Source organism: Streptomyces sp. SID12488, from assembly GCF_010548275.1.
GTDB lineage: Bacteria > Actinomycetota > Actinomycetes > Streptomycetales > Streptomycetaceae > Streptomyces.
Genome location: NZ_JAAGLT010000012.1, coordinates 170,936 through 225,022 on the forward strand (window position 1 = coordinate 170,936; position 54,087 = coordinate 225,022).

General features: G+C 69.7%; 45 protein-coding genes and 1 pseudogene (1 of these 46 running past the window's edge). 31 read left to right on the plus strand and 15 right to left on the minus strand.

The window, feature by feature from the left end; genetic code table 11:
• Window positions 1-462: the 5' portion of a TetR/AcrR family transcriptional regulator gene (locus G3I56_RS20405; RefSeq protein WP_164410879.1), read on the minus strand. 150 nt of this gene lie to the left of the window's left edge; 462 of the gene's 612 nt are visible here — the first part of the coding sequence; its start codon is at window positions 460-462; its stop codon lies beyond the left edge, outside the window.
• Window positions 463-744: 282 nt separating this feature from the next.
• Between G3I56_RS20405 and G3I56_RS20410 the strand changes: the two genes are divergently transcribed.
• Window positions 745-1,542, plus strand: a complete 798-nt coding sequence (locus tag G3I56_RS20410; protein ID WP_164410881.1) for a phosphatase PAP2 family protein — start codon at window positions 745-747, stop codon at window positions 1,540-1,542.
• Window positions 1,539-2,576: a hypothetical protein gene (locus tag G3I56_RS20415; RefSeq protein WP_164410883.1), complete on the plus strand. Its 1,038-nt coding sequence runs from the start codon at window positions 1,539-1,541 to the stop codon at window positions 2,574-2,576. Before G3I56_RS20410 ends, G3I56_RS20415 begins: the two co-directional genes overlap by 4 nt.
• Window positions 2,577-2,660: 84 nt before the next feature.
• Here the strand turns inward: G3I56_RS20415 and G3I56_RS20420 are convergent, their stop codons facing one another.
• The gene (locus G3I56_RS20420) at window positions 2,661-3,551 is read right to left on the minus strand and encodes a phospholipid scramblase-related protein (RefSeq protein ID WP_164410885.1); all 891 of its coding nucleotides are present in this window, start codon (window positions 3,549-3,551) and stop codon (window positions 2,661-2,663) included.
• 75 nt (window positions 3,552-3,626) lie between these two features.
• A complete protein-coding gene (locus G3I56_RS20425; RefSeq protein WP_164410887.1) occupies window positions 3,627-5,681 on the minus strand; it encodes a phospholipase C, phosphocholine-specific in 2,055 nt (684 codons plus the stop codon).
• 412 nt (window positions 5,682-6,093) lie between these two features.
• Here G3I56_RS20425 and G3I56_RS20430 point away from each other — a divergent pair, with 412 nt between their 5' ends.
• The 5 genes from G3I56_RS20430 to G3I56_RS20450 all read left to right on the plus strand — a co-directional run bounded on the left by G3I56_RS20430 (window position 6,094) and on the right by G3I56_RS20450 (window position 10,594).
• A complete protein-coding gene (locus tag G3I56_RS20430) occupies window positions 6,094-7,158 on the plus strand; it encodes an aromatic ring-hydroxylating dioxygenase subunit alpha (protein ID WP_164410889.1) in 1,065 nt (354 codons plus the stop codon).
• Window positions 7,155-7,343 (plus strand): hypothetical protein, encoded by a 189-nt coding sequence (locus G3I56_RS20435; RefSeq protein WP_164410891.1) that lies wholly within the window; start codon window positions 7,155-7,157, stop codon window positions 7,341-7,343. Before G3I56_RS20430 ends, G3I56_RS20435 begins: the two co-directional genes overlap by 4 nt.
• On the plus strand, window positions 7,340-8,275 hold the full coding sequence (locus tag G3I56_RS20440; protein ID WP_164410893.1) for a PDR/VanB family oxidoreductase: 936 nt from the start codon (window positions 7,340-7,342) through the stop codon (window positions 8,273-8,275). Before G3I56_RS20435 ends, G3I56_RS20440 begins: the two co-directional genes overlap by 4 nt.
• Window positions 8,276-8,482: 207 nt before the next feature.
• Window positions 8,483-9,454: an ABC transporter substrate-binding protein gene (locus G3I56_RS20445; protein WP_164410895.1), complete on the plus strand. Its 972-nt coding sequence runs from the start codon at window positions 8,483-8,485 to the stop codon at window positions 9,452-9,454.
• Between the two features lie 327 nt (window positions 9,455-9,781).
• Complete coding sequence (locus tag G3I56_RS20450) at window positions 9,782-10,594, plus strand: ABC transporter ATP-binding protein (RefSeq protein ID WP_164411011.1); 813 nt, start codon at window positions 9,782-9,784, stop codon at window positions 10,592-10,594.
• A 77-nt stretch (window positions 10,595-10,671) separates the two neighbouring features.
• Here the strand turns inward: G3I56_RS20450 and G3I56_RS20455 are convergent, their stop codons facing one another.
• Window positions 10,672-11,343: a hypothetical protein gene (locus G3I56_RS20455; RefSeq protein WP_164410897.1), complete on the minus strand. Its 672-nt coding sequence runs from the start codon at window positions 11,341-11,343 to the stop codon at window positions 10,672-10,674.
• Between the two features lie 266 nt (window positions 11,344-11,609).
• Here G3I56_RS20455 and G3I56_RS20460 point away from each other — a divergent pair, with 266 nt between their 5' ends.
• Genes G3I56_RS20460 through G3I56_RS20470 form a run of 3 tightly spaced genes read left to right on the plus strand, consistent with a single transcriptional unit; the run spans window position 11,610 to window position 14,021 of the window.
• Window positions 11,610-12,266 carry a helix-turn-helix transcriptional regulator gene (locus G3I56_RS20460; RefSeq protein WP_164410899.1) on the plus strand — a complete coding sequence of 219 codons (657 nt, stop codon included), beginning with the start codon at window positions 11,610-11,612 and terminating at the stop codon, window positions 12,264-12,266.
• Window positions 12,267-12,298: 32 nt separating this feature from the next.
• Complete coding sequence (locus G3I56_RS20465) at window positions 12,299-12,826, plus strand: toxin-antitoxin system, toxin component (protein ID WP_164411013.1); 528 nt, start codon at window positions 12,299-12,301, stop codon at window positions 12,824-12,826.
• Between the two features lie 13 nt (window positions 12,827-12,839).
• Window positions 12,840-14,021, plus strand: coding sequence for an MAB_1171c family putative transporter (locus G3I56_RS20470; RefSeq protein ID WP_164410901.1), 1,182 nt, complete (start codon window positions 12,840-12,842; stop codon window positions 14,019-14,021).
• 95 nt (window positions 14,022-14,116) lie between these two features.
• On the opposite strand, the gene G3I56_RS20475 is transcribed toward G3I56_RS20470, so the two are convergent.
• The gene (locus G3I56_RS20475; protein WP_164410903.1) at window positions 14,117-15,127 is read right to left on the minus strand and encodes an alpha/beta fold hydrolase; all 1,011 of its coding nucleotides are present in this window, start codon (window positions 15,125-15,127) and stop codon (window positions 14,117-14,119) included.
• A gap of 215 nt (window positions 15,128-15,342) precedes the next feature.
• Between G3I56_RS20475 and G3I56_RS20480 the strand changes: the two genes are divergently transcribed.
• A complete protein-coding gene (locus G3I56_RS20480; protein WP_164410905.1) occupies window positions 15,343-15,570 on the plus strand; it encodes a hypothetical protein in 228 nt (75 codons plus the stop codon).
• Here the strand turns inward: G3I56_RS20480 and G3I56_RS20485 are convergent.
• Window positions 15,545-16,273: a 4'-phosphopantetheinyl transferase superfamily protein gene (locus G3I56_RS20485; RefSeq protein WP_164410907.1), complete on the minus strand. Its 729-nt coding sequence runs from the start codon at window positions 16,271-16,273 to the stop codon at window positions 15,545-15,547. The genes G3I56_RS20480 and G3I56_RS20485 overlap by 26 nt on opposite strands.
• Window positions 16,221-17,129 (minus strand): metallophosphoesterase, encoded by a 909-nt coding sequence (locus G3I56_RS20490; RefSeq protein ID WP_164410909.1) that lies wholly within the window; start codon window positions 17,127-17,129, stop codon window positions 16,221-16,223. The genes G3I56_RS20485 and G3I56_RS20490 overlap by 53 nt, the downstream gene beginning before the upstream one ends.
• Before the next feature lie 365 nt (window positions 17,130-17,494).
• On the opposite strand from G3I56_RS20490, the gene G3I56_RS20495 reads away from it, so the two are divergent.
• The gene (locus tag G3I56_RS20495; protein WP_164410911.1) at window positions 17,495-18,652 is read left to right on the plus strand and encodes an ATP-grasp domain-containing protein; all 1,158 of its coding nucleotides are present in this window, start codon (window positions 17,495-17,497) and stop codon (window positions 18,650-18,652) included.
• A gap of 169 nt (window positions 18,653-18,821) precedes the next feature.
• Window positions 18,822-20,495, plus strand: coding sequence for a carbohydrate binding domain-containing protein (locus G3I56_RS20500; protein ID WP_164410913.1), 1,674 nt, complete (start codon window positions 18,822-18,824; stop codon window positions 20,493-20,495).
• Between the two features lie 62 nt (window positions 20,496-20,557).
• Here G3I56_RS20500 and G3I56_RS20505 read toward each other — a convergent pair whose 3' ends face one another.
• The 3 genes from G3I56_RS20505 to G3I56_RS20515 all read right to left on the minus strand — a co-directional run bounded on the left by G3I56_RS20505 (window position 20,558) and on the right by G3I56_RS20515 (window position 25,794).
• Window positions 20,558-23,602, minus strand: coding sequence for a glycoside hydrolase family 38 C-terminal domain-containing protein (locus tag G3I56_RS20505; RefSeq protein ID WP_164410915.1), 3,045 nt, complete (start codon window positions 23,600-23,602; stop codon window positions 20,558-20,560).
• Between the two features lie 93 nt (window positions 23,603-23,695).
• A complete protein-coding gene (locus tag G3I56_RS20510) occupies window positions 23,696-25,033 on the minus strand; it encodes a 6-phospho-beta-glucosidase (RefSeq protein ID WP_164410917.1) in 1,338 nt (445 codons plus the stop codon).
• Entirely contained in the window at window positions 25,030-25,794 is a 765-nt protein-coding gene (locus G3I56_RS20515; protein WP_164411015.1) for a DeoR/GlpR family DNA-binding transcription regulator, read from the minus strand. The genes G3I56_RS20510 and G3I56_RS20515 overlap by 4 nt, the downstream gene beginning before the upstream one ends.
• Before the next feature lie 136 nt (window positions 25,795-25,930).
• Between G3I56_RS20515 and G3I56_RS20520 the strand changes: the two genes are divergently transcribed.
• From G3I56_RS20520 to G3I56_RS20560, 9 genes are all read left to right on the plus strand, one after another.
• Window positions 25,931-26,935: a carbohydrate kinase family protein gene (locus G3I56_RS20520; protein WP_164410919.1), complete on the plus strand. Its 1,005-nt coding sequence runs from the start codon at window positions 25,931-25,933 to the stop codon at window positions 26,933-26,935.
• A 103-nt stretch (window positions 26,936-27,038) separates the two neighbouring features.
• Window positions 27,039-28,325: an extracellular solute-binding protein gene (locus G3I56_RS20525; protein ID WP_164410921.1), complete on the plus strand. Its 1,287-nt coding sequence runs from the start codon at window positions 27,039-27,041 to the stop codon at window positions 28,323-28,325.
• A complete protein-coding gene (locus tag G3I56_RS20530; protein WP_164410923.1) occupies window positions 28,325-29,275 on the plus strand; it encodes a sugar ABC transporter permease in 951 nt (316 codons plus the stop codon). Before G3I56_RS20525 ends, G3I56_RS20530 begins: the two co-directional genes overlap by 1 nt.
• 14 nt (window positions 29,276-29,289) lie before the next feature.
• A complete protein-coding gene (locus G3I56_RS20535) occupies window positions 29,290-30,129 on the plus strand; it encodes a carbohydrate ABC transporter permease (RefSeq protein WP_164410925.1) in 840 nt (279 codons plus the stop codon).
• Window positions 30,126-33,050: a glycoside hydrolase family 2 TIM barrel-domain containing protein gene (locus G3I56_RS20540; RefSeq protein WP_164410927.1), complete on the plus strand. Its 2,925-nt coding sequence runs from the start codon at window positions 30,126-30,128 to the stop codon at window positions 33,048-33,050. The genes G3I56_RS20535 and G3I56_RS20540 overlap by 4 nt, the downstream gene beginning before the upstream one ends.
• Before the next feature lie 50 nt (window positions 33,051-33,100).
• Window positions 33,101-34,960 carry a LamG-like jellyroll fold domain-containing protein gene (locus G3I56_RS20545; RefSeq protein WP_164410946.1) on the plus strand — a complete coding sequence of 620 codons (1,860 nt, stop codon included), beginning with the start codon at window positions 33,101-33,103 and terminating at the stop codon, window positions 34,958-34,960.
• Between the two features lie 99 nt (window positions 34,961-35,059).
• On the plus strand, window positions 35,060-36,733 hold the full coding sequence (locus G3I56_RS20550; RefSeq protein ID WP_164410948.1) for a PHP domain-containing protein: 1,674 nt from the start codon (window positions 35,060-35,062) through the stop codon (window positions 36,731-36,733).
• A 3-nt stretch (window positions 36,734-36,736) separates the two neighbouring features.
• Window positions 36,737-37,600, plus strand: a complete 864-nt coding sequence (locus G3I56_RS20555) for a hypothetical protein (RefSeq protein WP_164410950.1) — start codon at window positions 36,737-36,739, stop codon at window positions 37,598-37,600.
• Window positions 37,601-37,632: 32 nt separating this feature from the next.
• The gene (locus G3I56_RS20560) at window positions 37,633-38,478 is read left to right on the plus strand and encodes a PaaX family transcriptional regulator C-terminal domain-containing protein (RefSeq protein WP_164410952.1); all 846 of its coding nucleotides are present in this window, start codon (window positions 37,633-37,635) and stop codon (window positions 38,476-38,478) included.
• Here G3I56_RS20560 and G3I56_RS20565 read toward each other — a convergent pair.
• The 4 genes from G3I56_RS20565 to G3I56_RS20580 form a co-directional block, all read right to left on the minus strand.
• On the minus strand, window positions 38,469-38,924 hold the full coding sequence (locus G3I56_RS20565; protein WP_164410954.1) for a MaoC family dehydratase: 456 nt from the start codon (window positions 38,922-38,924) through the stop codon (window positions 38,469-38,471). The two genes, G3I56_RS20560 and G3I56_RS20565, sit on opposite strands and share 10 nt — an antisense overlap.
• 64 nt (window positions 38,925-38,988) lie before the next feature.
• The gene (menE, locus tag G3I56_RS20570) at window positions 38,989-40,494 is read right to left on the minus strand and encodes an o-succinylbenzoate--CoA ligase (protein WP_164410956.1); all 1,506 of its coding nucleotides are present in this window, start codon (window positions 40,492-40,494) and stop codon (window positions 38,989-38,991) included.
• 55 nt (window positions 40,495-40,549) lie between these two features.
• Complete coding sequence (locus G3I56_RS20575) at window positions 40,550-41,434, minus strand: amidohydrolase family protein (protein ID WP_164313318.1); 885 nt, start codon at window positions 41,432-41,434, stop codon at window positions 40,550-40,552.
• Between the two features lie 2 nt (window positions 41,435-41,436).
• The gene (locus G3I56_RS20580) at window positions 41,437-42,354 is read right to left on the minus strand and encodes an SDR family oxidoreductase (protein WP_164410958.1); all 918 of its coding nucleotides are present in this window, start codon (window positions 42,352-42,354) and stop codon (window positions 41,437-41,439) included.
• Window positions 42,355-42,493: 139 nt separating this feature from the next.
• Here G3I56_RS20580 and G3I56_RS20585 point away from each other — a divergent pair, with 139 nt between their 5' ends.
• From G3I56_RS20585 to G3I56_RS20600, 4 genes are all read left to right on the plus strand, one after another.
• Window positions 42,494-43,033, plus strand: coding sequence for a MarR family transcriptional regulator (locus tag G3I56_RS20585; protein WP_239134998.1), 540 nt, complete (start codon window positions 42,494-42,496; stop codon window positions 43,031-43,033).
• Window positions 43,034-43,366: 333 nt separating this feature from the next.
• Window positions 43,367-44,119: an IclR family transcriptional regulator gene (locus tag G3I56_RS20590; protein WP_164410960.1), complete on the plus strand. Its 753-nt coding sequence runs from the start codon at window positions 43,367-43,369 to the stop codon at window positions 44,117-44,119.
• 33 nt (window positions 44,120-44,152) lie between these two features.
• Window positions 44,153-44,938 carry an RNA-guided endonuclease TnpB family protein gene (locus G3I56_RS20595; RefSeq protein WP_164410962.1) on the plus strand — a complete coding sequence of 262 codons (786 nt, stop codon included), beginning with the start codon at window positions 44,153-44,155 and terminating at the stop codon, window positions 44,936-44,938.
• A 508-nt stretch (window positions 44,939-45,446) separates the two neighbouring features.
• Window positions 45,447-46,856: a glycoside hydrolase family 16 protein gene (locus G3I56_RS20600; protein WP_164410964.1), complete on the plus strand. Its 1,410-nt coding sequence runs from the start codon at window positions 45,447-45,449 to the stop codon at window positions 46,854-46,856.
• Window positions 46,857-46,932: 76 nt separating this feature from the next.
• On the opposite strand, the gene G3I56_RS20605 is transcribed toward G3I56_RS20600, so the two are convergent.
• Window positions 46,933-47,829, minus strand: a complete 897-nt coding sequence (locus G3I56_RS20605; RefSeq protein ID WP_164410966.1) for an AraC family transcriptional regulator — start codon at window positions 47,827-47,829, stop codon at window positions 46,933-46,935.
• A 146-nt stretch (window positions 47,830-47,975) separates the two neighbouring features.
• On the opposite strand from G3I56_RS20605, the gene tkt reads away from it, so the two are divergent.
• The 5 genes and pseudogenes from tkt to G3I56_RS20630 all read left to right on the plus strand — a co-directional run.
• Window positions 47,976-50,069: a transketolase gene (tkt, locus tag G3I56_RS20610; protein ID WP_164410968.1), complete on the plus strand. Its 2,094-nt coding sequence runs from the start codon at window positions 47,976-47,978 to the stop codon at window positions 50,067-50,069.
• A 19-nt stretch (window positions 50,070-50,088) separates the two neighbouring features.
• Window positions 50,089-51,246 carry a transaldolase gene (gene tal, locus G3I56_RS20615; RefSeq protein ID WP_164410970.1) on the plus strand — a complete coding sequence of 386 codons (1,158 nt, stop codon included), beginning with the start codon at window positions 50,089-50,091 and terminating at the stop codon, window positions 51,244-51,246.
• The gene (zwf, locus tag G3I56_RS20620) at window positions 51,243-52,814 is read left to right on the plus strand and encodes a glucose-6-phosphate dehydrogenase (RefSeq protein ID WP_164410972.1); all 1,572 of its coding nucleotides are present in this window, start codon (window positions 51,243-51,245) and stop codon (window positions 52,812-52,814) included. Before tal ends, zwf begins: the two co-directional genes overlap by 4 nt.
• Window positions 52,811-53,746 carry a glucose-6-phosphate dehydrogenase assembly protein OpcA gene (gene opcA / locus G3I56_RS20625; protein WP_164410974.1) on the plus strand — a complete coding sequence of 312 codons (936 nt, stop codon included), beginning with the start codon at window positions 52,811-52,813 and terminating at the stop codon, window positions 53,744-53,746. The genes zwf and opcA overlap by 4 nt, the downstream gene beginning before the upstream one ends.
• A pseudogene (locus tag G3I56_RS20630) lies at window positions 53,739-54,087 on the plus strand (glucose-6-phosphate isomerase); the annotation flags it as partial. The gene opcA and the pseudogene G3I56_RS20630, both read left to right, overlap by 8 nt.

Below are 54,087 nucleotides of genomic sequence, written 5' to 3' on the forward strand. Positions count from 1 at the left end.
GACCTCACCGCGCTCGACCGCGCGGCGGATCATCTCGCGGAACGCGGCCAGCTCCGGTTCGACGATCGCGTCGCGCAGCGCCTCCTGGAGCTCCGGGTCCTGCATGGCGGCATGACCGAGGGCCTGCAGCAGCTGGGTGTCGTGCCCCGACGCCTCACCGATCGCCCGTGCCGCCGCGCGCAGGTCCCCGGCGAGCGACCCCGTGTCGACCGCGAAGCGGGCGCGCCGGTTGGCGCGCAGCGCGGCGGCCACGAACTGCGGCTTCGTCTTCCACTGCCGGTAGAGCGTCGACTTGCTGCACCGCGCACTGGCGGCGACGCCCTCCATGGTCAGCGCGTCGTATCCGCACTCACGGATCTGGACGAGCACGGCGTCGAAGTACTCCTGCTCACGCTCCGGCGTGATCTTGGAGCGGCGCGAGGCGACGACCGGTTCCGGTCCCTCCGCGGCCTGCGACGTCATGACTGCGCTCCCTGTCCCCGTGGTTCCGGTGGTTCCGGTGGTTCCGGTTGTCGTGCTCACTGTCGCTCTTACTGTCGTTCCTGTTGGGCTGCTCTGTGGCTTATTCCCGATTCCAGTGTGGTGTAAGTCCATCGATACGCCAGTGTACCGGTACGGATTCGTTTCGGTACACTCTCGTATCGGTACACCAACGTATCGATGAGACGAGCGCCCGTACAGACGAGTTCCCGCCCATCACGCACCACGTGCGCACACGCGCCACCTCAGCGAAAGGGCCGGGGGATGAAAGCCAGCACCGAGCCTGCCAAGGCGGAACCCGCCGGTATACGACGGCCGCCGCTCGTCCGTGAACTCCTACTGGTGGCAGGGCTGTTCCTCGTCTACAAACTCGGCCGGCAGCTGGCGACCGGGCACACCGCCGAGGCCTTCCAGAACGCGCACCGCGTCTGGGACTGGGAGCGGGCCCTGCACCTCCCCGGCGAGGGCGCCGTGCAGTCGGCGCTGCTGCACAGCGACACCGCGATCCACTTCGCGAACACCTACTACGCGACCGTGCACTTTCCGGCCACCGTCGCCTTCCTGGTCTGGCTCTACCTGCGGCGCCCCGCGCACTACGTCTGGGCCCGCCGGGTCCTCGCCGCGGTGACCGGTGCGGCCCTGGTGATCCATCTCACCTTCCCGCTGGCCCCGCCCCGGCTGCTCGCCGAAGCGGGCCTCATCGACACCGGGCAGGTGTTCGGTCCGACGGTCTACGGCGCCTCACCCGAGGCCGACACCCTGTCCAACCAGTTCGCGGCGATGCCGTCGCTGCACTTCGGCTGGGCCCTGATGGTGGCGGTCGGTCTGATCGTCGCGACCCGCTCCCGCTGGCGCTGGCTGTGGCTGCTGCATCCGCTGGTGACACTGCTGGTGATCGTCGGTACGGCGAACCACTACTGGCTCGACGCGATCGTGGCCTCGGCCCTGCTGGGTATCGCCCTCGCGGTCGTCCACGCACCCCACCGCACCGAGTCGACGGCGGGCGAGGGCAGCAGGCTCGCCCCGGCCGACGAGCCCGTCCTCGTGGGAGCGACCCGATGAACGCCGCCACGCTCACCGCCGTCGTCCTCTCCCTCTTCTCCGCCGTCGCCTACGCCGCCGCTGCCGTCGCCCAGGAGCGGCTCGCCTCCCGCAACGCCGACGCCGGGATACGGCGACTGCTGGCGACCGGCGCCTGGTGGGGCTCCGTGCTGCTCAACGCGGGGGGCGCCCTGCTGCATGTGGTCGCCCTCAAGTACGGCCCGCTCACGGTGGTGCAGCCGCTGGGCGCTCTCACACTGGTCGCCGCGGTGCCGCTGGGCGCGCGGGTCGCCGGGCGCCGGGTCAGCGCGGTGGAGTGGCGCGGTACCGCCCTGACACTGCTCGGCCTGGCGGCGATCCTGGTCACGGCCTCCGGCCCGGCGCCCGACGACGTGCTGAGCCTCCCGGAGGCCATGGCGGTCGCGGGTACGACGATGGTCCTGATCGGGGTGCTGGCGCGTCCCGGAGCCCGGCCCGGCCTGCGGCACGCGAGCGCGTCCGGCATGGCGTCGGGGGTGGCCTCGGCACTGACCCAGACCGTCACGGTCGCCGCGACGAACAGCTCGGGTCCGCTGATCGGCTGGCAGGTGATCGGGGTGGCGTTGCTGGTCGCGGCGTTCGCGGCGGGTGGCCTGATCCTGTCCCAGACCGCCTACCGGGGCGGCCTCGGGGGTCCGCTGGCCCTGGTGACACTGGCCAATCCGGTCGCCGCCGCGGTGATCGGCCTGACGCTGCTCGGCGAGCGGCTCCAGGGCGGGGCCTCGGGGCTGCTCCTGGCGCTGGCGGGCGCGGGACTCGCGGGGTGGGGTGTGGTGACGCTGTCACGGGCGACACCGGATCCGATTCCGGTTCCGGTTTCCGTTGCGGTGTCTCCGGAGCGTGTCGTGATTCCGTCTTCGGCAGCGGCAGCGTCAGCTTCGGCCGCGGCTTCGGTCCTGGCCGACGAGGAGCATCCGGTGGCGTCGGTTCTCGCGCTGGAGGCCCGTTCGGCGCCCGTCGAGCCGTCGTTGATGCCCCGGCAGCCGTCGGAGCCGGGGCACCTCACGTCACTGTGAACCGACCGGCCCCTGTGAACACACGTGTGCACAGGGGCCCCGGTCGGTGGCTGTGAACCGACCCGTCATCCGTGAACCGACCTGTCAGCCAAGGCCCCGTGAATCCTGCTTCAGCGCGGTGTCGACGGTCAGCGCCGTCGCCACCACGAGGCTCAGCAGGGGTTCGGGCAGCTGGTAGTGGATCTGCAGGACGTAGTTGTCCGCGGTCGTGAACATCGTCTTCGCCAGACCTTCCCAGGTCTTGGTGATGCGGGCGACCTCGTTCTCCGCGTGGTCGACGATCGCGAAGTTCCACGCCCGCCAGTTCTCGGCCTTGATCGCGCCGACCTGCCGGCCGCCCGCGTTGATCGCGAAGTTGATCTTCCCGATCATGTTCTGCTGGACGATCTCACCGACCGGCGAACCGTCCGGACGCTGCACGATCACCCGCGACTTCATGAACTTCCGGGGGCGCGTCAGCAGCAGCACCGGCTGCCCGTGGGCGTCCCGGATCTCGAGCTTGTGCGTCATGAACTGGTCGATGCTGGCGACGAAGCGCAGGATCTTCTTCAGCGCGCTCTGTCCGACCTGGACGACCGAGCCGAGTTCCCGGCCCTGCTGGTCCATGACCTTGTACTCGTTGGTCAGCTCGATCAGCTTGGCCTTCTGGTTGACCACCAGCACCGGCTCGGTGAACAGTGTGCCGCCGCCCGCCCCCGCCGCGACCCCGGCCTGCTGCTGCACCCGTGCGTCGGCACCGGCGGCGGGCTGCGGGGCGCCGAACCCCTTCTGGGGCTGGCCCTGGGGCTGACCGAGCCCCTGCTGGGGCAGCTGAACCGGCGCCGCCTGCGACTGCTGGGCCTGGGGCTGCTGCGCCTGCTGCTGGTCGGTGTTGGTGTGGTCGGTCCACTGGGAACCGTCCCAGTACCGGAGCGTCTGGGGCGCTCCGTGCGGATCCGGATACCAACCTGCAGGTATGTTCGATTGCGTGGTCACCGGGGCACACTACCGTGACGTGGCTGCCTGACAACCATGTCCCGGTCAAAGCGCCCCGGGCCCCGCTTCACCCTCTCAGCAGGTCACGATCGCCGGATCGCTCACGCCCGCCCGGCCGTTCTCCACGTGCCCGGCGAACCGGCGCAGGAACGCCGCGTCGGCGTCCGAGGTGACCGTCACGTCGTACCAGCGCTTGCTGGCCCCGAGGTCCACCCGGTGCCGCACGGTGGACCCGGCCCGCACCCTGATCTTGCGCGAGTGTCCCCCGTATCCGCTGGTCAGCTTCAACTCCACGGTCTTGGAGCCCTTGTTGGTGAGGGTCAGCTCAAGGTCGTCCCCGACGTGGCGTGCGGTCGCCTCGGGTCCGGCGGCACCCTTGCCCCGGCCCTTGAAGACCCGCAGGAAGCCGTTCGGGCCGTGCACCGTCAGGTCGTGGGCGTCCTTCGAGTAGGCCGAGTTCCAGGTGTCGGAGACGGTCTTGCCCGCGCCGGTGGTGTAGGCCCACGGCCCATCGGTGCGGTTGCCGGAAGTCACGAGGAAGGAGGCGCCGGCGTGGGTGCCGGAGGCGAAGGCGAGGGTGAGCTTTCCGGCCGTCAGGTCTGCCGAACCGTCCACGTACGGGGCGTACTTGAGCGGACGGGCCGGGCGCAGGCCGCGCTCCTGGCGGGGCAGGACCGGGTGCGTGGGCGGCGTCGGGACGTAGTCGGGGTGGCGGTCCTTGTCCGGCGGCCGGTAGCCGTCGGTGTCGGGGAGGGCCACCGGCCTGGTGTCCTTGCGGGAGAAGTCGAAGGCGGCCGTCAGGTCGCCGCAGACCGCGCGCCGCCAGGGCGAGATGTTGGGCTCGTGCACGCCGAAGCGGCTCTCCATGAACCGGATGACCGACGTGTGGTCGAGCGTCTCCGAGCAGACGAACCCGCCCTTGCTCCAGGGCGAGACGACCAGCATCGGCACCCGCTGCCCGAGCCCGTAGGTACCGGCCGCGTGCCGGCTGTCGCCCTTGAACAGGTCCGAGCCGACGTCGACCGTCGACTTGCCCTGTGCGTCCGACTGGGGCGGGAACGGCGGCACGAGGTGGTCGAAGAAGCCGTCGTTCTCGTCGTACGTGATGAACAGGGCTGTCTTCGCCCACACCTCGGGGTCGGAGGTGAGCGCGTCCAGGACCTGGGCGATGTACCAGGCGCCGTAGTTCGCGGGCCAGTTGGGGTGCTCGGTGAAGGCCTCGGGGGCGACGATCCAGGAGACCTGCGGCAGTTCGCCCCCTGACACGTCGGCCTTGAGCTGGTCGAAGAAGCCCTCTCCCTTGCGGGCGTCGGTGCCGGTGCGGGCCTTGTCGTAGAGGGGGTCGCCGGGCTTCGCGTCGCGGTACTGGTTGAAGTAGAGGAGCGAGTTGTCGCCGTAGTTGCCCCGGTAGGCGTCCGAGATCCAGCCCCAGGAGCCGGCCGCGTCGAGCCCGTCACCGACGTCCTGGTAGATCTTCCAGGACACGCCCGCCTTTTCGAGACGCTCCGGGTACGTCGTCCAGCTGTACCCCACCTCGTCGTTGCCGAGGACGGGGCCGCCTCCCTTGCCGTCGTTGCCCGTGTAGCCCGTCCACATGTAGTAGCGGTTCGGGTCGGTGGAGCCGATGAACGAGCAGTGGTACGCGTCGCAGATGGTGAAGGAGTCGGCCAGCGCGTAGTGGAACGGGATGTCCTTGCGGTTCAGATAGGCCATGGTCGTTGACGACTTGGCCTGGATCCACTTGTCGTACTTGCCGTTGTTGAAGGCGACGTGACCGTCGCTCCAGCCGTGCGGGAGGTCCTGGATGAAGGCCAGCCCGAGGTCGTCGGCGTCCGGCCGGAAGGGCAGTACGTCCTTGGTGCCGTCCGACTGGTGCCACACCGACTTGCCGTTCACCTGGGTGACCGGATGCGGGTCGCCGAAGCCCCGGACTCCGCGCAGCGAACCGAAGTAGTGGTCGAAGGACCGGTTCTCCTGCATGAGGACGACGATGTGCTCGACGTCCTCGATCGTCCCGGTGCGGTGGTGCGCGGGGAGGGCGGCAGCGCGCTCGATACTGCTGGAGAGCGCGGTGAACGCCGTTGTCGCGCCCGCGAGTTGGAGGAAGTGGCGCCGGTTGACCTCGGGCATGGGGGAGAAGCCTCTCGTCCTGATGGCGACAATGAGTGGAACGTGACGGAATGCGCGCGCCTGGAGTTTCCCAGGGGTACCGAACGGCACGGAAGGGTCCGGTGGCATCCGCGTGAAGGTCGTCGGTACGTGAGATGTGGGGCGGACCAAGACCGCCCCAAGAAACCCCCACGGCATTCCCCGCCCGGCTGTCGGGTCTCGTGACCTGCGGTGGGGGCACGGACGAGAACCGGGACTGCCGACTCCAGCCGTGTGGTCTCCCATCGGCGCGCAGACGCATCGCAGGCACAGTCCGGGGGCGGCTCCGAACAGGCCGTTCGCCAAACCCCTTCCGTGAGACGGAAGAGATGTTGCGCCACTGTGACGCCCTTCCCGACGATGTCACCACCGCAGACCGACGGGAGTCGCACCCATGCCGCACACGACCAGTTTCGCCAGGAACCAGTGGTACGTCGCCGCCTACAGTCACGAGGTGGGCCGGGAGCTGCTCGGCCGCACGATTCTCGGAGAGCCCCTCGTCTTCTACCGGACCGAGGGCGAGGGGACGCCCGTCGCCCTGCACGACCGCTGTGTGCACCGGCGCTACCCACTCTCCGAGAGCGGACTCGACGGCGACCGGATCGTGTGCGGTTACCACGGCTTCACCTACGACACCACGGGTACGTGTGTGTACGTGCCCGGGCAGAAACGCGTCCCGCGCACCGCACGCGTCGCCTCCTACCCGGTGGTCGAGCAGGACGCCCTGATCTGGGTCTGGATCGGCGACCCGGCCCTCGCCGACGCCGGCACCATTCCGCGGGCCCGGCACCTCGACTCCCCCGGTTGGGTCACCGTCAGGGGCATGGAGCCGATCGACGCCGACTACGGACTGCTCGTCGACAACCTCCTCGACCTCTCCCACGAGACCTATCTGCACGGCGGCTACATAGGCACCCCAGAGGTCGCCGAGACGCCCATCAACACGGAGGTCGACGAGGGCGCGGGCATCGTCCGGGTCAGCCGACACATGGACGACGCCGAGTGCCCGCCGTTCTACGCCAGGTCGACCGGCATCGAGGGGCGGATCACGCGCTGGCAGGACATCGAGTACCACGCGCCGTGCCTGTATCTGCTGCACAGCCGGATCGCGCCGGTGGGTGTCCTGCCCGAGGCCGACGGCAGCGACCCGAACGGTTTCCACACCGAGATCACGTACGCGATCACGCCGTCGGCCGACGGGAAGGTGTACGACTTCTGGATGGTCTCGCGCGACTGGGCCACGGAGGACGACGAGGTCACCGAGTTCCTGCGGAGCAACAACCACACGGTGGTCATGCAGGACGTCGACGCGCTCAACCTCCTTCAGCGGACGCTGGGTTCGGAGCGGTCCGGGTACCAGGAGCTGAGCATCAACATCGACACCGGTGGTCTCGCCGCCCGCCGTATCCTCGCCCGGCTGGTCGAGGAGGGCGACAAGCCGGTGGAGAAGGTCCTGTGAGCGGCAGCCCGACAGGCGAGATCTACCGCATCGCCTGGCTGCCGGGAACGGACGTCCTGCACGGCACCTGCCACTGCGGACGTGAGCACAGTTCGCAGGACCCCATCGAGATGTGGGAGTGGATGCTCGCCCACCCGCAGGGACATCAGCCGCAGCCGGACCAGCCACAGGGAAACAGCTCATGAGCGTGTACGAGGCCGAACTCGTCGTCGAGCGGCGGGAGTCGGCCGCCGACGGCGTGCTGGCACTCACCCTGCGGCATCCGCTGGGCGAGGAGCTCCCGGACTGGGAGCCGGGCGCGCATGTCGATGTCGTGCTCGGGCCGGAGCTGGAGCGGCAGTACTCGCTGTGCGGTGACCCCGCGGACCGGTCTGCGTGGCGGATCGCGGTGCTGCGTGAGCCGGACGGGCGCGGCGGATCGGCCTACGTACACGGGCAGTTGGGGCTCGGTGACAAGGTGCGGGTAAGCGGCCCCCGAAACCACTTCGCGCTCAGGCCGGCGCCCCGCTACCGCTTCGTCGCCGGCGGTATCGGCATCACACCGATCCTGCCGATGCTCGCCGCCGCCGAGGCCGCGGGCGCCGAGTGGACGCTGCTTTACGGCGGGCGCACCCGCGACTCCATGGCGTTCACGGAGGAGTTGGGGCGGTACGGGGACAAGGTCACGTTCGCCCCGCAGGACGAGACCGGGCTCCTGGACCTCGACTCGGAGATCGGGCGACTGCCGGAAGGCACCCTCGTCTACTGCTGCGGACCCGGTGCCCTTCTCGACGCGGTGGAGTCGGTCTGCCCGGCCGGTGCGCTGCACGTCGAGCGGTTCGCGCCCAAGGTCCAACAGGCCGGTGTCGACACCGAGTTCGAGGTTGTCCTGCAGCGCAGCGGTCGTACGCTGACCGTGCCCGTCGAGGTGTCCGTGCTGGACGCGGTGCGCGGCGCCGGGGTCGAGGTGCTCTTCTCGTGCACCGAGGGCACCTGCGGCACATGTGAGACGGACGTGGTCGAAGGCACCCCGGACCACCGGGACTCGGTGCTCTCTGACGAAGAGCGGGAGGCGGGCGAGACGATGCTCATCTGCGTGTCCCGGTGCCGTGGCCCACGACTCGTCCTCGACCTCTAGAGCCACCGTCCCGCCGTCCCGGTCCCGCCGGGGCGGCGACTCACACGGCAAAGGCATTGACCCTGCTTCACCCGGGGCTTTACGTTCCCGCTGAGAACGACTGAGCACGTCTGCGAACGACTGAGCACGTTCGTGCTGTCCGCGCACAACTCGCCACCACCTGGCACAACCTGTCGGAGTACCACGATCGGTCCCACAGGAGGAGTCTTGCGTCGTCTCTTAACCGGCCTCACGGCCGTCACGCTCCTGGTCACCGCGACGGCCTGTGGGTCGTCGGACGGTTCCGGTTCGCCGGACGGCACCACGCCGTCCGGCGGCACGACCACTCTCAAGGTCGGCATCATCCCCATCGTCGATGTCGCGCCCCTCTATCTCGGTCAGCAGAAGGGCTTCTTCAGCGAGCGCGGGCTCAAGCTGTCCATGACCCTCGCGCAGGGCGGCGCGGCGATCGTGCCGGGTGTCGTCAGCGGGCAGTTCCAGTTCGGCTTCAGCAACGTGACGTCACTGATGATCGCCCAGGCCAACAGCGTGCCCGTCAAGGCCGTCGCCAACGGCATCGCATCAACTGGTGTACAGGGCAAGGACTTCAGCGCCATCACCGTGAAGAAGGACAGCCCGATCAGGTCGGCGAAGGACCTCGAGGGCAAGAAGGTCGCCGTCAACACCCTCAAGAACATCAACGAGACCTCGGTGCGCGAGTCTGTGCGCAAGGCGGGCGGCGACCCGGACAAGGTGAAGTTCGTCGAGCTGGCCTTCGACCAGATGCCCGCCGCCCTCGACGGCGGCCAGATCGACGCGGCCCAGGTCGTCGAACCCGCCCTCGCGACGGTCAAGAGCCAGGGCGGCCGTGAGATCGCCTGGCCGCTGGTGGACGTCGCGCCGAACTGCACCGTCGCGATGTACTTCACCTCGACCCAGTACGCCCGGAAGAACCCGGAGTTGGTGAAGAAGTTCCAGGAGGCCACCGCCGAGTCCCTCGCGTACGCCGACGCCCACCCGGACGAGGCCCGCCAGGCCGTCACGACGTACACCAGGATCCCGGCGGATGTGCTGGCGAAGGTGACCCTGCCGAAGTGGCCTGCCGAGGCGAACCGTGCCTCCATCGAGGCGCTGGAGAAGCTGGGCGAGGCGGACGGTCTCTTCAAGCAGTCCCCCGACCTGGACAAGCTGTTGCCGTGAGGGCGACGAACGCCTTGACCGGCGCGGCTCGGTCTCGTCGAGGAGGCGTACTTCCCGCCCGTCGCCCGGATCACCGGCGCCCTCGGCCACGAGCTGTCCGACGAGACGTTCGGGACGGCGCTCGGCGACACGCCCACCAGCTGGGCGCCGGGGCCGGCGGTCGCGGTGGGCGCCGGCATCGTCGTCGTGAACCTCGTCCTGGGTCTGCTCGGCTTCGCCCTCTCCGTCGTCTTCCAGCTGGTCGAGGGACGCGTTCTCGGCCGGGACGGCCTGCGCGCCTCGGCCCGGCGGTCGCCGCGGACCCTCGTGAACGTGAAAGGGCGATCCATGGGCGCGCTTCTCGATGTCACCGGCCTGAACAAGGTCTACGACGGTTCCGGGCGCCGGGTCGAGGCGGTGCGGGACCTCACCTTCGGCGTCGAGGCGGGTGAACTCGTGTGTCTGGTCGGGCCGTCGGGGTGCGGCAAGACGACGCTGCTCAAATGTGTGGGCGGGCTGCTGGCGCCGACGGCCGGCCAAGTCACGCTCGCGGGGCGGCCGGTGAGCGGGCCGCCGCCCGGAATGGCCCTCGTCCTCCAGGAGTACGGCCGCAGCCTGTTCCCCTGGACGCGTGTCGGCGACAACGTCGAACTGCCCCTGAGGCAGAAGAACCTGGCCAGGACCCGGCGCCGCGAGCTGGTCGCGGACGCGCTGCGGTCGGTCGGCCTCGCAGACGCGGCCGGGGCCTACCCCTGGCAGCTGTCCGGCGGTATGCAGCAGCGGGTCGCGATCGCCCGCGCGCTCGCCTACGAGCCCGAAGTGCTGTTGATGGACGAGCCGTTCGCGGCGGTCGACGCCCAGACGCGCGCCGATCTGGAGGATCTCGTACGGGGGCTGTGGCGGGTGCGCGGGATGACGATCCTGTTCGTCACGCACGACATCGACGAGGCCGTGTATCTCGGTCAGCGGGTGATCGTCCTGTCCGCGTCCCCGACCGTCGTCAGGAAGGAGCTGAGGATCGATCTGCCGGACGAGCGCGACCAGTTGCACACCAGGGTCGCGCCCCGCTTCGCCCAACTCCGTACGCAGGTGTACGAGCAGATCCAGGCGGCCAAGCGCGCAACACCCTCACCGGGTCCGGGTCCGACGGACAGGATCTGAGCCGGTGAGGTGAACGGGCGGTGGCCCCGGTGCCGTCGACGACCTGAACGCCGGCGGTTCCGGGGCCAGGTCCCGTCTCACGCCTCCGGGGCCGGCACCACGCTCAGGTGGCTCGCCGAGCGCCGCGGGCGGCGTGGTCCGCGTGCGGCGTCCGCCGGGCGCCGCGTCTCGCGGAGCACCAGCGTCAGCCTCGTATAGCCCATGTTCTCAAGGGACTTGGGGGTCTCGCCCACGACGCGGCACTCGGTGGCGCCCCAGCGCGGGTCGGGGTGCAGCAGCGGTCGTACGGCCCCGTCGTGCTGGACGGCCTCGGCGCCGACCGCCCGGATCCAGTGCGGCAGGCCCTGCCGGTAGGCGGCCTCCATGATCGGGTCCTGGGCGATGTCCCGGCGGATCGCCTGGAGGCCGCGGTCCTGGGCATGCCGCTCCACCGCGGCGGCGAAGTGGGCGAGCATCGGCAGGCACCAGCTCGACTCGTGCTCGCCGAGCACCGTGCCGGCGTCCGGGTGGAAAAGGACGAAACGGAGGAAGTTGTCACCGGGCATCGCCGTGGGATGCGGGCCGACGGCGCGGAAAAGTGTCTCGAACGCGGCGTTGGAGAGGACCACGTCCCAGCGGTGGTCGACGACGACGGACGGGAAGGCCAGGGCATCCAGAAGCATGGCGTAGTCCCGCAGATACGCCTGGGCCTCGGGCCCCTCGGGGACGGGCCGCGGCGTCGGCCGCTGCCCTCCTGCCTGAAATGCCATCGGGAGGTCACCCCTCTTGCCTATGCGGCCTTCACGCGGCGCCCTGATCCTGATGCCCTGGGATGAGCCGTGTCAACTATCGTGGCATTTCATGCCTGTTGACGGCTGAATCTGGCCACAGATGTGGCGAGAGCTGGATGTGAGTTCGAACAACCCGCTACTCTCTCCGGGCAGTTCACGGTGCCTGACGAGGTCGCGGATTACGCACCCGTCATGGATGACGCGCACAGACACAAAAGACTCAGAAGACGGTAGGAGACCTGTCGGTGACGGATGGCTACGAGGTTCCGGGCGCCACGGCGACGGTTCTGCTGTCCGCCGTCGTGCTCCGGGTCACCGCACTCGCGGACCGGCTCGGTGTGTCGCACGCCGAGGTCTTCCACACCGGGCGGCTCTCCGCCGCGTCCGGTGTTCCGGAGAGCGTCGTCAAGGCCCTGCTGAGCGGGCAGAGCGCCGGCGAACCCGATCTCCAGGCCCGTTTCCTGCAGCGACTGGGACTGCTGCGCCGCACGCGCCTCAAGCCGAACGGCCGCAAGTACACGCAGCAGGAGATCGCCGACGGCGCCGGAATGTCGCGCCAGCAGGCGGGCGCCCTCATCAACGGCGACCGGCGCCCCACCATGGAGCACTGCGACGCCATCCAGCGCTTCTTCAGAGTGCACGCCGGTTTCCTCAGCGCGGAGGATCCCGAGGCGCTCGCGGGCGCCCTCCAGCGCTCCGAACAGGAGCTTCTGCAGCGACTCGCCGACCGTGACCGCGAGGCGGCGAAAGCCGCCGGCGACCCGCTGGAGCGGCTGCTTCAGGACCACGGCGTCCGCGGAATCGCCTGGCGGGCCGCGCAGCTGCCCTCCGACCAGCACCGCGACAAGGTCGCCGAGTGGCTGGACATGCTTCTGGAGAGCGTCAAGCGGCCGGAGTCGTGATCCGAGGGATGACTGTGAACATCGGCAAGGAAATGCGCCGTCTGTGCGGCGAGTTGGTGACCGAGCTGAGTCTCCCGGCACCAGCCGAACCCGCCGACCTCTACGCCGCGCTGTGCGACGCCATGAGCAGACGCCGCGGCCGTCCCGTCCTGTTCCGCGCGGCTCCCTTCCCGCCCGGAACGGCCAGCGGGCTGTGGCTCGACATGGCCGACCAGGACCTCATCGTGGTCGAGGAACGCACCGCGCCCGACCACCAGTTGGTGATCCTCGGGCACGAGCTGTGGCACATGCAGGCCGGGCACTGCGGCCACCACGTCGAGGGCGCGGCGGTCGCCGCCCGGCTGCTCAGCGACACCGCGGACCTCCAGGCCACGATCCGCAAGGTGGCCGCCCGCACCCGCTCCGACCTCGCCGACGAGCAGGACGCCGAAAGCTTCGGCCTGCTGCTGGCGAGCAAGTGCCGTACGTGGCTCGCCGGTTCGGCGCGGCAGCCGGTGCGGCGCGATCAGCTCGCGGGCCGCATCGAGGCCTCCCTGGGCTATCGCGGGCCACAGAGCTGAGGCGGCGCCCGCCGTGAACGACTCCAGTTACTACGTGCCGTCCACCGCGATGGTGATCGTCCTCCTCCTCAAGGGCCGGGCGGTGCTGCGCGCCTGGCGCGACCCACTGCTGCGGTCGGTGTACGCGCTGCTCCTGCTGTCCGTGCTGGTGTTCTTCTTCGCGGCCCCGCCGACCATCGCGTGGGTCAACCACGTCACCGCCGTCCCGAACTTCTCGGCGCCGCTGGTGTACTGCCTGCTGAGCGCCTTCAGCGCCTCCTGCCTGGTGCTGATCATCAACTGGCGCGGCGGCCCGCCCGAGGCCACCCGGCGCGCATCTCGGCGCTGGATCGCCGGGTACGCGGTGGTCATCCTGGCCACGGCCGCCCTGTTCGCGCTCGGGGACGCGCCCGAACAGCGCCTGCGCGACTTCGACACGCACTACGCCAACACCCCGTTCATCCGCGAGATGATCGTGCTGTACCTCGTCGCGCTCACGGCCTCGAACATCGCGATGAACATGGTGTGCTGGCCGTGGGCACTCCAGGTGCACGGCTGGCTACGGGTGGGGCTGCTCGTCATCGTGGCCGGTTTCTTCTGCAACATCGCCTTCGCGGCCACCAAGCTGACGGCCGTGATCGCCCGCTGGAACGGCGAGAACCTCGACTATCTGAGCACCTACGTCGCCCCCGCGATGGCCGCCTCCGCGGAGATCGTCACCGCGGCCGGCTTCTTCATCCCGCTGGCCTTCCAGCGCGTCGGGGACGTGTGGAGCACCTGGTCGACGTACCGCCGTCTGAGCCCGCTGTGGCGGGAGCTCGCCCCCCTGTCGGACCACGGCGACCGTGCGGTCCGGATCGCCTGGTGGTCCCCCGCCGAACTCCAGGTCACCCAGCGGGAGTCCGACATCCACGACGGCATGCTCAGCCTGTACCCGTACTTCGACCCGGCCGTCCGCACCCGGGCCTACGAAGCCGCCCGCACCTCAGGGTCCTCCCCCGAGGGAGCCCGGGCCGAGGCGGACGCGGCGATGGTGACAGCGGCCTTACGGGCCCGGGCGGCGGACCCGGAGGGCACGGTCGTCAACGCGGCGGCGACAGGGGAAGGCGGAGCCCCGGCAGCCGAGGGCCCCCGCGACCTGGTCGCCATGTCCCACGCCCTGCGCCGGTCCCCGGTGGTCGCGGCGGTACGAGAAGGAGCGGTGGCCTGGCAGTAGAGGCTGCGCTGCCGTTTTCAGGGGCGCGGGGCTGTGTCGATGTGCGGCTCCGCCGCGTGGGCGCGACAAGCCAGGACGGCGCCGCAGCCGCAAAACTACGTCGCACTACGCTCACTGACCTCCCGCAAGCCCTGTTCCATCACCTGCGCGGGCCGCCCGTCGACCAACAACTCCCGCCAGTGCTCCCGGCTCCAGTCGGCCGGCGCGCTCCCCCCGGTGAACTCCTCCACGAGCGCCACGAACCGTGCCGGATCACTGTGGAACGGAAAATGCCCCGCCCCCTCGAAAATCTCCAGCCGGCTCCCCGGCATCGCCTCGTGCGCCCCGTACGCGTGCCGCACCGGCACCACGCTGTCCCGGTCGCCCCACAGCAGCATCGTCGGCATGCCCTCGGTGAGATAGCACCGGTCGAGCATCGTCACGACCTGCCCGCGCCAGTCGACCACCGCACGCAACGTACGGATGAAGGCGTTGCGCGAGGTCTCGTCGGGCAACGCGTCCACGAGAGTCAGCAACTCGGGCGCGTCCCGGCCCAGATCCGTGTCCAGAAGCTTCATCAACCCTACGACGAGCCCCACTTGGAGCCGCATCCCGGGCAACCGCAGAGCGGAGAGCGCGAGATGGGCGCCGGGCAGCGAGACCGCCCGCAGGACCGGGTTGACCTCGCGGCCCACACCGCCCGCGCTGACCAGGATGAGCCGCTCGGTGCGCTCGGGGAACTGGTAGGCGAACTGCATGGCCACCCCGCCGCCGAGGGAGTGTCCGACGAGTGTCGCGGACTCGATGCCGAGCGTGGTGAGCAGATCGCGCACACCGTTGGCGTAGGCGGCCACCGAGTAGTCGGCGCGGGGCTTGTCGGAGGCGCCGTGGCCGAGCAGGTCGGGGGCGATCACGGTGTGGCTGCGGGCGAGGTCGGGGATCAGCTCCGCCCAGGTCGCCGAGGAGTCCCCGATACCGTGGATCAGGACGAGGGCGGGGCCCTCGCCGGCCATACGGAAGGCCCGGCGGTACCCGTGCACGACGCGGTACCGCAGTTCCAGTTCGTCGTCGCCGACCGGTCGCAGCCGTACGGCGCGTGCCGGTCCGTGACGCGGGATGTCCGTCACACCGCTCACCTCCCCGCTTCCAGTGCCCTGGACTCCTTGCCGAAAATCCTTTCCCTTCAGCGTAGAACCCCATTCTCACCAGGCGTTTCGAGGAGGTTTCGCCTCCGCTAACCGAGCGAACCGACCTGTGCGGAAGCGGGATTGTCAGTGGCGGGCGGCAAGCTGGGAGGTGCAGGGATGAGCAGAGATGACGCCGACATGGGGAGAGCCGTCCGATGCCGACCGCCGTACTGACCGACCGTGAGCGCACCGCCGTACAGGCCTACTTGCGGCTGCTGCACACCGTCCGCGCAGCCTTCGACGTACCGCCGGGGAGCCACCGGCCCCCCGTCGTGCCGCCCGCCGTTCTCGCGGAGGCGGAGGCGGCCCTGGCGGAGGCGGGTCTGACGGGCAACGAGGAGAGGTTCTTCCGGTTGCTCAGACAGGCTGGTGCGGCACACTGACCGCCGTCGCCAGCAGCCCCTGCCGCACGGTCCAGCGTCCGTCGAAGTGACCGAGTTCCCGGCCGTCGACGATCGGTCCGGGCACCAGCAGCCGGGCCCGGAAGGTGCCGTACGGGTGCGAGCCGGAGGCGGCCGTGAACTCGATGTCGGCCTCGCTGAAGTCCAGCCACCTGCCGGTGAGCGGGAACCACGCCTTGTAGACCGCCTCCTTGGCGCTGAACAGCAACCGGTCCCAGTGCACGCGGTTTCCGTGCGCGCCGGGGCCGTCCGCCGTCAGCGCGCGCAGGTGCGCCACTTCCGTGGGCAGGGCCACGGAGTCGAGGACGCCTTCGGGCAGCGGCTGGTGGGGTTCGGCGTCGATGCCGACGGAGGCCAGGTCGGTGGCGCGGACCAGTGCGGCGGCGCAGTAGCCCTCGCAGTGCGTCATGCTGCCGACCAGGCCGGCCGGCCACTGCGGGGCGCCCCGCTCACCGGGCAGTACGGGCTGCGGCGGCACGCCGAGCTTCTCCATGGCCCGGCGTGCACACGCGCGGACGAGGGTGAACTCGCGGACGCGCTTGGGCACCGCCCGCGCTACGAGCGCCGCTTCCTCGGGGTACAGCGTCGCGCCCCCGGGCCCACCGGCGCCGTACGCGCCGTCGATTGTCTCGTCACCGTACGTTTCCACGGCCACCACCGTGGCCGGAAGCAGCTCCTCGATCATCGGATCCGACCTCCATCGGCAGTATGCGGCGCAGCCTTCCCGGGTCTCCCGGGCGCTTCTGCCATTCGCGGGGGTAGCCCACTGACACTTCTTCGAAGCGGACGCCCTCGTGCCAGGTGGTCCGAGGGATGTGCAGATGGCCGTAGACCATGGTCGCGACGCGGAACCGGCGGTGCCAGTCGGCGGTCAGCGTGGTGCCACACCACATCGCGAACTCGGGGTGCCACAGCACGTCCGTCGGATGCCGGTCCAGCGGATAGTGGTTGACGAGCACCGTCGGCAGGCCCTCGGGCAGCTCGGCGAGCCGCCGCTCGGTCTGGGCCACCCGGGCCCGGCACCAGGCCTCACGGGTCGGATAGGGGTCGGGGTGCAGGAGGTACTCGTCGGTGCAGACGATGCCCGTGCTCTCCGCGTACGCGAGCCCCTCCTCCTTGGTCGCGCAGCCCCGCGGCAGGAAGGAGTAGTCGTAGAGGAGGAAGAGCGGCGCGACGGCGACGGGGCCGCCGGGGCCCTCCCACACGGGGTACGGGTCCTCGGGCGTCGTCACACCCAGCTCACGGCACAGGTCGACCAGGTGTTCGTAGCGGGCGACTCCACGCAGGGTGACCGGGTCCTTGGGGTGGGTCCACAGCTCGTGGTTGCCGGGTGCCCAGATCACCTTGCGGAACCGGCCGGCAAGGGTTTCGAGGACCCAGCGGATGTCGGCCACCGACTCCGACACGTCGCCGGCGACCAGCAGCCAGTCGTCGTCCGTCTCCGGGTGCATCTGTTCGACCAGGGTGCGGTTCTCCGCGTAGCCGATGTGCAGATCACTGATCGCCAGCAGCTGTCCGGCACCGCCGGCAGTCGTCTCCAACCCAGCCCCTTCCCCATCCGAACTCCGCCCCCGCGGGCGCACGTTCGGATCCACAAGAACACATCCCCGACAGCCGGACAAGTACGGCTTGCCGCCCTCCGGACAGCCTCTCCGCGCAGCTCACCGGGCGGGCCGAAGATCATTACAGGTGACCACTGGTGGTGCACAAGGGAACACACGGGGTACTGCTGACGATTCCGTAACACGCGCGTAGCAGTAACAGGGTCTGCGGAGCCTTATGATCGCCTCAACACTTCCGCCAAAAACCCGGTTCGCACCCGGGTGGCTTGTGGTGTTCCCAACTCTCCCCTGGCCGGGCTCGGCCCTGTTTTGCCGTGCCCGTGAACCTTGAAAGGTGGCCCTGCATGGTCTCTCGCGTACGCGTCTGGCTCAACCGCACGTACGCGGAGAACGTGTTCTTCATGGAACAGCTGCGGAGAAATCCCAGCGACCGCGCGGTCGAGATCCACGCCACCCACGGGGACGCCGACTCCCCCGTCCTGGCCGCCGCCGACACCGCCGCCATGGAGCCCGAGGGCCTGTCCCCCGCCGCGTACGTGGAGTACGCGCTCGACCAGTGCGACCGCCGCGAGATCGACGTGTTCGTGCCGCGTCTGCACCAGGACGCGATCGTCGACCACCGCGCGGACTTCGAGGCCGTGGGTACCAAGCTGCTCGCGCCGACGCCCGAGGCGGTGGCCGTCTTCCAGGACAAGGCGACCGCGTACCAGGCCGTCGAGGCGGTCGGTGTTCCGACGCCGCCGTGGTGGCGGGTGCGCAGCGCCGACGAACTCATCGTCGCCGTCGAGCAGTTGGAGGCCGACGGTCACAAGGCGTGCTTCAAGCCGGCGGCGGGCGCGGGCGGGGTGGGCTTCCGTGTGATCACGCGCGCTCCCTTCTCGATGTCGCACCTCAACGGATTCCCCAGCCCCTACGTCCAGTTGGACATGGTCCTCGACGTGCTGCGGAACACCGACGAGGACGTCGACTGGCTGGTGATGCCCCGTCTGGAGCAGCCGGAGGTGTCGGTGGACTGCCTCACCGGCCCCGACTCGCGCATCCGGATGGCGATCGGCCGCACCAAGAACGGCCGGCGGCGCGGCTTCACCCTCGACGAGGCCTGGCTGCAGCCCGCGCGGCTCATCGCCGAGGGCTTCGGTCTGCACCACCTGAGCAACATCCAGTTCCGGATGTACGAGGGCCGGCCCGTCCTGATGGACGTCAACACGCGTCCGGCCGGCGGCCTGCATCAGCTCCAGCTGTGCGGTATCAACGCCCCCTGGGCCGCAGTGCAGTTGGCGCTCGGCGAGGACCCGGGCGACCTGGTTCCGCCGTTCCTCGGCCAGGACTACGCGGTGATCTCCGCACCGCGCCCGGTGCGCGCGGTGTCGGCACACGCGGACGAGGCCCCGGCGCACACCTCCACGCTGCCCGCCGTACCGGCACCGGCAGCCGTCGAGGAGTCGGTCACGGCAACGGCGGCGGAGGCATCCGCGGGAGCCCCGGCGGCGGCCACCGCGTAAAGAGCCCTTCCCTCACTCCTCCTGCCAGACGTATTCACATCGGTCTGGACCAATCGGCGCTGTGCACCTTGACAGCCCGACTGGTCCAGACCAACTTTGTTGCGCACCCCTCTGCACCTCCGTGCATCTCTGCACTCCCGGGAAACCCCCATCACTTCAGGGAGATCGCGTGCGCTTCACACTCACCGGACACCGGCTGCTCGCCCTGCTCGGCTCCGCCACCCTGGCCCTGGCCGGGGCGGTCGCCCTGCCCGGCACGGCCCAGGCGGCCAACATCCTGTCCAACCCCGGCTTCGAATCGGGCTCCCTCTCCCCCTGGACCTGTACCGGCAACCTCGGCCAAATCGTCTCCTCCCCCGTCCACGGCGGCACCAAGTCCCTTGCGGGGGCGGCCAGTTCGAGCGACAACGCCAAGTGCTCCCAGACCATCACCGTCCGTGCGAACACCGCCTACACGCTCAGCGGCTGGGTGCGCGGCTCGTACGTCTACCTGGGCGTCGACGGCGGCCCCTCGACCTGGACGACGTCCCCCTCGGCGTACGCCCAGCTGTCCGTCCCCTTCACCACCGGCGCCGCGCAGACCACCGCCACGGTCTACACCCACGGCTGGTACGGCCAGGGCACCTACCAGGCCGACGACATCAGCCTGGACGGCCCGGGCGGTGGCGGCTCCGACACCCAGGCGCCCACCACGCCCGGCACACTCCGCTCCACGGCCAAGACCTCCTCGACGGTCTCCCTGACCTGGAACGCCTCCTCCGACAACGTCGGCGTCACGGCGTACGACGTCTACCGGGGCGCCAGCCAGGTGCTGAGCGTCTCCGGTACGTCGGCCACGGTGAGCGGACTGGCGCCGAGCACCGCGTACTCCTTCTCGGTGAAGGCGCGGGACGCGGCGGGCAACGTGTCGGCGGCCTCCAACTCCGTCAGCGTCACGACGGACGCGGGTGGTGGCACAACCGGCTTCAAGCAGGCGGCGCCCTATCTCTACCTCGGCTGGGGCGACCCGCCGAGCGCGACCTCGGTGATGAGCGCGACGGGCGTCAAGTGGTTCACGATGGCGTTCGTCCTGTCCTCCGGCGGCTGCAACCCGGCCTGGGACGGCACCCGCGCGCTGACCGGCGGCAACGACCAGAGCGTCATCAACTCCATCCGGGCGGCAGGTGGTGACATCGTCCCGTCGATCGGCGGCTGGAGCGGCAACAAGCTGGGCCCGAACTGCTCGACGCCAGAGGCACTCGCGGGCGCCTACCAGAAAGTGATCGACGCGTACGGGCTCAAGGCGATCGACGTCGACATCGAGAACTCGGACGAGTTCGAGAACGAGGTCGTGCAGGACCGCATCCTGGGCGCCCTGAAGATCGTCAAGGCGAACAACCCGGGCCTGCGCACGATCCTGACCTTCGGTACGTCGACCACCGGACCGACCTACTGGGGCAACCGCCTCATCGAGCGCGCCTCGGCCCTCGGCGCCAACATCGACGTGTTCACGATCATGCCGTTCGACTTCGGCGGCGGCGCCGACATGTACACCAGCACGGTGAACGCCACGGAGGGGCTGAAGACGAAACTGCGGTCGACGTTCGGCTGGGACGACGCCACGGCGTACGCCCACATCGGCATCTCCGGTATGAACGGCCTGTCCGACCAGCAGGAGCTGACGAGTCCGACGACCTGGACACAGATCCGCGACTGGTCCAACTCCCACCACATCGCCCGCCTCGCCTACTGGGCGGTCAACCGTGACCGGCCCTGCCCCGGCGGCGGAGTGGTCAGCAACTGCTCGGGCATCAGCCAGAGCTCCTGGCAGTTCACCTCGATCACGGCCGGCTTCACGGGCTGACCGGCAGCGTGACGGGGCCCGGCCGACCGGCCGGGCCCCGTCACCATTCGTGCACCAATCCGTCAGCCGCGCGTCAGCCGCAACGTCTGCACCTCGAACGGCCGCAGCGTCACCGGCACCGAGTCACCATCCGTCTGCGCCTCGGACAGCGGACGCTCCAGCAGGTCGGTGATCTTCGCGCCCGCCAGCGGGAACCCGGTGCACAGCGCACCTTCCGCACGGCCGCCGCGCGACTCGTAGAGGCGGACGACGACATCGCCGGACGCGTCGTCGGCGAGCTTCACCGCCTCGATCGTCACACCGTCGCCGTCCGCCCACACGACCGGCTCCGGGGCGCCCGCGGCGTCCGCGACACGCAGCGGCAGGTTGAGGGAGTAGCCCTCGGCGACCGCGTCCTCGATGCTCGCGCCGGGCAGCAGCGAGTACGTGAAGCGGTGTTTGCCCTGGTCGGCGCCGGGGTCGGGGATGCGCGGGGCGCGCACCAGCGACAGGCGGACCGTGGTCGTCGTACCGCCGTCCTCGCGGACCGTGCGGGAGACGTCGTGGCCGTACGTCGAGTCGTTGATGACGGCGACGCCGTAGCCGGGCTCGGCGATGTGGACCCAGCGGTGGCCGGAGACCTCGAAGCGGGCCGACTCCCAGGTGGTGTTGGTGTGTGTGGGCCGCTGGACGTGGCCGAACTGGATCTCCGCGCTGGAGTGGGCCGCGCGGACGTCCACCGGGAAGGCCGCCTTGAGGATCTTCTCGGCCTCGTGCCAGTCGATCTCCGTCTCAAAGTCGATCCGGGGGCTGCCGGCCCGGACGGTGATCGTCTGGACGATCTTCGAGCCCTTGCCGAAGTCGCGCTCCACGCGGATGGCGCCGAGGAGCGGGTCCTCGTCGGTCACTGTGACGGAGGACGTCTCCAGCAGGTCCGTGTAGCGGTTCTGGTAGTGCTTGTCGATGTCCCAGGCGTCCCAGTAGTTCGGGAGGTCGGTGTGCAGGCGCAGCAAGTTGCCCTTGTCGGCGAGGACTTCACGGTTCGCCTTGAGGTCGCGGACCGAGGCCAGCGTGCCGTCCGCCGCCAACTCCACCCGTACGAGGCCGTTGTCGAGGACCCGCCCCTCGGTCACCGTCACCGGCTGCGGGGGTTCCGCGACGGCCAGCGGGGCGCTGCCGTTCGCCGCGACCTCCACGTACATGGGGACGCCCGTCGAGGTGCGGACCACCTCGGACCGGTCGTACGGGCTGGTGTTGAAGGCGCGGGACTCGCCGCCGCCGAGCGCGGCCACGGCCTCGGCGGTGATCGCCTCCAACTCCTCGGCCACGCGCGCGTATTCGGCCTCCGCCTCGCGGTGCACCCAGGCGATGGACGAGCCCGGGAGGATGTCGTGGAACTGGTGGAGCAGGACCGTCTTCCACAGGCGGTCCAGGTGCTCGTACGGGTACGCGTAGCCCGGCGCGTGCAGCGCGGCCGTCGTCGCCCACAACTCGGCCTCGCGCAGCTTGTGTTCGCTGCGCCGGTTGCCCTGCTTGGTGCGGGCCTGGGAGGTGTACGTGGCCCTGTGCAGCTCCAGGTACAGCTCGCCGACCCAGACCGGGGCGTCGGGGTACTCCTCGCGGGCCTTGGCGAAGAACGCGTCGGGGTGCTCGATCTCGACGGTCGCCGAGCCTTCCAGGTCGGCGAGCCTGCGCGCCCGTTCCATGATCTCGCGGGTGGGGCCGCCGCCGCCGTCGCCCCAGCCGAAGGGGGCCAGCGAACGCGACGCGACGCCCTTCTCCTGGTAGTTGCGTGACGCGCGGGACATCTCCTCGCCGCTGAACCGGGCGTTGTAGGTGTCGACGGGCGGGAAGTGCGTGAAGATGCGGGTGCCGTCGATGCCCTCCCACCAGAAGGTGTGGTGGGGGAACTTGTTGGTCTGGTTCCAGGAGATCTTCTGGGTGAGGAACCAGTCGTTGCCGGCGAGCTTGGCCAGCTGCGGGTAGGCCGCGGTGTAGCCGAAGGAGTCCGGCAGCCACACACCCTTGGTCTCGACGCCGAAGTGCTCGATGAAGAACCGCTTGCCGTGGATGAGCTGGCGGGCCATCGCCTCGCCGCCGGGCAGGTTGCCGTCGGCCTCGACCCACATGCCGCCGACCGGCGCCCACTGGCCCTTCTTCACCGACTCCTGGATGCGGGACCACACCTTGGGGTAGTTGTCGCGCACCCACTCGTACTGCTGGGCCTGCGAGCAGGCGAAGATGAAGTCCTCGTACTCGTCGGCCAGCGAGGTGACGTTGGAGAAGGTGCGGGACGTCTTGCGCTTGGTCTCGCGGATCGGCCACAGCCACGCCGAGTCGATGTGCGCGTGGCCGACACCCGAGATCTTGTGGGCGCTGGCGTTGGCGGGCTTGGCCAGCGTGGGGGCCAGGGCCGCTCGTACGGCCGCCGCCGAACCGGCCACGTCGTCCAGGTCGAGGAGGTCGAGCGCACGGTCCAGGGCATGCGCGATCTCATGGCGGCGCGGGTCGTGCTCGCCGAGCTCCAGCATCAGCTCGCGCAGCACCTGGACGTCGAGGTCGAGGTGGAAGACCTCCTCGTCGAGGATGGCGAGGTCGGCGCGCTGGAAGGTGTAGATCGGCTTGTCGCCGGCGGTGAGGATGTCACCCATGGGGGTGATCTTGGAGAAGTTGTCGGCGAGGATGTCCGGGTTGGAGGCCGCCTCGACGAGGTAGTCGATCTCCTCGCCGCCCGTGGCCGGGTTGGCGACCGGCACGTACTGGTTGAGCGGGTTGACCGCCTTCAGCGGGGTGCCGTCGGTGAGGTGGACCAGGGCCTCGGCCTGGTTGCCGGGCCAGTCGCCGACGAAGCCGAGGTCGATGACGGCCTCGACGCGCCGACCCGCCCACTCCTCGGGCACCCGGCCGCGCATCCGGAACCAGGTGGTGCCCCAGGGCGGGCCCCAGAGGGTGTCCATGGCGAAGGGCGCGTACTTCGCCCCGGCCGCCTCCTCGAAGGAGACCGGCTCGCCCGGCGCCTGCCAGGCCTCGACCTCGAAGGGAACCGTGGCCGCGTAGATCGCCGCCTTGATCCGCTGGTCGTGGAGGCGCTGGACGCGCTCCTCGATCCGCCGGCGTTCGTCGTGCATGAGAAGTCTCCAGACCAGATTCGAGCAGACCAGATGTGAGCAGACCGGATACGGGCAGCCGGATCCGAGCAGCCGGTTCGAGCGGGAAAGCGCTTACTTAAGGTACGCCAGGCCGGGGTGGACGGCGGTGTATCCGTCGACCAGTCTGCGGGCCACGTTCACGGAGTCGACGAGCGGGTGCAGCGCGAACGCCTTGACCGCCGTCGCACGGGAGCCGGACTCGGCGGCGGCGAGCACCTCGCGCTCGACGGCCTTGACCGAGCAGACCAGGCCGGAGGCGTGGTCGGGCAGCGGGTCGACGGTGACGGGGTGGGCGCCGTTGGCGTCGACCAGGCAGGGCACCTCGATGACGGCCTCGGCGTCGAGCACCGAGAGCGTCCCGCGATTGCGGACGTTGAGGATCAGGGTGGTGCGCTCGTCGCGGGCGATGGCCCGCATCAGGGCGAGGGCGACCTTCTCGTAGCCCCCGGAGAGGTCGTCGGCGTCGCGTTCGCCCGCGCCCGCCGTCTCGCGGGCCTCGGCCATGTAGGTCGCCTCGCGCTCGGCGCGGGTGCGGTCCCAGGCGGTGAGGGCGGCGGTGCCCGGCTGCTTCATCTCGTCGTAGAAGCCGGCCTGCTGGTCGCGCAGGAAGGCGCCGCGGGTCTTCTCGGCCTGGCTGTAGGCGCGTACGGCCTCGCGGTTGAAGTAGTAGTAGTGCAGGTACTCGTTCGGGATGGCCCCCAGGGACTGGAGCCAGTCGGTGCCGAAGAGCTTTCCCTCCTCGAAGGAGCCGAGGAGGTCGGGGTCGGCGAGCAGTCGCGGGAGTTCGTCGCGACCGTTGACGCGCAGCCCGCGTACCCAGCCGAGGTGGTTGAGGCCGACGTAGTCGATCCACGCCTCACCGGGGTTGGCGCCGAGCACCCGGGCGATACGGCGGCCGAGGCCCACCGGGGAGTCGCAGATGCCGATGACGCGGTCGCCGAGGTGGCGGGACATGGCCTCGGTGACCAGACCGGCCGGATTGGTGAAGTTGATGACCCAGGCGTCGGGGGCGACCCGCGCGACGCGACGCGCGATGTCCTCGGCCACCGGGACCGTGCGCAGGCCGTAGGCGATGCCGCCCGCGCCGACCGTCTCCTGGCCGAGGACGCCCTCGGCCAGCGCCACCCGCTCGTCGTCGGCCCGGCCCTCCAGGCCGCCGACGCGGATCGCGGAGAAGACGAAGTCGGCGCCGGTGAGCGCCTCGTCGAGGTCGGTGGTGGCGCTCACCTCGGGGGCGTCGGGCACCCCCGCCGCCTGCTCGGCCAGGACCCGGGTGACCGCCGAGAGGCGGCCCGCGTCCAGGTCGTGCAGCACGACATGCGTCACCCGGCCCTCGGCGTGGTCGCCCAGGAGCGCCCCGTACACGAGCGGCACGCGGAAACCGCCGCCGCCCAGAATCGTCAGCTTCAAGGTTGCACCTTTCCTGCCGTGATGACCTGCACCCCGGCCTCCTGCAGAGAGGACTGCGTCGCCGGGTCCACCGGCGCGTTCGTCACCACCATGTCCAGGTCCTCGGGACCGCAGACCTTCGCCATGCCCGTACCGGGGAACTTGGCACGGTCGGCGAGCAGGACGACCCGGTCGGCGGCCTTGATCATGGCGCGCTTGACCGGCACCTCGACCACCGTGGTGTCCATCACCTGGCCGCCGGGCCGGACGCCGCTGGTGCCCAGGAAGAGCCAGTCGGCGTGCAACTGGCGCAGGTTGTCCTCGGTGAGGAAGCCGACCAGGGAGCGGTACTCGCGCCGGACCATGCCGCCGAGGAGCACCAGTTCGATGCCCTCGTCGTCCAGCAGCTCCTCGAAGACCACCAGGTTGCTGGTGATCACCGTGAGGCGGCGGCCATGCAGCTGCCGGGCCAGCCGGTAGGCGGTGGTGCCGATGTCGAGCAGCACGGACGAGCCGTCCTCGACGAGGGAGGCGGCCTTGGCGGCTATCGCGTCCTTCTCGGCGACGCGCACCTCGGCGACCTCGGCGAAGGGCTGGTCGCCCTCCTCGACCACGGCGCCGCCGTGGACACGTGTGAGCAGGCCCTCCTCCTCCAGTCGGACCAGGTCACGCCGGACGGTGGCGGGGCTCACGCCCAGCTGCTCGGAGAGATCGGTCACTGCTGCGGGGCCCCCTGAACGCAGGGCCCGCAGGATGAGTTGATGTCGTCGTTCTGCCAGCACGCCGTGAACAGTACTCGTCATCTTCAATCATTTCTATGCTTGCTTCTGCTCGACTCTTGCCAAATCTTCTGAAGGCGCGCACGATTCCGGTCATCAAACTCATCAAACTGACGAGTTTTGACGAGAGGATGCGCGCGTGGACGACGAACGGCCCGATGTGCTGCTGACCGGGCTGCTCTTCTTCGACCTCGTCCTCACCGGCCTGGGCAAGCCCCCGACGCCCGGCGAGGAGATCTGGACGTCGGGGATGGGCACCAGCCCCGGCGGGATCGCGAACCTCGCCGTGGCCGCCGCCAGGTACGGTCTGAGAACGTCCCTGGCCACCGTCTTCGGGGACGACGCGTACGGCGCCCACTGCCGCGACGTCCTCGCCGGCCAGGAGGGCGTCGACCTCTCGCTCTCGCGCACCGCGGACGACTGGCACACCCCCGTCACCGTCTCGCTCGCCTACGACGGCGACCGCGCCCTGATCACCCACGGACAGCCGCCCCCGTACTCCCAGGACACCCTGCTGGGCGACCTGCCCGAGGCGCGTACCGCCCTCGTGCACCTGGAGGCCGAGCCCCACCGGTGGCTGGCCAAGGCGGCGGCGAACGGCACCCAGATCTACGCGGACGTCGGCTGGGACCCCACCCAGGTGTGGTCCTCGGACCTGCTCGACCAGCTCGCCCTGTGCCACACCTTCCTCCCCAACGAGACCGAGGCGATGGCGTACACCCGCACCGACACCGCGGTTGCCGCGCTGGGCACGCTCAGCGAGCTCGTCCCGGTGGCCGTCGTCACCCGTGGCGGTGACGGCGCGATCGCCGTGGACCAGACGACCGGCGAGTACGCCACGGTCCCGGCCCTCGCCGTGGACGTCGTGGACTCGACGGGCGCCGGTGACGTGTTCGGCGCCAGTTTCGTCGCCGCCTCGCTCGGCGGCTGGTCGCTGGAGGAACGGCTGCGGTTCGCCGTACTGGCCGCCTCCCTGTCCGTACGGGAGCGCGGCGGGGCGCTGGCCGCGCCCGGCTGGTACCACGTCCACCGCTGGTGGCACACGCTGGAGGATCCCGAACTGCGGCGCGCCTACGGCTTCCTGGCCGACCGGCTGCCGGCCGATCCGGGGCCGCCGGTGCGGTTCGCGCCCGTCACACCCTGACTTTCCCCCCTTTCCCCCCTTTCCTTCTTTTCCCCTTACTCACTCACGCCCTTATGCACTCACGCACTTACGCACCGAACAGATCCGAAAGGCGGTGGGAGCTGTGCAGCTCTCACGAAGAGGCCTCCTGCGCGCGGGCCTGGCCGGTACGGCCGCCACGGCGCTCGGCGGCCTGGCGAGCGGCTGCGCCGTTCCGACCGGCTCCACCGGGCGCGACATGGTCCTGTGGTACTGGAGCGGCGGCCTGAGCGACACCGTCGTCAAGAACGCCAGGTCCCGCTTCGACAGCTCGGTGGACCTCCGGGCCATCCAGATCGGCGGCCAGTACCGCTCCAAGCTCATCACCACCATCACCGGCGAGGCCCACATCCCCGACATCGCGGGGCTCAAGGGCGAGGACATGGCCGCCTACCTGCCGAACGCGGACCAGTTCATCGATCTGCGGACGCTGGGCGCGGAGAAGTACAAGAGCCAGTACCTGTCCTGGAAGTGGGACCAGGGCGTCGCCGACGACGGCACGATGGTCGGCTTCCCGATCGACTGCGGACCGGTCGCGCACTACTACCAGTACGAGATCTTCCGCAAGGCGGGACTGCCGTACGAGCCCGAGGACGTGTCGAAGGAACTGAACACCTGGGAGAAGTACTTCGACGCGGGTGTGCGGCTCGGCAAGGGCGTCCCGGGGGCCAAGCTGCTCACCGACGTCAACTCCGTCTTCGAGAACGTCGTACAGCAGGGCGCGAAGCGGTACGTCGACAAGGACCGTCACTTCATCGGCGACCAGGAACACGTGCGCCAGGCCTGGGCACTGGCCGTGGAGGCCAAGCGGCGCGGGATCGTCTCGGACCTGGTCAGCGGCACCCCGGACCAGTTGTCGGCCATCCAGGACGGCAAGCTGCCGAGCCAACTGGGCGCGTCCTGGGCCAGCTTCGACATCAAGAACGGTGTGCCGAAGACCAAGGGCAGGTGGCGGGTGGCCGACATGCCCGTGCGACCGGCCAACAACGGCGGCTCGTTCCTGTCGATCACCAAGGCGTGCCGGGAGCCCGAGCAGGCCTTCCGGATCATCACCTGGATCCTCGACGCGGCCAACCAGGCCCAGGGTTACGTCGACGCCGGCCTCTTCCCCTCCACGCCGGCCTCCTACGGCCTGAAGCAACTCCGGGAGCCCGACCCCTTCTTCGGCGGCCAGGTCACCACGGACGTCTTCGGACCCGCCGCGCAGAAGATCGTGGTCGCCTACAACAGCCCGTACGACATCGCGCTCGGGACTCCCATCAAGGACGAGATCAAGAACGTCGGCGTCCTCGGCAAGGACCCGGAGAAGGCCTGGAGTGACGCCATGAGCAAGTGCCGTCGGATCGCGAAGCACCTGGGGGTGAGCTACTGATGGCGGTCATCGAGCGCACCCCACCCGTGGTGACACGGCCCCCCGCCGTCGGGCCGAAGAAAGGCCTGCGCAAGTACTGGCACCTCTACGCCGCGATCTCCCCCTTCTATCTGATCTTCCTCGGCTTCGGCCTGTTCCCGGTCGGCTTCTCGCTCTATCTGTCCTTCCATCGCTGGGACGGCCTCGGCTCGATGGAGTGGGCCGGGCTCTCGCAGTACCAGTACCTGCTGAGCGACAGCGACTTCTGGAACTCGATCGGCAACACGATCATCATCTGGGCGATGGCCACCTTCCCGATGATCCTCCTCGCGATGGTCACGGCCGTGATGCTCAACTCCGCGGTCCGGTTCAAGAGCCTGTACCGCGTCGCGTACTTCCTGCCGAGCATCACCTCGGTCGTCGCCATCGCGATCGTCTTCGGCTCGATCTTCTCCACCAACGCGGGCATGGTGAACGCCGTCCTGAACGCGGTGGGGATCGACCAGATCGCCTGGCTGAACACACCGTGGGGCATCAAGGTCACCATCGCGGCCCTGATGACCTGGCAGTGGACCGGCTACAACGCGATCATCTTCCTCGCCGGGCTCCAGACCGTCCCGGGCGAGCTGTACGAGGCGGCGCGCATGGACGGCGCCGGACCCGTCCAGACCTTCTTCCGGATCACGCTGCCGCTGCTGCGGCCGACGCTGCTGTTCGTGCTCGTCGTCTCGACGGTCACGGGCCTGCAGAGCTTCTCCGAACCACAGGTGCTGCTGCAGACCTCGTCCAACGACTCGACGTTCGCGGGCGGTCCGGGCCACTCGGGCCAGACGATGGTCCTCTACTTCTTCCAGCAGACCTTCGACAACAACGACTTCGGGTACGGAGCCGCGGTGGCGTGGGGCATCTTCCTCGTCGTCGTCCTCTTCTCGATCATCAACTGGCGCCTCGTGCAGCGCCGGGGCGACTAGGAAGGGCCCGCATCATGGCATCCATCAAGGGCTCCCGCCGCAGAGGGCTCGCGTTGCACCTCCCGCTGATCATCGGCACGCTGGTCTCGGCCTTCCCGTTCTACTGGGCCGTCATCATGTCGACGCACAGCTCGACGGAGATCTTCTCCTACCCGCCGAAGCTGCTGCCGGGCACGCACTTCCTGGAGAACGTCCGCAATCTCTTCGACGCCATCGACTTCTTCGGGTCGATGTGGAACTCGCTGCTGGTCGCGGTGTCGGTGACCTTCCTGGTCCTGCTCTTCGACTCGCTGGCGGCCTTCGTCTTCGCCAAGTTCGAGTTCCCCGGCAAGGGGCTGCTGTTCGGGCTGCTCATGGTCATCTTCATGGTCCCGGCGCAGCTGTCGGTCATCCCGCAGTTCGTCGTGATGGCGAAGATCGGCTGGATCGGCTCGATGACCGCGCTGATCGTGCCGGCCGCCGCCAACGCCTTCGGCATCTTCTGGATGCGCCAGTACATGAAGACGGCCATCCACGACGAGCTGCTCGACGCCTCCAGGCTCGACGGCGCGAACTTCCTGCGCCAGTACTGGCACGTGGCGCTGCCGGTGGTCCGCCCCGGTCTCGCCTTCCTCGGCATCTTCACCTTCATGGGCCAGTGGAACGACTTCGCCTGGCCCCTGATCTCCCTCACCAACCCCGACAACGTGACCCTCCAGGTCGCGCTGTCCCAGCTCAACGGCACCCACGGCACCACCGACTACGGGATCGTGATGACCGGCGCGCTGCTCGCCCTCATCCCGCTGCTGATCGTGTTCGCGGTCGGCGCCAAGCAGATCATCGGCGACCTGGCGAAGGGAGCTGTCCGCGGATGACAACTGATCCGCTGCTGGCCCTGCGCCCCTGGGAGTCACCCGAGGTGACCTCCTGGGGACGGCTGCCCATGAACGCCGTCGACCGGCGGGACCGGGCAACCTCCCTGGACGGCGACTGGCGTTTCCAGCTCCTCCCCAACCCCACCGCCCCCGTGGGCGACGACTGGTCCTCGGCCCGGGTCCCCGGCGCCTGGACCCTCCAGGACACCTCCGACCTGCCCTGGTACACCAACGTCCAGATGCCGTGGCCCGACTTCCCGCCCGCGTCACCCGCGGCCAACCCGACGGGCGTGTACGAGCGTGGGTTCGACGTTCCGGCCGAGTGGGCGGGCCGGCGGATCGTGCTCCAGGTGGGCGCCGCCGAGAGCGTGCTGCTCGTGCACGTGGACGGGCGGCCGGTCGGCATCTCCAAGGACTCCCATCTGGCGGCCGAGTTCGACCTCTCCGACGTGGTCTGGCCGGGCCGTTCGGCGACCGTGCGGCTGACGGTCGTCAAGTGGTCCGACGCCACCCACATCGAGGACCAGGACCAGTGGTGGCACGGCGGCATCACCCGCTCGGTGCTGCTGTACGCGACGGACCCGCTGTACCTCGCCGACGTCACCGTGCGAGCGCCCGCCTCCGGTGAGCTGCGCGTGGACTGCCGGGTGCGGGACGCGGGCGGCGCGCTGCCCGAGGGGTGGTACGTCACCGGCGAGATCGACGGCCAACTCCTGCTCCAGGACGCCGAGTTCGACCGTCTCAACGCCGAGGACGACCGCGTCTCCGACTTCCTCGGCGAACCCCGGCTCGGCGCGCGGGTGCCAGACGTACGCACCTGGAACGCCGAGACGCCCGAGCTGTACGACCTGACCGTCCGGCTGCACCGCGCCGACGGAACGGTCGCCGACACCTCTCAGCGGCGCATCGGTTTCCGGGACGTCGAGATCGTCGGCCGGGACCTGCTGGTCAACGGAGAGCGGATCTACGTCCGGGGCGTCAACCGGCACGACTTCCATCCGCTGACCGGGCGGACCGTGTCGTACGACGACATGCGCGCCGACCTCGTGCTGCTGAAGCGGTTCGGGTTCAACGCGATCCGCACCGCGCACTATCCCAACGACCCGGCGCTGTACGACCTCGCGGACGAGCTCGGTCTCTACATGGTCGACGAGGCGGACATCGAGTCGCACGACCACGCCCACGAGATCGCGGACGACCCGCGCTATCTGAACGCCTTCGTGGACCGGGTCTCGCGGATGGTCCTGCGGGACAAGAACCATCCCTCGATCATCATCTGGTCGCTGGGCAACGAGTCCGACTACGGCGCCAACCACGACGCGGCGGCGGGGTGGCTGCGCCGGCACGATCCGACCCGACCGCTCCAGTACGAGGGCGCGGCCAAGCTCGGCTGGGCCGATCCGGCGGTCGCCTCCGACATCGCCTGCCCGATGTACGCGCCGCTGGAGGACTGCGTCGCGCACGCGCTGTCCGGTGAGCAGACCAAGCCGCTCATCCAGTGCGAGTACTCGCACGCCATGGGAAACAGCAACGGCACGCTCGCGGACCACTGGGCCGCCATCGAGTCAACTCCGGGACTTCAGGGCGGGTTCATCTGGGAGTTCTGGGACCACGGAATCCTTCAGTCCGTGAACAGCGGCAGACCACTCGGACGCTCGGGCGCCGGGCTATATGACAACGGTGTCGCCGCCCCCGGCCTGCGCTGGGCGTACGGCGGCGACTTCGGCGAGACGATCCACGACGGCGCCTTCATCGCCGACGGTGTCGTCTTCCCCGACCGCACGCCCAAGCCGGTCATGTACGAACACCGGGAGATCGCGGCCCCGGTGCGCCTGGAGGCCTACCGTCACGAGGGGCTCGTGGTCGCCAACCACCAGAGTTTCCGGGGCCTGGGCTGGCTCGCGGCCACCTGGGAACTGACGCTCGCGGACGGCCGTACGCTGACCGCGCCCGCCGAACTGCCGGATCTGCGCCCGGGTGAGACGGCCGCTGTCCCCCTCCCCTTCGAGCTGCCCGCTGACGGCGGCGAGGCCTGGGTGACCCTGCGGGTGACGACGGCCGACGACGAGCCGTGGGCGCCGCGCGGCACCGAGGTCTGCGTGCCCCAACTGCTGCTGCGGGCCGCGCCGGAGGTGTCGGAGGCGGTGGTCGCGGGACCGCCCGTCAAGGTCGACGCGGACGGGCTGCTGGTCCACCCGCTGCTGACGTCGGCGCCTGTGCTGTCCCTGTGGCGGGCCCCGACCGACAACGACGAGCTGGGCGGCATGGCGGCCCGCTGGCAGGACTGGGGCCTCGACACCCTCGTACGCAAGGCCGTCGACGTGCGGCGCGACGGCGGAAGCGTGACCGTGCTCGCCGAGTACGCGGCGAACGCCGGCGTGATCCGCCACGAGCAGGTGTTCACCCCGGTCCAGGGCGGCATCCGCGTCGAGGAGAGCGTCGAACTGCCTGACGCCTACGCCGATGTGGCCCGGGTCGGCTCCGTGTTCGAGACGGTGTCCGGGCTCGACCTGCTGGAGTGGTTCGGGCAGGGCCCCTGGGAGTCCTATCCGGACCGCGCGGCCGGAGCGGCCGTCGGGCATCACTCGGCCCCCGTGGACTCCCTGTTCACCCCCTATCTGCGACCGCAGGAGAGCGGCGGACGGCACGGTGTACGACAGTTCAGGCTGTCGGCGCCGGACGCCACCGGTCTCTCGGTCGTGCTGGACCGGCCGCGCCAGGTCTCCGTGACCCGGTTCCGTGCCGAGGATCTGGCCGCCGCCACGCACCACGACCAGCTGACGCCCCGGCCCGGCTGCGTGGTCCACATCGACGCGGCACACCGGGGGCTCGGCACGGCGTCGTGCGGCCCCGACACCTTCCCCTCCTATCTCCTGCAGCCGGGCACCCACCGCTGGGCCTGGACTCTTCGCACGCTGTAGCTCCCCCCACACACCTCCTCTCACCTCAAAGCACTCTTACGGAGTCAGTTGTGTGCACCTCGCACGAGTCCGGGCACGAGCCTGCCCTTGAAGCACCCCAGGCGGGCGCCGGACGGCGTACCTTCCTGCGGGCGACCGCGCTGATCGGGGCGGCGGCGACCACGTCCGTCGCCCTGCCGACGGCCGCCGAAGCCGTGACGGACAAGGCGCGTTCGTCGTGGCGGCCCGACACCGAGAGCCGCCGGTTCACGCTCGCCGTGATGCCCGACACCCAGTACCTCTTCGACGGGCCGAGCATCAACCCGGCACCGATCGAGGCCTCGCTGCGCTATCTGCTGGAGCACGGGCGGGACGAGAACATCGTCTTCCTCACGCATCTGGGCGACGTCACGGAGAACGGCGCACAGGCCGAGGTCGACGCCGCGGGCAAGGCGTTCGAGCTGCTCGACCGGCGCGGTGTGGGCTACAGCGTCCTCGCGGGCAACCACGACATCCGCTCGTCCACCACCGACCAGCGCGGGGCCACCCCGTACCTGGACGTCTTCGGACCCGAGCGCTTCCGGTCCAAGCGGACCTTCGGCGGCGCCTCGGCCGACGGCTACAACACCTTCCACGTCTTCAGGGCGGCAGACCGCGAGTGGCTCGTGCTCGCCCTGGACTGGCGCCTGTCGGACAAGGGTTACGCCTGGGCCGAGAGCGTCCTCGCCCAGCACCCGACCCTGCCGGTCGTCCTCACCACGCACGAACTCGTCTACGAGGACGACACGCTCTCCGCGTACGGGCAGCAGCTGTGGGACAAGCTGGTCAAGAACCACGACCAGATCTTCCTCACGCTCAACGGGCACTACTGGCCGGCCGCCCGCGCCACCCGCAAGAACGCGGCCGGGAACGACGTTCACCTGCACCTGACGAACTATCAGAACCGTTACTACGGTGGTGCGGCGATGATCCGCCTCTACCACTTCGACCTCGATCGCGACACCATCGACGTCGAGACGGTCTCGCCGTGGATCCTGGGCCGGGCGGCCAAGGGACTCAACGAGCTGGAGCGCGAAGAGATGGAGCTGTCCGGCGATGCGGACCGCTTCTCCGTGGACATCGACTTCGAGCAGCGGTTCTCGGGCTTCGCGCCGGTGGCGCCGCGACCGGCCCGGCCAGTGAGGAAGATGCTGGTTCCCGGGACCGTCGCCTACTGGCGCTTCGACGGACAGCGGGACGGCGCGGCCGTGACGGGCACGGTCCGCGACCAGTCGGGCCGTGGCAACGACCTGGCCCTCGTCACGGTCGGCGCCGCCGCCCTCACCTGGTCGTCCGACCACCACCCGGACCAGCCCGGCCACGGCAGTCTGGAGTTCCAGGGTTACAAGTCCCCGCTGAGGGGCGCGTATCTGCGCACGGTCGACGGAGCACCTCTCAACTCGGCTACTTTCAAGGCCGGTTACACCATCGAGGCGTTCTACCGTCTGCCCGCCGACTGGGACCCCGCGCACCACGCCTGGGGTGGACTGGTCAGCCGTACCGGCACGGGCGGGGCCGCGGGCAAGACCGCGGACGACCCGGACGAGCCGCTGGCCACGTTGTCGCTCTCCGACGGACCCGGCCCGCAGTGGGCGGTCCGGCCGCTCAACCAGCAGGGCATCGCGACCAACTGGGGCGACGAGACCGCGCGGGAGGTGTGGTGGCATGTGGCCGTGGTCAATGACGGCCGGCACACCACGCTGTACGTCCAGGGCTGCCCGGTGGCCCGCAATCCGCACGCCACCGCGGTCGGGCTCACCTCGGTCGGCCTGCCGTGGCTGCTCGGCGGCTACGAGTACGCGGGGAAGATCGACCAGATCCTGCACGGCCGCCTGGGCGACGTACGGATCGTCGAACGGGCGCTGCCCGTCAGCTCGTTCATGAACCACTGACACACACCGTCAACCACTGACGCACTCGTCGGGCTCCGCCAAGCCTCCTGGACTCCACGCCTCTCCAGATCACACCAGATCCCAAGGGACCCACAGACCATGACAGAGCAGCAGCTGCCTGCCTGGGCGGACCCCGCCGTCTCCCCCGCCGGCCTCGATGCCCAGGGTGTCTCCCGGCGCCAACTCCTGCACCGGGCGGGCCTGTTCGGCGCCGCCTTCGCCGCCGGGTCACTGGCGACGCCCGCCTCCGCCGCGGCCGGTCCGCGACGGCTCGGCGGCAGCGACCCGCGCCTCGCCTACCTCGTCGGCGACCATCACATCCACACCGTGTACAGCCACGACGCCAAGTACACGTTCTCCCAACTGGCGGCGGCGGGCGAGAAGTTCGGCCTCGACTGGATGGTTTTCACCGAGCACTCCAACTTCGGCCACGCCCAGTACGGGGCTCCACTGGAGCACGCCGAGATCCTCAAGGCGCGGGCCGAGAACCCGCGTCAGCTGATCTTCCAGGGCCTGGAGTGGTACATCCCGGGCGCCGAGCACTGCACGGTGTTCTCGCCGCCCTGCAAGCACGAGGTCGACCTGCTCACCAAGTTCGAGAGCGCCTACGACGGCAAGCTCCTCGGCTACACCGAGGGCTCGGCCGGCGCCGCGGACACCGCCCGCAACGAGGCCCACGCCGTCAAGGGCATCAAGTGGCTGGCCGAGCAGCGCCGCACCGGTTACGTCGACGACGTGCTGGTCCTCGCCAACCACCCGATGCGCCTGGGCATCGACTCCCCGCACGAGATCCGCAACTGGCGGGACGCGGCCCCCGAGATCATGATCGGCATGGAGGGCGCGCCCGGTGCGCAGGGCGCGGCCATCCCCGGCTGGCGCGGGGCCACCTCGATCCGCGGCGAGTACGAGAACAAGCCCTCGGCGCAGTCCTGGCAGGGCTATCCGGCGGACGGGTACCGGACGTACGGCGGCTTCGACTGGGCGACCGCGACGGTCGGCGGGCTGTGGGACTCGATGCTGGCAGAAGGCAGCCTGTTCTCGATCACCACGAACTCCGACGCGCACCGGATCGTCTTCGACACCTGGAAGAACGGCGACTGGCCGGCCGGGCAGAACTTCGACAACACCGGCAAGCTGCCCGACCCGGTCAACACCGACTCACCGCAGCCCGGCAGCGACTTCTGGCCGGGCCAGTTCAGCCGGACCCACGTGGGTGTCACCGGCTACGGCTACCGTTCGGTGATGGCGGGTATGCGCGCGGGCCGGGTCTGGCTGGACCACGGCCACCTGCTGGACGGGCTCGACGTACGGCTGACGCGTGACTGCGACTTCGGCCGGGGTGTCACGCTGGGCGGGCGGCTCCGGGTCCGCAGGGGCGAGAAGCTCACGCTGAACATCACCGTGACCACCGCCTCCCGTCTCAACCCCCAGGGAATCCTGCCCGAGTTGGCGCACGTCGACGTGATCCGGGGCGCGGTGCGCGGCCGGGTCGCCGACCGGGACACCTGGCAGGCGCCGGACACGAAGGTCGTGAAGTCGAAGGACGTGACGGGACGCACGGGGACGTACACCCTGCGGGTGCCGCTGACCGCCGGCGACGAGTCGTTCTACGTCCGGCTGCGGGGCAGCGACGGCAACCGGCACGGTGCCGGTTACCTCGGTGCCTCGGTCGACCCGCACGGGCCGATCACTCACGAGCCCGGAAACGGTGACCCGTGGGCCGACACGTGGTTCTATTCCAACCCGGTGTTCGTCGACGTCGTAGGTGGCTGACTGATGAAGCGTCAATTCCTGTCCCTCAGCGCGTTATCAGTCCTGTCGGGGGCGCTCGTGCTCGGAGGCGGTGGAGCAGTGTCCGCCGCCTCCGACGCGCAGTGGACGGAGACGGGCTCGGCCCAGGTCGACTCCCTGGGCAGCGGTCAGGGGCTGGCCTCCCGCGCGGACGGCACGCTCCTGTACCGGGGTCTCACCTCCATCCCGCTGGACCTGCGCATCGCCGGCTGGGGCCACATCGGTGACCCGGACATCGCGAACGGGTACGTGTTCGACGCCTATCAGGGTTCGGACACGGCCACGTCCAAGATGTTCGCGGTCACCACCCCGGCCGGGCAGCGCTACCAGTACGTGCACCAGCTCGACCCGGGCGAGAAGCTGAACAACTCCTTCGCCACCGTCTCGCCCGACAACCAGTGGCTGGTCTCGGGCGAGTGGGGCGACCAGCCGCGCCTCCAGGTGTTCCCGGCCCCGCTCCTCAACGCGTCGACCCCCGCCACGGGCGGCGCACTGGCGCAGGCCGGGCAGATCACCCTGGACAGGACGGTGCGGGACATCCAGGGCTGCGACTTCGTCACCGCGACCCGGCTGCTGTGCGCTTCGGACGACGATTCGGGCACCCTGTTCCCCCGGATCCGCCCGCTGCTCCAGGTCGACCTGGAACGGGCGGTGGACGGCAAAGCGGTCACGGGCCACGTCACGAGCCTGTTCGCCCTCCCGCAGCGCAGCACCTGCACGGGTACGGCGTACGAGGCGGAGGGCGTCGACTACGACACGAACACCGGCACCCTGCGCGCCGAGGTCGTCCAGCCGGGCATCTGCGCACTGGCGACCAGCGTGTACTCGTATCAGCAGGTCACGGGCTGACGTACTGATCGCCCGGGGCGTACCGTAGCCGCGTGACCACCGAGGAGTCGCCGCGGCCCCAGTCCCTGATGCTGACGTTCCTGGGCGACCAGGTGCTCGGGCGCGACGTCTGCGTCTACTCGGGCAGTGTCATCGACGTGTTCGCGCGGGCGGGTATCGGCGAGCAGGCGACCCGTTCGACGCTGACCCGGATGGTGAGCCGCGGTCTGCTGCGCCGTCAACGCGAGGGCCGCCGGATGTACTTCGGGCTGACCGGGCGTTCGGCGGCCGTGCTGGCGGACGGCGAGCGGCGTGTCTGGCACACCGGTGCGGTCAACCGGCACTGGGACGGCACCTGGACCCTGCTCGGCTTCTCCCTCCCGGAGTCCTGGCAGCGCCAACGCCACGATCTGCGCTCACAGTTGGCGTGGAGCGGGTTCGGGGCGCTGTTCAACGGCCTGTGGATCGCGCCGGGCGAGGTCGACGTCTCCGCCCTGGTGACGGAACTCGGCCTGTCCGCCCATGTGAAGGTGTTCCGGGCGCACGCCGACATGGGCATGGACATCGGCGCGATGATCGAGGAGACCTGGGAACTGTCCGAACTGGCCGCGCGCTACAAGGTGTTCGCGCGGCGGTGGCAGCCCTGGGAGGCCGAGCTGCCGGCGGCGGACGACTCACTCTCCCTGCGCCTCGTCCTGCAGGCCGAGTGGCTGGGGATCATCCGCCGCGATCCGCGCCTACCGGTCGGGCATCTCCCGGACGACTGGCCGGCGGAACAGGCCGAGAAGACGTTCCGGGCGGTGCACGAACGGCTCACACCGCTCGCCCAGGATGCCTCTGAACGCCTTCTCGACCTCGTGCCCGCACGCAGGGACGACGACGATGAGGATCAGGCGTAGAAACGGGACAGGCTCTGCAGCACCGCCGCCGGCTTCGGGGCGCCCTCGATCTCGATCGTGCCGTCGACGGTGATCTGCACCCCGCCCGGCACGTCCTCGACGTCGGCCAGCCTGCCGACCAGCCGGATCTTCGAGCCGACCTTCACGGGCGAGGGGAAACGCACCTTGTTGAGGCCGTAATTGACCTTCGTGGTGACGCCCTGGACGTCCAGCAACTCGGTGAAGAGCGGGATGAAGAGGGAGAGAGTGAGGTATCCGTGGGCGATCGGGGCGCCGAAGGGGCCCGCGGCGGCCTTCTCCGGGTCCACGTGGATCCACTGGTGGTCGCCGGTCGCGTCGGCGAAGGTGTTGATGCGCTCCTGCGTGACCTCGATCCACTCACTGGTGCCGAGGTCGCTGCCGGCGAGCTTCTTGAGTTCGTCGATGCCGTTGACCGTGATGCTCATGTCGCGTTCCTTAACTGGGAGTTGAAGAGAAAGCAGTTGGGCGCCGGAGCGGGCCCGGTGGGGGCTACGAACCCGCGCCGAAGGCCTTGCGCACCCGGGCCTTGAGGAGCTTTCCGGAGGCGGTGCGCGGGAGTTCGTCCGCGATGACGACCGACTTCGGGATCTTGTACTTGGCGAGCCGCCCGGACAGCGAGGCCAGCACCTCGTCCGCGTCCAGGTCCGTACCCTCGCGGGGCACGACGACGGCGCGCGGCACCTCGCCCCACTTCTCGTCGGCGACGCCGATGACCGCGCACTCGACGATGTCGGGGTGCGCCAGGAGGAGGTCCTCGATCTCGGCGGGGTAGATGTTCTCCCCGCCCGAGATGATCATGTCCTTGATGCGGTCGACGACGAAGACGTACCCGTCCTCGTCGATCCGGGCGGCGTCCCCGCTGCGGAACCAGCCGTCGGTGAAGGAGGCGGCCGTCTCCTCGGGCAGGCCCCAGTAGCCGGGCATGACGTGCGGCCCGCGAACGACGATCTCGCCGGGCTCGCCGACCTCGGCGGGAGTCAGGTCCGGCCGTACCACCCGTACGTCGCTGAAGAAGTGCGGTACGCCTGCCGAGCCGGCCTTGCTGACCGCGTGCTCGGCGTCCAGGAAGAGGGTGCCGGGCGAGGCCTCGGTCATGCCGTAGCCCTGGAGGAAGGTGAGTCCGCGCTCCTGGAACCTGGCGATGAGCGGGGTCGGCACCGGTGAGCCGCCGCAGGAGAGCATGCGCAGCGACGACAGGTCGGCGTCGGCCCAGCGCGGGTGTCTGGCCACCTGGTCGAACATGGTCGGCACCCCGAACATGAAGGTGATCCGGTGCTGTTCGATCAGGTCGAAGGTCTCGTCCGCCGCGAAGGACTCGACCAGGACGCAGGCACCGCCCTTGAGCAGCACGGGCAGGGTGAGCATGTTCAGCCCGGCCGTGTGGAACAACGGGGCGGAGACCAGGGCGCGTTCGTCGGTGATGACGTCCTGGTCGACGAGCACGTTGACGGCGTTCCAGGTCAGGTTGCCGTGCGTGAGCATCGCGCCCTTGGGGCGGCCCGTCGTACCCGAGGTGTACATGATGATGCAGGTGTCGTCGGCGGTGACCGGCGCGTCGATCGGTTCGGTGGAGGCACCGGCGAGCGCCTCCTCGTACTCGGCGCCGACCTCGACGAACGTCCGCACGTCCGAGTTGCCGGGCAGTCCGGCGACGAGACCGGCGTGCGAGGGTCCGTAGACGAGGGCCTTGGTGCCGGAGTCGGCGAGCTGGTAGGCGATCTCCGGGCCGGCGAGGCGGGTGTTGAGCGGTACGAAGACCGCGCCGAGCGTGCCCGCCGCGAACAGGGTCTCCAGGTAGGAGGGGTGGTTCGGGCCGAGATAGGCGATCCGGTCGCCGCGGCGCACACCCCGGTCACGCAGGGCGTGCGCGAGCCGCGTGGTGCGCTCGTACAGCCGTGCGTAGCTGATCGTGGTGTCACCGTGGATCAGGGCGGTGCGTTGGGGGGTCTTGCGGGCCCGGCGGGCGGGCCAAGACCCCAGTCCCTCGTTGCGCATCGTTGCGCCCCTCTACGAGTTACGAGTAACGGGTTACCGGTCACGGGTCACGGAGTCATGGCTTCGTCAGCCCGAGGAGCCGGGCCGCGTTCTCCTTGAGGATCTTCGGCCGGACCTCGTCCTTGATCGGCAGCTTCTCGAAGTCGGCGAGCCAGCGGTCGGGGGTGAGCACCGGGTAGTCCGAGCCGAAGAGAACCTTGTCCTTGAGCAGCGTGTTGGCGTACTGCACCAGCTGCGGCGGGAAGTACTTCGGCGACCAGCCGGAGAGGTCGATGTGCACACCCGGCTTGTGCGTGGCGACGGCGAGCGCCTCGTCCTGCCAGGGGAAGGAGGGGTGCGCCAGGATGATCTTCATCTCCGGGAAGTCCGCGGACACGTCGTCCACGTGCAGCGGGTTGCTGTACTTGAGCCTGATCCCGCCGCCGCCGGGGACTCCCGCGCCGATGCCGGTCTGGCCTGTGTGGAAGAGCGCGATCGTGCCGGTCTCCTCGATCACCTCGTACAGCTCGTAGGCGACCGAGCGGTCGTTGGGGAAGAAGCCCTGGATGCTGGGGTGGAACTTGAAGCCCCTGACCCCGTACTCCTCGACCAGGCGGCGGGCCTGCTTGACGCCCGCCCGGCCCCGGAAGGGGTCGATGGAGGCGAAGGGGATCAGCACGTCCGGGTTGGCCGCGGCGGCCTCGGCGACCTCCTCGTTCGGGACGGGCGCGGTGCCGGTCGCGGACTCGGCGTCCACCGTGAAGATGACGGCGGCCATCTTCCGCTCGCGGTAGTACGCGGCGGTCTCCTCCAGGGTCGGCTTCCGCTTGCCCTCGACCTTGAAGTAGGCCGACGAGGCGTCGTGGAGGTCGTCGGCCAGGGACGAGGTGCCCTTGGAGGAGATCTCGGCGTGGGTGTGGACGTCGATCGCGACGAGTTCCTCGACGTTGAGGTGCGCCATGGTTACGCCTCCGGGAACTTGGGGGCGGGGATGCCCACCGACTGGAGCTCGGCGCCGACCGAGGTGGACCAGGCGTCGGCCAGGGCCTCGGGGGTCCAGCCGCCGTCGGCGTACGCGGCCCTGATCTCCTGCGGATGCGACCAGAGTGCCACCTTGTCGCCGCCGATGCCGATGGCCTGGCCGGTGACGCCCCGGGCGGCCTCGGAGGCGAGGAAGGGGACGAGGCCGGCGCAGTCCTCGGGAGTGCCGAAGCCCTCGCCCTTGCGCAGGAAGGCCGGGAACGGCTCGCCGTTCTTCAGCGCCTCGACGTACGGGGCGAAGGCGGGGATCGTCTCGGTCATGGCCGTGGCGGCCACCGGCACGATCGCGTTGACGGTGATGTTCGCCCGGCCCAGCTCCATCGACCAGGTGCGGGCGAAGGCGGCGATGCCGGCCTTGGCGGCGGCGTAGTTCGTCTGCCCGAAGTTGCCGCGCTGGCCGGCCGGGGAGCCGACCAGGATCAGTGTGCCGCCCTCGCCCTGCTCGCGCATGCGTACGGCGGCGGCGCGGGCGCAGGTGAAGGTGCCCTTGAGGTGGGTGGTGATCACCGCGTCGAAGTCGTCGTCGGTCATCTTCCACAGCACCTTGTCGCGGAGGATGCCCGCGTTGGTGACCAGGATGTCGAGCCGACCGAACTCCTCGACCGCGCGGTTCACGAGCCGCTCGGCGGCCTCCGTCGTGCCGACCGGGACCACCTCGGCCACGGCCGTGCCGCCGGCCGCGGTGATGGACTTCACGGCCTGCTCGGCCACGGTCTCGTCGATGTCGTTGACGACGACGGAGGCGCCGGCGGCGGCCAGAGCGTGCGCGTAGGCGAGGCCGAGGCCACGGCCACTGCCGGTGACTACGGCGACCTTGCCGGTCAGATCGATGCTGGGCACGAGGGGGGTCCCTTCACAAGACGACGACTCACAGGGCAACGGCTCACGAGACAGCGGCTCGCATGACGATTGCCGCTAGATCGAAGCTAAGAGCAATAATTGTTGACGTCAATAGTTGTTGCCATCAGATGCGTGCGCCATGCTGGAATCAGCACATGGAACCGCCCCGCCCGGGGCCTCGACGAGGGAGCCCGCCATCGCCCGCCAGCAGGACGTCCAGAATCCCGCCCCGATCGACGCGCGCGAGCCCTGGATGCGCGGCCTGCACGCGGACACCGGCTACCTGCTGTACCGGCTGGGCCTGCGCTCCGGCCAGTTGTTCAACACCTTCCTCCAGGAGTCGGGACTGCGGCTGCGCCACTACGCGGTGCTCCGCTTCCTGGCCACTTCCACAGGCGCGCTCCAGCGCGAGCTGAGCACCTCGCTCGGATACGACCCGAGCGCGATCGTCGGCCTGGTCGACGACCTGGAGAAGCTGGGCTTCGCCGAACGCCGCCCGTCCCCCGACGACCGCCGCAGCCGGCTCGTCGCCCTGACCGCGAACGGCCGCGCCTTCCTCCGCGACACCGACGAGGCCGGCCAGCGCGTGACCAACGAACTGCTCGGCCCGCTCGACGCGGCCGAACGGGAATCGCTGCACACCCTGCTCCAGCGACTCACGGAGGACGGGCTCAGCTGATACGGGCCCAGCCGATACCGACCCAACCAATGTTGGGCACATTCTTGACTGTCGCTTGATTGGTGCCTAGCTTCACTCTGGCGCCGGTACGGTCCCCAACCGGTGACGTCCCCCACGACATCGGCGTGTGGCGGATGCCCGAGACCCACACCGACACGCTCGGCTCCCCCGCCCTCCCCCGGGAAACCCCAGCCCCCGAGGGAATCCGCCCGTGAACTCCCGCACTCCCGTCACGGACACGGGCGCCGACCGCACCCGGATGCCGTACCGCTCCTCGGTATACAGGGACGTACACAAGGACATGACGTCCACACCCCGGGGAGCTGCCCGCCCATGACCACCCGCTCCGCGCCCGACCGGCTGCTGTCCGTGCTCAGCGCCTTCGACCACGAGCACCCGGCGCTCTCTCTCACGGAAATCAGCCGACGGGCCGGGCTGACCCTCACCACCACACACCGCCTCGTGGGCGCCCTCACCCTCTGGGGCGCCCTGGAGCGGGACGACGACGGCGTCTACCACGTGGGCCTCAGGCTGTGGGAGGTCGCGGCGCTCGCCCCGCGCGGGCTGGCGCTGCGGCAGATCGCGCTGCCGTATCTGGAGGACCTGTACGAAGCGACGCACGAGAACGTGCAGTTGGCGGTACGGGACGGCGGCGAGGTCGTCTACATCGAGTGGCTGTCGGGCCGTTCGGCGGTCGGGGTGCACATCCGGGTCGGCGCCCGCTGGCCACTGCACGCCACGGGCGTCGGCCTCGCCCTGCTCGCCCACGGCGATCCGGTACTCCAACAGCATTACTGCGAGGGCCCGTTGGCCGCCTTCACCCCACACACGATCACCGACCCGGCCCGGTTGCGCCGTGTCCTGGCCGAAGTCCGGCGCACAGGCGTGGCGGTGAGCAGCCGTCAGGTCACCGACGACGCCCTGTCGGTGGCGGCTCCGGTACACGGCCCGGGCGGTGCGGTGATCGCCGCGGTGTCTGTCGTGGTGCCCCAGGCGGACGCCCAGGTACCGGCGCTGGTGCCCGCCGTGCGGCTGGCGGCACGGGGCATCTCACGGGCGCTGGGCTGGCGGCCGGAACGGCACTGAGCGGGCCTGTCCTGGCAGCACGAGGCCCGCACCGTGTCGATCTGGACCACGGTGGGCCGGATGAAAAACCTCGCCTTCACCGGACAAGCCGAACAGCTGGAGGTCCTGGCCCGGCACCGCCAGGGCGAATCCGACCTGCTGCACCAAGGCGGGAAGTGGTACTTGATCGCCACCTGCGAGATCCCCGAAGCCGCGCTGAACGCGCACCCGGTCGCCTTCCTCGGCGTGGACCTCGGCATCGTGAACATCGCAGCCACCAGTGACGGTGAACGCCACTGCGGGCGCCGGATCAACCGGAAACGGGAAAACGACCGCAAACTGCGACGCAAGCTGCAGCAGAAGCAGACCAAGTCGGCCAAGCGGCGGGCAAGGAAGTACGCGGGCAAAGAGGCCCGCCGGAACAAGGACATCAACCACAAGATTTCGAAACGGATCGTGGCGGAGGCTCAACGCACCGGTCGCGGAGTAGCCCTGGAAGACCTCAAGGGCATTCGCGAGCGGGCCCGGCTGAGAAAGTCCCAACGCACCACGCTCCACTCCTGGACCTTCGCGCAACTCGGCGCCTTCATCGCCTACAAGGCGAAGAAGGCCGGGGTGCCGCTGGTGTACGCCGATCCGGCGTACACCAGCCAGGAATGCTCCCAATGTCATCACATCGCACGCGGCAACCGCCCCTCACAAGCCCGGTTCGCCTGCCGGTCCTGTGGATTCGTTCATCACGCGGACCATAACTCGTCCCACAACATCGCCCACCGTGGGTGGATGGCGTGGGTCTGCGGGGTCCAGTCAGCGACCCCTGAACTCACGCTCATCGCGTGAGTTCTGGACGCGGCCGGGCCCATCACCGCCAGTGATGATCACGAGCTGCAAGCCTGGGAGTTCATTCTCGGGTCGCTGACAAAGGCGTGCCGTGGGCGTCCCACACATATCGAACCCATCCGGGCAGGACGAGCAGGACGGGCAGCAGTCGCCGAAGTGGTCCCAGCGCGGGATCCTCGCCATGCTCGGGGCCGTGTCGGCCGCTGGACGTGGTGATCGTCGAGAACTCGGGCGAGGAGACGGTCGATCCGGCGAACGGGCTCAACGGATGGAATCTGTCCTGGGCGGACTGGAAGGCGGGCAGCGCCCTGTAGGGCCTGTCCGACCGATAGGACATAGCACATTCATGTCTTCATCGGGTGAACTCACCTGTGACGGAAGGAAATTCTGAGTTTCACCTCTTGACGGCCGGAGTCACCGGGAGCACATTGGGCCCACCCTGAGAGCGCTCTCAAGCGCACTCGAAGGCACCCCGCATCCCCACCACCCCGTACCCGAAGAGGCACCCATGAGGGACACTTCAGGCACTTCGCTCACTTCAGGCCCACCAGTCGGACGCGGCCCCCTCCGTCGCGTGCTCGTCGCCGTCGGCGCCGTCCTCAGCCTCGCGGCTGCCGCCGTGACGGTGGCCCAGGCGGACGCGCCGACGCCGCCGACCGGCTGGACGCAGGTCTTCCTCGACGACTTCAACGGCACCGCCGGGACCGGCGTCTCCACCACCAACTGGCAGTACGCGACCGGGACTTCGTATCCCGGTGGCCCCGCGAACTGGGGCACCGGTGAGATCGAGACCATGACGAACAGCACGAGCAACGTCTCACTCGACGGCAGCGGCAACCTCCGCATCACTCCGGTGCGCAACTCCGCCGGCAACTGGACCTCGGGCCGCATCGAGACCAACCGCACCGACTTCCAGCCCCCGGCCGGCGGCAAACTGGCCGTCCAGGCCCGCCTCCAGGTGCCGAACGTGACCGGAGCGTCCGCCCTCGGCTACTGGCCCGCGTTCTGGATGCTCGGGGCGCCCTACCGGGGCAACTACCAGAACTGGCCGAGCGTCGGCGAGATCGACATCATGGAGAACACCCAGGGCCTCAACACCATCTGGGGCACCCTGCACTGCGGCACCAGTCCGGGCGGTGCCTGCAACGAGACGACCGGCATCGGCGGCACGACCAGCTGTACCGGCACCACCTGTCAGGCCGGTTTCCACACCTACCGCATGGAGTGGGACCGCTCGGTGAGCCCGGAGGCGATCCGCTTCTACGTCGACGGCACCAACTACCACACGGTGACCGCGAACCAGGTCGACGCGACGACGTGGGCCAACGCCACGAACCACGGCTTCTTCATCATCCTGAACGTGGCGATGGGCGGCGCCTTCCCGGCGGCGTTCGGCGGCGGCCCGGACGCGAACACGGTCTCGGGGCGCCCGATGGTCGTCGACTACGTGCAGGTGCTCCAGTCGACCACCGGCAGCGGTACGACCACGCCCCCGCCGACCGGAAGCCGGGACGCCTACAGCGCCGTCCAGGCCGAGTCCTACAACAGCCAGTCGGGCACCAGCACGGAGACCACCACCGACACCGGCGGCGGCCAGAACATCGGCTCGCTCGCCAACGGCGACTGGGCGCTCTACCAGAACGTCAACTTCGGCTCCACGGCCGCCACCCAGTTCGTCGGCAGGGTCGCGAGCGGGGCCGGCTCCGGCGTGAGTGGACTGGTCGAGGTGCGCCTCGACAGCCGTACGAGCACACCGATCGGCAGCTTCTCGATCGGCAGCACGGGCGGCTGGCAGAGCTGGCGGACGGTGCCGGCGAACATCAGCTCCGTCACCGGCACCCATGACGTCTACCTGACCTTCACCAGCGGCCAGGCACAGGACTTCGTGAACGTGAACTGGTTCAACTTCGGCCACTGACAGGGGTGTTGTAGGGCGTTGACGGAGGGGCGGGCCCGGACGGCCCGCCCCTCCGGACGTCTCGGCTCGGCTCGGCTCAGCTCAGCTCAGCCCGGAACGTCACCGGCGTTGCCCCCGTGTGCAGTTGGAAGAACTTGGAGAAGTTCGCCGCGTCGGGAAAGCCGACGGCCACGCCAACTCGCCCGATCGGCAGAGAGGTGTGCGCCAGCAGCCGCTTGGCCTCCAGGATCACCCGCTTGTCGATGAAGCCCTTGGGCGTCTCACCGGTCGCCGCGCGCACCGCGCGGACGAGGGTGCGGCGGGAGTAGCCGAGGGCGTCGGCGTACGCGCTGACGCTGTGGTTGGTGGCGAAGCCCTTCTCCACCGCGTCCCGGAAAAGGGTGAACGTGGTGTCGGTCCGGCCCCCCGCCGCTTCCGCCGAACTCGTCGCGAGGTGGGACAGCCGCAGCAGGAACGCGGCGAGGGAGTGGCGCAGTACCGAGGTGTGCAGGCCGATCGGGAGGGTGGCCGTGTCCTCGTACTCGCGGCCCAGCTGGTCCAGGGCCGCGCGCAGACCGGCGAGTTGGCGCGCGTCCGGGCGCAGCAGCGGAGGCAGGTCGTAGCGGTACAGGCCGGTCGCCTCGACCGTGGTCCGGGGCAGGAAACCGGGCTGCATGGTGAGGACGGTGCCGCGGTACTCGGTGGCGCGGGAGAAGCGGTGCACCTGACCCGGGCGGATCCACAGCAGGTCGCCCGCTGTCGCCTCGTGTTCGGCGAAGTCGACCATGTGGGTGACCGGGCCCCCGTCGAACAGCATCACGATGTGGAAGTCGATGCGGTGGACGCGTTCGAGCGGGGCGTCGTCGTGCCAGGTGCGGTCGGGTGACATCGGCCCGACCTGCATACCCACGCCCAGGACGCTCAGATCGACCGGGAAGGGAAACGTCCTGATGCCGTTTCCGTCCTGGCCGTCTTGGATGGTTCTGTCCGCCATGTCCTTCTCTTGCCGTCCGGGCCCCACTGCCCCTGTCCCACTTTCACCAAAGGGTGACACACAGGCACCTGGCCCCTTAAAAGTCAGACTTTTAAGTTTGAACACGCCCGAGCAGTTCACCCCCCTCTATCGAGGACTTCTTGAAGATGAGTACGCAGACATCCGACAGCCTCCAGTGGACCGATCTCGACCAGCGTGCCGTTGACACGGCCCGTGTACTCGCGGCCGATGCCGTGCAGAAGGTCGGCAACGGCCACCCCGGCACCGCGATGAGTCTGGCCCCCGCCGCGTACACGATCTTTCAGAAGGTGATGCGACACGACCCCGCGGACCCTGAGTGGACCGGCCGTGACCGCTTCGTCCTCTCCCCCGGACACACCTCGCTGACCCTCTACACCCAGCTGTTCCTGTCCGGGTACGAGCTGGAGCTGGACGACCTCAAGGCGTTCCGGACGCACGGTTCGAAGACGCCGGGACACCCCGAGTACGGCCACACGGCCGGCGTCGAGACCACCACCGGCCCGCTCGGCCAGGGCGTCGCCAACGCGGTCGGCATGGCGATGGCCGCCCGTTACGAGCGCGGCCTCTTCGACCCCGAGGCACCCGAGGGCGAGTCGCCCTTCGACCACACGGTGTGGGCGATCGTCTCCGACGGCGACCTGGAGGAGGGCATCTCCGCCGAGGCTTCCTCGCTGGCCGGTCACCAGAAGCTCGGCAACCTCGTCTTCGTCTACGACGACAACCACATCTCCATCGAGGGCGACACGGCGACGGCGTTCTCCGAGGACGTGCTGAAGCGCTACGAGGCGTACGGCTGGCACGTGCAGCGGATCGAGCCCGAACTCGGCGGCGACATCGACGTCCACGCGCTGTACACGGCGCTCAAGGAGGCGCAGGCCGAGACCGCGCGCCCCTCGATCATCGCGATGCGCACGATCATCGCCTGGCCCGCCCCGAACGCCCAGAACACCGAGGCGGCCCATGGCTCGGCCCTCGGCGCCGAGGAGATCGCGGCCACCAAGCGTGTCCTCGGCTTCGACCCGGAGCAGACATTCGAGGTCGCGGGCGAAGTCCTCGCCCATGCCCGCCAGGCTCTCGACCGGGGCGCCGAGGCGCACGCCGCCTGGGACAAGCAGCTCACCGAGTGGCGCGGTGCGCAGCCCGAGCGGGCGAAGCTGTTCGACCGGGTCGTGGCAGGTCAGCTCCCCGATGGCTGGGAGGACGTCCTGCCGGTGTTCGAGGAGGGCGCGTCCGTCGCCACCCGTGCGGCCTCCGGCAAAGTGCTGCAGGCCCTGGGCCCGGTCCTGCCCGAGCTGTGGGGCGGTTCCGCCGACCTGGCCGGCTCGAACAACACGACCATCGACAAGACGTCCTCCTTCCTCCCCGAGGGCAACCCGCTCCCGGAGGCCGACCCGTACGGCCGTACCGTCCACTTCGGCATCCGCGAGCACTCGATGGCCGCCGAGATGAACGGCATCGCGCTGCACGGCAACACCCGTATCTACGGCGGCACCTTCCTCGTCTTCTCCGACTACATGCGCAACGCCGTACGTCTGGCGGCGCTGATGCAGCTGCCCGTGACGTACGTCTGGACGCACGACTCCATCGGCCTCGGCGAGGACGGCCCGACGCACCAGCCGGTCGAACACCTGGCCTCCCTGCGCGCCATCCCGGGCCTGAGCATCGTCCGCCCGGCCGACGCCAACGAGACGGCCGTCGCCTGGGCCGAGATCCTCAAGCGGCACGCCACGAATCCGGCCCCGCACGGCCTGGCGCTCACCCGGCAGGGTGTACCGACGTACGCCAGGAACGAGGATGCCGCGAAGGGCGGTTACGTCCTGCGGGACGCCTCCACCGGCACCCCGGACGTCGTCCTGATCGCCACCGGCTCCGAGGTCCAGCTCGCCGTCGCCGCGCGCGAGGCGCTGGAGGCCGAGGGTGTGGGTACGCGAGTGGTGTCGATGCCGTCGGTCGAGTGGTTCGAGGAGCAGTCTGCCGAGTACCGCGCGAGTGTCCTTCCGCCGTCCGTGAAGGCGCGCGTGGCGGTCGAGGCGGGCATCGGTCTGACCTGGTACCGCTACGTCGGTGACGCAGGACGCATCGTCTCCCTCGAACACTTCGGCGCCTCCGCCGACGCGGGGACCCTCTTCGCCGAGTACGGCTTCACCGCCGAGAACGTCGCCCGAGTGGCGCGGGCTGTGCTCAGTTCAACTACCGGTCTCGCCGCCGCCCGTGATTGATCCGCACGCCAGAAGGAAGATGACCACAGTGACCACCGAAGCAACCCCCACCGCGGGAACACTCAAGCGCCTCTCCGACGAGGGCGTCTCGATCTGGCTGGACGACCTCTCCCGGGGGCGCATCGCCTCCGGCAACCTCGCCGAACTCATCGACACCAGGCATGTGGTCGGCGTGACCACCAACCCGTCGATCTTCCAGGCCGCCATCGGCTCCGGTGAGGGGTACGAGGAGCAGCTCGCCGACCTGGCTGTGCGCGGCGTCACGGTCGACGAGGCCGTACGCATGATGACCACCGCCGACGTACGGGCCGCCGCCGACATCCTGCGCCCGGTGTACGACGCCACGGGCGGCCGGGACGGCCGGGTCTCGATCGAGGTCGACCCGCGGCTCGCCCACGAGACCGCGGCGACGATCGCCGAGGCCAAGCAGCTGGCCTGGCTGGTCGAACGGCCCAACGTGATGATCAAGATCCCGGCGACCAAGGCGGGCCTGCCCGCGATCACCGAGGTCATCGGCCTCGGGATCAGCGTCAACGTCACGCTGATCTTCTCCCTGGAGCGCTACCGCGAGGTCATGGCCGCCTATCTGGCCGGCCTGGAGAAGGCGCAGGCCGCGGGCATCGACCTGGCGACCATCCACTCCGTCGCCTCCTTCTTCGTCTCCCGCGTCGACTCCGAGATCGACAAGCGCCTGACCCTGCTGGGCACGGACGAGGCCCTCGCCCTCAAGGGCAGGGCGGCGCTGGCCAACGCGCGGCTGGCCTACGAGGCGTACGAAGAGGTCTTCGACGGCGAGCGCTGGACCGCCCTCGGCGGCGCCCACGCCAACAAGCAGCGCCCGCTGTGGGCCTCGACCGGCGTCAAGGACCCCGCGTACAAGGACACGCTCTACGTCGACGAGCTGGTCGCGCCCGGCACCGTCAACACGATGCCGGAGGCCACGCTCAACGCGACCGCCGACCACGGCGACATCCACGGCGACGCGGTGAGCGGCGGCTACGCCCAGGCCCGCGCCGATCTCGCGGCCGTCGAAGGGCTCGGGATCTCGTACGACGAGGTCGTGAAGCTGCTGGAGGACGAGGGCGTCGCGAAGTTCGCGGTCGCCTGGGACGACCTGCTGACCGCCGTCACGAAGTCGCTGGACAGCGTAGGCAGCAAGGGAGTTGACGGGGAATGAGCGACGAACCGACCCTGCTGGAGCCGGCGGCGGCTACCGCCGAGGACGACTGGGACAACCCGCTGCGCGACCCCGGCGACCGCCGGCTCCCCCTGATCGCGGGCCCGTCCGGGCTGGTCATCTTCGGGGTGACCGGTGACCTGTCCCGCAAGAAGCTCATGCCGGCCGTCTACGACCTGGCCAACCGGGGTCTGCTCCCGCCCGGCTTCTCGCTCGTCGGCTTCGCCCGCCGGGACTGGGAGGACGAGGACTTCGCACAGATCGTCCACGACTCGGTGCGCGACCACGCCCGTACGGAGTTCCGCGAGGAGGTCTGGCAGCAGCTCGCCGAGGGCATGCGGTTCATCCCCGGCGACTTCGACGACGACGCGGCGTTCAAGCAGCTGCGCGCGGCCGTCGAGGAACTTGACGCGTCCCGGGGTACGAGTGGCAACTACGCCTTCTACCTCTCCGTACCGCCGAAGTTCTTCCCCAAGGTCGTCCAGCAGCTGAAGAAGCACGGGCTGGCGAACGCGCCGGAGGGTTCCTGGCGGCGCGGGGTGATCGAGAAGCCGTTCGGGCACAACCTGAAGAGCGCGCGTGAGCTGAACCGGGTCCTGCACGACGTGTTCGACCCGGAGCAGGTCTTCCGGATCGACCACTACCTCGGCAAGGAGACCGTCCAGAACATCCTGGCGCTCCGCTTCGCCAACCAGATGTACGAACCCATCTGGAACCGGTCGTATGTCGACCACGTCCAGATCACGATGGCCGAGGACATCGGCATCGGCGGCCGGGCCGGCTACTACGACGGCATCGGGTCGGCGCGCGACGTGATCCAGAACCACCTTCTCCAGCTGATGGCCCTGACGGCCATGGAGGAGCCGATCGCCTTCGACGCCGAGTCGCTGCTGACCGAGAAGCTCAAGGTCCTGAAGTCGGTGAAGCTGCCCGAGAACCTGGGCGAGCACACCGTTCGCGGGCAGTACGCGGCGGGCTGGCAGGGCGGCGAGCAGGTGTCCGGCTACCTCGAAGAGGACGGCATCGACCCGCAGTCCAGCACCGACACGTACGCGGCCGTCAAGCTGGAGGTCGACAACCGCCGCTGGGCGGGCGTCCCCTTCTATCTGCGGACCGGCAAGCGGCTGGGGCGGCGCGTCACGGAGATCGCGGTCGTCTTCCAGCGCGCCCCGCACTCCCCGTTCGACTCGACGGCCACCGAGGAACTCGGCGCGAACGCGATCGTCATCCGCGTCCAGCCCGACGAGGGCATGACCGTGCGCTTCGGTTCCAAGGTCCCGGGTACCTCGATGGAGATCAGGGACGTCACGATGGACTTCGCCTACGGCGAGTCCTTCACGGAGTCCAGCCCGGAGGCGTACGAACGGCTCATCCTGGATGTCCTGCTCGGCGACGCCAATTTGTTCCCCCGTCACCAGGAAGTGGAAGAGTCCTGGAAGATCCTCGACCCGATCGAGGAGTACTGGGGCACGCACGGCAGGCCCGCGCAGTACTCCTCGGGCAGTTGGGGCCCGGAGGAAGCCGACGAGATGCTCGCACGAGACGGACGGAGCTGGCGCAGGCCATGAAAATCGACCTCACCGACACCACGGCAAGCAAGATCAACAAAGCACTGGTGAAGGGGCGGCGCGCCATCGGCACCCCTGCCGTGGGCATGGTCCTGACGATGGTGATCGTCACGGACGAGGAGAACGCCTACGACTCGATCAAGGCGGCCGAGGATGCCTCGCACGAGCACCCCGCGCGCACCTTGGTCGTCATCAAGCGGCACGCCCGCAGCCCGCGCGACCGCACCAAGTCCCACCTCAACGCCGAAGTGCGGGTGGGCGCCGACGCCGGCACCGGCGAGACGGTCATCCTGCGGACGTACGGCGAGGTGTCCGACCACGCCGACTCCGTCGTCCTGCCGCTGCTGCTGCCGGACGCGCCGGTCGTCGTCTGGTGGCCGGTGAACGCCCCCGAGGTGCCCGCCAAGGACCCCCTGGGCGCGCTGGCCCAGCGCCGGATCACCGACATGTACGCGGTGGAGCAGCCGCTCGTCGCACTGGAGGCCCGGGTCCGCTCGTACGCGCCCGGCGACACCGACCTGGCGTGGACGCGTCTCACCCCGTGGCGCTCGATGCTGGCCGCGGCCCTCGACCAGGCCCGCACGAAGATCATCTCGGCGGCCGTCGAGAGCGAGGCCGAGAACCCGAGCGCCGAACTGCTGGCCCGCTGGCTCGGCGCCCGCCTGTCGGTGAAGGTGGACCGCGTCGTCACCGCGGGCCCGGTCGTCACGGCCGTCCGCCTCGGCACCGACAGGGGCGAGATCGTCATCGACCGCCCCGAGGGCCCGCTCGCCACGCTCACCCTGCCGGGCCAGCCCTCGCGCACGCTCGCGCTGAAGGTGCGGCCCACGTCCGAACTCATCGCCGAGGAACTGCGGCGCCTCGACGCCGACGAGATGTACGCCATCGCTCTGCGGGGCGACAGCACCAAGGAGACCCCCAGTCATGTCTGACTCCCCCAGGCTCACCCGGCGCCCCGAGTGGACCGCGCTGGAGGACCACCGCGCCGACGCGCTCCTCCATCCGCAGCTGCGTGAACTGTTCGCCGCCGATCCGGGACGCGCGGAGCGGTACGTCGTGCGGGTGGGCGACCTGCACATCGACTACTCCAAGCACCTGATCACGGACGAGACCCTCGCCTTCCTCCAGGAACTCGCCACCGCCACCGATGTGTTCGGGCTGCGGGACGCCATGTTCCGCGGTGACCGGATCAACATCACCGAGGACCGTGCGGTGCTGCACACCGCGCTGCGGGCGCCGCGGGACGCGGTGGTCGAGGTCGACGGTGAGAACG

Excerpts from the sequence above, each read along its gene's own strand:
- G3I56_RS20415 (WP_164410883.1), top strand. The coding sequence starts at position 1,539 with ATGAACGCCGCCACGCTCACCGCCGTCGTCCTCTCCCTCTTCTCCGCC.
- G3I56_RS20485 (WP_164410907.1), bottom strand. The coding sequence starts at position 16,273 with ATGATCGAGGAGCTGCTTCCGGCCACGGTGGTGGCCGTGGAAACGTAC.
- G3I56_RS20600 (WP_164410964.1), top strand. The coding sequence starts at position 45,447 with ATGAGGGACACTTCAGGCACTTCGCTCACTTCAGGCCCACCAGTCGGA.
- G3I56_RS20495 (WP_164410911.1), top strand. The coding sequence starts at position 17,495 with ATGGTCTCTCGCGTACGCGTCTGGCTCAACCGCACGTACGCGGAGAAC.
- G3I56_RS20430 (WP_164410889.1), top strand. The coding sequence starts at position 6,094 with ATGCCGCACACGACCAGTTTCGCCAGGAACCAGTGGTACGTCGCCGCC.
- G3I56_RS20575 (WP_164313318.1), bottom strand. The coding sequence starts at position 41,434 with ATGGCGCACCTCAACGTCGAGGAACTCGTCGCGATCGACGTCCACACC.
- G3I56_RS20455 (WP_164410897.1), bottom strand. The coding sequence starts at position 11,343 with ATGGCATTTCAGGCAGGAGGGCAGCGGCCGACGCCGCGGCCCGTCCCC.
- opcA (WP_164410974.1), top strand. The coding sequence starts at position 52,811 with ATGAAAATCGACCTCACCGACACCACGGCAAGCAAGATCAACAAAGCA.
- G3I56_RS20425 (WP_164410887.1), bottom strand. The coding sequence starts at position 5,681 with ATGCCCGAGGTCAACCGGCGCCACTTCCTCCAACTCGCGGGCGCGACA.
- G3I56_RS20410 (WP_164410881.1), top strand. The coding sequence starts at position 745 with ATGAAAGCCAGCACCGAGCCTGCCAAGGCGGAACCCGCCGGTATACGA.
- tal (WP_164410970.1), top strand. The coding sequence starts at position 50,089 with ATGACCACAGTGACCACCGAAGCAACCCCCACCGCGGGAACACTCAAG.
- G3I56_RS20505 (WP_164410915.1), bottom strand. The coding sequence starts at position 23,602 with ATGCACGACGAACGCCGGCGGATCGAGGAGCGCGTCCAGCGCCTCCAC.
- G3I56_RS20540 (WP_164410927.1), top strand. The coding sequence starts at position 30,126 with ATGACAACTGATCCGCTGCTGGCCCTGCGCCCCTGGGAGTCACCCGAG.
- menE (WP_164410956.1), bottom strand. The coding sequence starts at position 40,494 with ATGCGCAACGAGGGACTGGGGTCTTGGCCCGCCCGCCGGGCCCGCAAG.
- G3I56_RS20565 (WP_164410954.1), bottom strand. The coding sequence starts at position 38,924 with ATGAGCATCACGGTCAACGGCATCGACGAACTCAAGAAGCTCGCCGGC.
- tkt (WP_164410968.1), top strand. The coding sequence starts at position 47,976 with ATGAGTACGCAGACATCCGACAGCCTCCAGTGGACCGATCTCGACCAG.
- G3I56_RS20535 (WP_164410925.1), top strand. The coding sequence starts at position 29,290 with ATGGCATCCATCAAGGGCTCCCGCCGCAGAGGGCTCGCGTTGCACCTC.
- G3I56_RS20480 (WP_164410905.1), top strand. The coding sequence starts at position 15,343 with ATGCCGACCGCCGTACTGACCGACCGTGAGCGCACCGCCGTACAGGCC.
- G3I56_RS20440 (WP_164410893.1), top strand. The coding sequence starts at position 7,340 with ATGAGCGTGTACGAGGCCGAACTCGTCGTCGAGCGGCGGGAGTCGGCC.
- G3I56_RS20555 (WP_164410950.1), top strand. The coding sequence starts at position 36,737 with ATGAAGCGTCAATTCCTGTCCCTCAGCGCGTTATCAGTCCTGTCGGGG.
- G3I56_RS20605 (WP_164410966.1), bottom strand. The coding sequence starts at position 47,829 with ATGGCGGACAGAACCATCCAAGACGGCCAGGACGGAAACGGCATCAGG.
- G3I56_RS20530 (WP_164410923.1), top strand. The coding sequence starts at position 28,325 with ATGGCGGTCATCGAGCGCACCCCACCCGTGGTGACACGGCCCCCCGCC.
- zwf (WP_164410972.1), top strand. The coding sequence starts at position 51,243 with ATGAGCGACGAACCGACCCTGCTGGAGCCGGCGGCGGCTACCGCCGAG.
- G3I56_RS20450 (WP_164411011.1), top strand. The coding sequence starts at position 9,782 with ATGGGCGCGCTTCTCGATGTCACCGGCCTGAACAAGGTCTACGACGGT.
- G3I56_RS20550 (WP_164410948.1), top strand. The coding sequence starts at position 35,060 with ATGACAGAGCAGCAGCTGCCTGCCTGGGCGGACCCCGCCGTCTCCCCC.
- G3I56_RS20590 (WP_164410960.1), top strand. The coding sequence starts at position 43,367 with ATGACCACCCGCTCCGCGCCCGACCGGCTGCTGTCCGTGCTCAGCGCC.
- G3I56_RS20585 (WP_239134998.1), top strand. The coding sequence starts at position 42,494 with ATGCTGGAATCAGCACATGGAACCGCCCCGCCCGGGGCCTCGACGAGG.
- G3I56_RS20465 (WP_164411013.1), top strand. The coding sequence starts at position 12,299 with ATGCGCCGTCTGTGCGGCGAGTTGGTGACCGAGCTGAGTCTCCCGGCA.